Annotated in this window: 39 protein-coding genes (2 of these 39 running past the window's edge); 22 read left to right on the top strand and 17 right to left on the bottom strand. The window is 68.0% G+C overall.

Going from position 1 to position 57,671, the window contains the following annotated elements:
* The 7 genes from OG205_RS07845 to OG205_RS07815 all read left to right on the top strand — a co-directional run.
* Positions 1 to 237, top strand: the 3' portion of a protein-coding gene (locus tag OG205_RS07845; RefSeq protein ID WP_330275577.1) for a hypothetical protein. 195 nt of this gene lie to the left of the window's left edge; only the last 237 of its 432 coding nucleotides appear in the window; its start codon lies beyond the left edge, outside the window; the stop codon is at positions 235 to 237.
* A gap of 12 nt (positions 238 to 249) precedes the next feature.
* Complete coding sequence (locus OG205_RS07840; RefSeq protein ID WP_330275576.1) at positions 250 to 714, top strand: peptidoglycan-binding domain-containing protein; 465 nt, start codon at positions 250 to 252, stop codon at positions 712 to 714.
* A 65-nt stretch (positions 715 to 779) separates the two neighbouring features.
* Positions 780 to 1,451 carry an AIM24 family protein gene (locus OG205_RS07835; RefSeq protein WP_330275575.1) on the top strand — a complete coding sequence of 224 codons (672 nt, stop codon included), beginning with the start codon at positions 780 to 782 and terminating at the stop codon, positions 1,449 to 1,451.
* A 373-nt stretch (positions 1,452 to 1,824) separates the two neighbouring features.
* The gene (locus OG205_RS07830; RefSeq protein WP_330275574.1) at positions 1,825 to 2,823 is read left to right on the top strand and encodes a trypsin-like serine peptidase; all 999 of its coding nucleotides are present in this window, start codon (positions 1,825 to 1,827) and stop codon (positions 2,821 to 2,823) included.
* Entirely contained in the window at positions 2,816 to 3,307 is a 492-nt protein-coding gene (locus tag OG205_RS07825; RefSeq protein ID WP_330275573.1) for a hypothetical protein, read from the top strand. Before OG205_RS07830 ends, OG205_RS07825 begins: the two co-directional genes overlap by 8 nt.
* Before the next feature lie 270 nt (positions 3,308 to 3,577).
* A complete protein-coding gene (locus tag OG205_RS07820; RefSeq protein WP_330275572.1) occupies positions 3,578 to 4,504 on the top strand; it encodes an ROK family protein in 927 nt (308 codons plus the stop codon).
* Between the two features lie 36 nt (positions 4,505 to 4,540).
* Positions 4,541 to 5,311 carry a DeoR/GlpR family DNA-binding transcription regulator gene (locus OG205_RS07815; protein ID WP_330275571.1) on the top strand — a complete coding sequence of 257 codons (771 nt, stop codon included), beginning with the start codon at positions 4,541 to 4,543 and terminating at the stop codon, positions 5,309 to 5,311.
* 48 nt (positions 5,312 to 5,359) lie between these two features.
* On the opposite strand, the gene OG205_RS07810 is transcribed toward OG205_RS07815, so the two are convergent.
* The 5 genes from OG205_RS07810 to OG205_RS07790 all read right to left on the bottom strand — a co-directional run bounded on the left by OG205_RS07810 (position 5,360) and on the right by OG205_RS07790 (position 11,315).
* Complete coding sequence (locus tag OG205_RS07810) at positions 5,360 to 6,514, bottom strand: ROK family transcriptional regulator (protein ID WP_330275570.1); 1,155 nt, start codon at positions 6,512 to 6,514, stop codon at positions 5,360 to 5,362.
* An 82-nt stretch (positions 6,515 to 6,596) separates the two neighbouring features.
* Positions 6,597 to 8,096, bottom strand: coding sequence for a glycoside hydrolase family 36 protein (locus OG205_RS07805; RefSeq protein WP_330275569.1), 1,500 nt, complete (start codon positions 8,094 to 8,096; stop codon positions 6,597 to 6,599).
* 29 nt (positions 8,097 to 8,125) lie between these two features.
* Entirely contained in the window at positions 8,126 to 9,469 is a 1,344-nt protein-coding gene (locus OG205_RS07800) for an ABC transporter substrate-binding protein (RefSeq protein ID WP_330275568.1), read from the bottom strand.
* A 29-nt stretch (positions 9,470 to 9,498) separates the two neighbouring features.
* Entirely contained in the window at positions 9,499 to 10,404 is a 906-nt protein-coding gene (locus OG205_RS07795; protein ID WP_330275567.1) for a carbohydrate ABC transporter permease, read from the bottom strand.
* A gap of 11 nt (positions 10,405 to 10,415) precedes the next feature.
* Entirely contained in the window at positions 10,416 to 11,315 is a 900-nt protein-coding gene (locus tag OG205_RS07790) for a carbohydrate ABC transporter permease (protein WP_330275566.1), read from the bottom strand.
* Between the two features lie 151 nt (positions 11,316 to 11,466).
* Here OG205_RS07790 and OG205_RS07785 point away from each other — a divergent pair, with 151 nt between their 5' ends.
* From OG205_RS07785 to OG205_RS07765, 5 genes are all read left to right on the top strand, one after another.
* Positions 11,467 to 13,434: a DUF4832 domain-containing protein gene (locus tag OG205_RS07785; RefSeq protein ID WP_330275565.1), complete on the top strand. Its 1,968-nt coding sequence runs from the start codon at positions 11,467 to 11,469 to the stop codon at positions 13,432 to 13,434.
* 80 nt (positions 13,435 to 13,514) lie between these two features.
* Positions 13,515 to 14,723, top strand: a complete 1,209-nt coding sequence (locus tag OG205_RS07780) for a Gfo/Idh/MocA family protein (protein WP_330275564.1) — start codon at positions 13,515 to 13,517, stop codon at positions 14,721 to 14,723.
* Between the two features lie 238 nt (positions 14,724 to 14,961).
* Entirely contained in the window at positions 14,962 to 15,708 is a 747-nt protein-coding gene (gene dapB / locus OG205_RS07775; RefSeq protein WP_330275563.1) for a 4-hydroxy-tetrahydrodipicolinate reductase, read from the top strand.
* Positions 15,709 to 15,959: 251 nt separating this feature from the next.
* Positions 15,960 to 17,585, top strand: coding sequence for a (2,3-dihydroxybenzoyl)adenylate synthase (locus OG205_RS07770; protein WP_330275562.1), 1,626 nt, complete (start codon positions 15,960 to 15,962; stop codon positions 17,583 to 17,585).
* 4 nt (positions 17,586 to 17,589) lie between these two features.
* On the top strand, positions 17,590 to 18,810 hold the full coding sequence (locus OG205_RS07765) for an FAD-dependent oxidoreductase (protein WP_330275561.1): 1,221 nt from the start codon (positions 17,590 to 17,592) through the stop codon (positions 18,808 to 18,810).
* Between the two features lie 49 nt (positions 18,811 to 18,859).
* On the opposite strand, the gene OG205_RS07760 is transcribed toward OG205_RS07765, so the two are convergent.
* Complete coding sequence (locus tag OG205_RS07760) at positions 18,860 to 28,192, bottom strand: amino acid adenylation domain-containing protein (RefSeq protein WP_330275560.1); 9,333 nt, start codon at positions 28,190 to 28,192, stop codon at positions 18,860 to 18,862.
* 115 nt (positions 28,193 to 28,307) lie between these two features.
* Between OG205_RS07760 and OG205_RS07755 the strand changes: the two genes are divergently transcribed.
* The 4 genes from OG205_RS07755 to OG205_RS07740 are packed head-to-tail and all read left to right on the top strand — an operon-like array spanning position 28,308 to position 33,023.
* A complete protein-coding gene (locus OG205_RS07755; RefSeq protein WP_330275559.1) occupies positions 28,308 to 30,101 on the top strand; it encodes an ABC transporter ATP-binding protein in 1,794 nt (597 codons plus the stop codon).
* Positions 30,098 to 31,861 carry an ABC transporter ATP-binding protein gene (locus OG205_RS07750; RefSeq protein WP_330275558.1) on the top strand — a complete coding sequence of 588 codons (1,764 nt, stop codon included), beginning with the start codon at positions 30,098 to 30,100 and terminating at the stop codon, positions 31,859 to 31,861. The genes OG205_RS07755 and OG205_RS07750 overlap by 4 nt, the downstream gene beginning before the upstream one ends.
* Positions 31,858 to 32,715 carry a class I SAM-dependent methyltransferase gene (locus OG205_RS07745; RefSeq protein WP_330275557.1) on the top strand — a complete coding sequence of 286 codons (858 nt, stop codon included), beginning with the start codon at positions 31,858 to 31,860 and terminating at the stop codon, positions 32,713 to 32,715. Before OG205_RS07750 ends, OG205_RS07745 begins: the two co-directional genes overlap by 4 nt.
* A gap of 56 nt (positions 32,716 to 32,771) precedes the next feature.
* Positions 32,772 to 33,023, top strand: coding sequence for a phosphopantetheine-binding protein (locus OG205_RS07740; RefSeq protein WP_330275556.1), 252 nt, complete (start codon positions 32,772 to 32,774; stop codon positions 33,021 to 33,023).
* Positions 33,024 to 33,096: 73 nt separating this feature from the next.
* On the opposite strand, the gene OG205_RS07735 is transcribed toward OG205_RS07740, so the two are convergent.
* From OG205_RS07735 to OG205_RS07690, 10 genes are all read right to left on the bottom strand, one after another.
* Positions 33,097 to 34,941: a siderophore-interacting protein gene (locus tag OG205_RS07735; RefSeq protein ID WP_330275555.1), complete on the bottom strand. Its 1,845-nt coding sequence runs from the start codon at positions 34,939 to 34,941 to the stop codon at positions 33,097 to 33,099.
* 13 nt (positions 34,942 to 34,954) lie between these two features.
* Positions 34,955 to 42,181, bottom strand: coding sequence for an amino acid adenylation domain-containing protein (locus tag OG205_RS07730; protein WP_330275554.1), 7,227 nt, complete (start codon positions 42,179 to 42,181; stop codon positions 34,955 to 34,957).
* Positions 42,182 to 42,224: 43 nt separating this feature from the next.
* Positions 42,225 to 43,025 carry an ABC transporter ATP-binding protein gene (locus tag OG205_RS07725; protein ID WP_330278124.1) on the bottom strand — a complete coding sequence of 267 codons (801 nt, stop codon included), beginning with the start codon at positions 43,023 to 43,025 and terminating at the stop codon, positions 42,225 to 42,227.
* A gap of 86 nt (positions 43,026 to 43,111) precedes the next feature.
* Positions 43,112 to 44,209 carry a FecCD family ABC transporter permease gene (locus OG205_RS07720; protein ID WP_330275553.1) on the bottom strand — a complete coding sequence of 366 codons (1,098 nt, stop codon included), beginning with the start codon at positions 44,207 to 44,209 and terminating at the stop codon, positions 43,112 to 43,114.
* Positions 44,206 to 45,252 carry a FecCD family ABC transporter permease gene (locus tag OG205_RS07715; protein WP_330275552.1) on the bottom strand — a complete coding sequence of 349 codons (1,047 nt, stop codon included), beginning with the start codon at positions 45,250 to 45,252 and terminating at the stop codon, positions 44,206 to 44,208. The genes OG205_RS07720 and OG205_RS07715 overlap by 4 nt, the downstream gene beginning before the upstream one ends.
* The gene (locus tag OG205_RS07710; RefSeq protein WP_330275551.1) at positions 45,249 to 46,238 is read right to left on the bottom strand and encodes an ABC transporter substrate-binding protein; all 990 of its coding nucleotides are present in this window, start codon (positions 46,236 to 46,238) and stop codon (positions 45,249 to 45,251) included. The genes OG205_RS07715 and OG205_RS07710 overlap by 4 nt, the downstream gene beginning before the upstream one ends.
* A gap of 193 nt (positions 46,239 to 46,431) precedes the next feature.
* Positions 46,432 to 46,845: an aspartate 1-decarboxylase gene (gene panD, locus OG205_RS07705; RefSeq protein WP_330275550.1), complete on the bottom strand. Its 414-nt coding sequence runs from the start codon at positions 46,843 to 46,845 to the stop codon at positions 46,432 to 46,434.
* Positions 46,846 to 46,918: 73 nt separating this feature from the next.
* Positions 46,919 to 48,592 carry a SidA/IucD/PvdA family monooxygenase gene (locus OG205_RS07700; protein ID WP_330275549.1) on the bottom strand — a complete coding sequence of 558 codons (1,674 nt, stop codon included), beginning with the start codon at positions 48,590 to 48,592 and terminating at the stop codon, positions 46,919 to 46,921.
* 105 nt (positions 48,593 to 48,697) lie between these two features.
* Complete coding sequence (tcuA, locus tag OG205_RS07695) at positions 48,698 to 50,146, bottom strand: FAD-dependent tricarballylate dehydrogenase TcuA (RefSeq protein WP_330275548.1); 1,449 nt, start codon at positions 50,144 to 50,146, stop codon at positions 48,698 to 48,700.
* 277 nt (positions 50,147 to 50,423) lie between these two features.
* Positions 50,424 to 50,675 (bottom strand): hypothetical protein, encoded by a 252-nt coding sequence (locus OG205_RS07690; RefSeq protein WP_330275547.1) that lies wholly within the window; start codon positions 50,673 to 50,675, stop codon positions 50,424 to 50,426.
* A 56-nt stretch (positions 50,676 to 50,731) separates the two neighbouring features.
* Between OG205_RS07690 and OG205_RS07685 the strand changes: the two genes are divergently transcribed.
* On the top strand, positions 50,732 to 51,457 hold the full coding sequence (locus tag OG205_RS07685; protein WP_330275546.1) for a class I SAM-dependent methyltransferase: 726 nt from the start codon (positions 50,732 to 50,734) through the stop codon (positions 51,455 to 51,457).
* Here OG205_RS07685 and OG205_RS07680 read toward each other — a convergent pair.
* Positions 51,435 to 52,670 carry a CapA family protein gene (locus OG205_RS07680; protein ID WP_330275545.1) on the bottom strand — a complete coding sequence of 412 codons (1,236 nt, stop codon included), beginning with the start codon at positions 52,668 to 52,670 and terminating at the stop codon, positions 51,435 to 51,437. The two genes, OG205_RS07685 and OG205_RS07680, sit on opposite strands and share 23 nt — an antisense overlap.
* Before the next feature lie 268 nt (positions 52,671 to 52,938).
* On the opposite strand from OG205_RS07680, the gene OG205_RS07675 reads away from it, so the two are divergent.
* From OG205_RS07675 to OG205_RS07655, 5 genes are all read left to right on the top strand, one after another.
* Positions 52,939 to 53,094 carry a hypothetical protein gene (locus OG205_RS07675; protein ID WP_330275544.1) on the top strand — a complete coding sequence of 52 codons (156 nt, stop codon included), beginning with the start codon at positions 52,939 to 52,941 and terminating at the stop codon, positions 53,092 to 53,094.
* 65 nt (positions 53,095 to 53,159) lie between these two features.
* Entirely contained in the window at positions 53,160 to 55,325 is a 2,166-nt protein-coding gene (locus OG205_RS07670; protein WP_330275543.1) for a YcaO-like family protein, read from the top strand.
* A 17-nt stretch (positions 55,326 to 55,342) separates the two neighbouring features.
* Positions 55,343 to 55,924 carry an NADPH-dependent FMN reductase gene (locus tag OG205_RS07665; RefSeq protein ID WP_330275542.1) on the top strand — a complete coding sequence of 194 codons (582 nt, stop codon included), beginning with the start codon at positions 55,343 to 55,345 and terminating at the stop codon, positions 55,922 to 55,924.
* Positions 55,921 to 56,742, top strand: coding sequence for a class I SAM-dependent methyltransferase (locus OG205_RS07660; protein WP_330275541.1), 822 nt, complete (start codon positions 55,921 to 55,923; stop codon positions 56,740 to 56,742). The genes OG205_RS07665 and OG205_RS07660 overlap by 4 nt, the downstream gene beginning before the upstream one ends.
* A protein-coding gene (locus tag OG205_RS07655) for a S9 family peptidase (protein WP_330275540.1) crosses the window boundary here: on the top strand, positions 56,739 to 57,671 show its 5' end (the start). It continues 1,197 nt past the right edge of the window; the window shows 933 of its 2,130 coding nt (coding positions 1–933); its start codon is at positions 56,739 to 56,741; its stop codon lies off the right edge, out of view. Before OG205_RS07660 ends, OG205_RS07655 begins: the two co-directional genes overlap by 4 nt.

The following is a 57,671-nucleotide window of genomic DNA, read 5'->3' as shown; positions in this document are numbered from 1 at the left end:
GCGACGGCGAACATCCCGTGGACGGCGCCGTTCGAGCCGGGCACTCCGGACCCGGTCAACTCGTTCGTCCTCGTCCGGTACCTCGACGGGCCTGGCGATCCGGAGATCCTCCGCAACAGCAAGAGGCGCGGCGACGAACACAGCGTCTGGGCCGTCGGCTGGCCGGCCGGGAACTACCGGGCCGAGCTGCACTGCCCGTACTCGTGCCAGGGAGCCTCGCTCTACTTCTCCAACTGACCGGGGGAATCCATGAGATCGATTCGCGCGACACTCGCCGCCACAGCGGTTCTGGCCGCGATGATCCCGGTGGCATCGCCGGGCATCGCGCAGGCGGCGGCGTCCTGCAACAGCTTCACGACGTACTCCGTCACGGGCGGATTCATGCGGGTTCCCACGATCGGGTGGGACACCGGCGCCTACAACTGCGATCTGGGCAGGGGCAACTTCGGCGACGCCGTCCGGGTCATCCAGGTGTCGATGCGGCGGTGCATGGGCCAGAACATCGCGGACGACCGCGACTTCGGCCCGAAGACCGAGCAAGCGGTGAAGAACGTCCAGACCAGGCTCAACGAGTGGTACGACGTCGGCCTCGCCGTCGACGGCCGGTACGGCCCGAAGACACGACGGGGCAACTTCCCGTTCGCCGTGTTCCCCACCTTCGCCACCTGGACCCCGAGAGAGGACGGGTACTGCTACTACAACGTCAACCCGTGAGGTGCCGCGGCCAGGAGGACCACCCCACGGATGCGTGAGGTGATGATCACCTGCATCATCTGGGCATGCGCAGCTCACTGTTCAACCACGCGGAACGGCCCGTCGAGCCGGGAAGCTTCCAACTGCAGAACGAACGCATGCTCAAGGTGGACCTCACCGGCAGCGGCGGGTTCTTCTTCGCCAAGCAGGGATCGATGGTCGCCTACCAGGGCGACGTCGACTTCGCCTACGAAGGCAGCGGTGGTCTCGGCAAGCTGTTCAAGAAGGCCTTCACCGGTGAGGGCATGTCGCTGATGAAGGTGTCGGGCAGCGGCGACGTGTTCCTCTCCCAGGACGCCGACGAGATCTTCGTGCTGCACCTGGAGAACGAAGGCGTCACGGTCAACGGCAAGAACGTGCTCGCCTTCGACAGCAGCCTCAAGTGGGACATCAACCGCACCGAGGGCGCGTCGATGCTCAGCGGCGGCCTGTTCAACACCACGTTCACGGGAACGGGAGCTCTCGCCGTCACCGCCTATGGCACGCCGGTCGTGCTGAACGTGGACGTGCCGACGTTCGTCGACATGCAGTCCGCCGTCCTGTGGTCCACCTCGCTGCAGTCCTCGATCCGCAAGACGGCCAAGCTCGGCGCCGTCATCGGGCGAGGCTCGGGCGAGGCGTACCAGCTCGCACTGCAGGGTCAGGGCATCGTCGTCGTGCAGGCGTCGGAAGGTCACCCCGTCCCGACCGCGCAGTAACGCCCGTGCTCGGGTGATCGTCGAACGGAAGCGGCGCCGGTGTCACACCGGCGCCGCTGCCGTTCAGCCGGTGGTCGAGCTCGATGCGCCGACAGCCTTGTGCGTGCCGAAAATCCCATCCATACAGGTTCGACACCCCCTCGACGGGTTCGCGGCTGCCAGGCGCAGGAACCGCACCGAAGAGTCCTTTATGGACAGAAACGGAACCTTCCCACCCCCATCGGACTATTGCCCGCGCGGCCGGGCTTCCCTAATCTCGGGGACGAGTTCTGGGGGGAACGGAGAACAGACACACCGCCGCCGTGCGCAAGCACGTCGTTCTCTTCTCTCTCCCGCTGGTTGACCACATGGCCACCTGAGGGGGAACAACATCTTGACGCTCAAACGCTTTGCCGTGCTGTTCACGGCAGCCATGTCCGCCGCCGCACTGACCACCGGGGTCGCGAGCGCGGCCGGAAACGCGGGAATCTCTTCCACCGTCGCAAGATCGGCGGACGGGCGCCCCGCCGACACCGCCGCGGGGCAGCAGGCGACGAGGGAGTTCTGGACACCGGAGAAGATGATGGCGTCCGTGCCCGCCGACCTGCCGGGTGACGTGGCACCCACTCGCCGCAAGGCCGCTCCGACCGGGCCCGCCGGGCGCATCGATCCCGTGGCTCCGGCTGTCAGGCCTGCTGTGCCGTCCGAGGTCGGCGTGCTGGCGCAGTATCCGAGCCGCTCGGTGGGCAAGGTGTTCTTCCGCCTGCCCGGCGACGGCACGTTGTGGCACTGCTCGGCCACCACCGTCGGCAGCGCGTCGCGGCGGCTCGTGCTGACCGCGGGCCACTGCCTGCACAGCGGTGGTCCGGGTGGTGGCTGGGCCACCGAGTTCCTCTTCGTCCCGTACTACGACAGGGGTTCGCGGCCGCACGGCACCTTCGCCGCCACGTACCTGACCGCGAAGGACCCATGGATCCAGGACAGGAACTTCTACTACGACATGGGGATCGCCGTCGTCGCGACCAACGAGTCGGGTCGCCGAGTGGTCGACGAGGTGGGTGGCAACGGAGCTTTCTGGAACGAGCCGCGCGAAGTGCACGTCGTGGCCCAGGGCTACCCGCTCAACATCGACGGTGGTGAGCGGGCGAAGTTGTGCGAGGGCGACACCGAACGGGTGTCGCTCGTCGACTGGCGGCCCGCGTTCCCGTGCGGGTTCGGGCACGGTGCCAGTGGTGGACCGTGGTTCCAGGAGTACGAGGAAGACCCCGACGGCTGGGGGTTCGGCTACGTGAACGGGCTGACCAGCACCGATGCGGACGGTGGCCGGATCGCCACGCCGTACTTCGACGACGACTTCAAGTCTCTGTACGATTTCGCCGAGTCGCATGCCTGACGTTCGTGGTTTTCCCGTGCTGAGGCAGGCCGCCGTCGTGGCGGCCTGCCTCGCCGTGCTGCTCGGCTGCGGCGCGGGCGGCCCCGGCCAGGGCTGTTCGCTCGTGGGCCGGCCAAGCGGGGTCTCGCTCCAGGTCGACGCGGAGCTGGGCACGGCGACGACGGCTCGGCTCTCGGTGTGCGAGGGCACCACCTGCCAGGACGAGCAGGTGACGTTGACGCCGGCCACCACCGCCGTGCCGAGCTCCTGTTCCGGCGACAACTGCGGCGCGGCCCTGGAACCGACCGGCGGCCGGAGCGGGTTCGCCTCGCTCGCCGTGCCCGCCGCACCGGTGAAGGTGACCGTGAAGCTGTTCGACGCCACCGCGGCACCGCTGCTGGAAGGCACGGCGGAGGCAACGGCGACGACCCGGACGGCGCCGTGCGGCGGCGAAGGCAGGCAGATCGCGCTCGTGATCACCCCGGCCGGAGTCACCGCTTCCTGATCGGCGTTCGATCTGGACGGGTTCAAGAGGCTGGGGCCGCGTGAGGTGTCCGGTGTCTTCGATGTCCATGAGCACGTTGCGGATGGCCCGGGTGACCCAGGCATGGGTGGGGTGCGTGGCGGTGCCGAGCATGCGCACATGTCGGCTGGTGTGGTGGATCGCGAAGGCCGGCCGCAACCAGGCGGTGCCGCAGGACCCAGACGCCGCTTCGGCCACCGATGACATCTCCTTGATTGATAGATGTGCGCAGCTGCATACTTGACCCCTCAAATGAACATCTTCGATCAGATCGGGGACTTCGTGTCCGTGCTCGGTGTGGACGTTGGCGGCACTGCCATCAAAGCGGTGCTGGTCGACGACGCGGGCACCGTGCTCGAGACGAGGTCGCGTCCGACACCGCGGCGTGGCCCCTCGGTCGTGCTCGAAGTCCTCGACGTGGTGGGCCATCTCGCGGAGGAGCTGCCGGCCGATCAGGTGGGTGTCGCGGTGCCCGGCATCGTGGACGAGCGGCGTGGCGTTGGCGTGTTCTCGGAGAACCTGGGCTGGCGTGACGTGCCCTTCGCCGACCTGCTCACCGATCGCCTCCGCCGGCCTGTCGCGTTCACCCACGACGTGCGGGCCGGCGCGCTGGCCGAGAATCGGCTCGGCGGCGGTCGTGGCGCGCGCACGATGTTGTTTCTGCCGATCGGTACTGGTATTGCCTCCGCTCTGGTGACCGACGGTCACGTGCACGATGCCGACGGGTACGCCGGCGAACTGGGGCACGTCGACGTCGGTCACGGCGAGCCCTGCCTGTGCGGGGGCACCGGGTGTCTGGAGGCCATCGCCTCCGCGGCGGCCATCGCCCGTCGCTACACGGCCCTGACCGGCAGGGAGATCTCCGGCGCCGTCGACGTCGCGCGCCGGGTCGAGGCGGGCGAACCCGAGGCGGTCACCGTGTGGAAAGCGGCCGTCGAGGGCCTGGTCACGGCACTGGCCTGGACCGCGAGCATGCTCGCCCCCGAGGTCGTAGTGGTGGGAGGTGGCCTGTCCGGCGCGGACCGCTTGTTGCTCGAGCCACTCGCCAGAAGCCTGTCGGCTCGTTTGACGTTCCAACGCGAACCGCGGCTGGTGCGCGCGACGCTCGGCGGTCTGGCGGGCTGCCGAGGTGCGGCGCTGGCGGCGATCGCCCATCAGCGCGGAGAGCCGTGCCTCTGACTCGCCGTGCGCGATGATGTCTGCTTGGAGGTGACGATGAACAGGTATGAGCGGCTGAACGCGCTGTTGGACATCCTCGGCGAGCGGGGGCGCATCGAGGTAGATGAGATCTCGGAGCAGTTGCAGGTCTCGGCTGCGACGATCCGCCGGGACCTGGACCACCTCGCCGAACAGCAACTGCTGACCCGGACCCGTGGCGGCGCGGTGACTCACACAGTCGCTTACAACCTCCCGATGCGCTACAAGACGGTGCGGCACGCGGAGGAGAAGCAGCGGATCGCGCGGGCGGCCGCGGACATGGTGTGGCCCGGCGCGGTGGTCGGGCTGAACGGCGGAACGACGACGACCGAGGTCGCACGAACGCTGGTCATGCGGTCTGAGGGCGATGCCGTGATCACGGTGGTGACCAACGCGTTGAACATCGCCAACGAGCTTTCGGTGCGTCCTCAGGTGAAGCTCGTCGTCACGGGCGGCGTGGCGCGGGCACAGTCCTACGAGCTGATGTCCTCGCTGGCGGAGAAGATCCTCAACGACCTGAGCCTCGACATCACCTTTCTGGGCGTGGACGCGATCGACGCGGTCGCGGGCGCCTCGGCGCACCACGAAGGAGAGGCCGCGATCAACAGGCTGCTGGCCGAGCGGGCGGGCAAGGTCGTGGTCGTGGCGGACTCCTCCAAGATCGGGGCGCGGGCGTTCGCCTCGATCTGCGCAACAACAAAGGTCAACGTGCTGATCACCGACACCGGTGCCGGCGATGACGACGTCAAACGGTTCCGTGAGCGCGGGGTTCACGTAGAACAGGTCTGACTGGACCTCGACGAGACCTGATGTTCACTGTGGACGGTCCGGCGGGGGTCAGGAGAACTGGGGTGCGACAGGCGCGGCGAGCTGACTGCTGAGCAATATGTTGTCGACCTGGTCCAGGGCCAGTCGCAGCGCCCCCAGCGCGACGCCTTCGTCGCTGAGCGTGGAAGCGCGCAGTTCCGGCACGCGCAGGCAGTGCTTGGCGAGTTCGCGGCGCAGCGGGTCGAGGACCAGGTCTGCGGAACGCGAGAATCCGCCGCCGTACACGACAATCTGCGGGTCGAGGGTGAGCACGAGCGCGGCGACGCCGACGGCGAGGTCGCGGATGTAGCGCTGGACGGCGGTCTTCGCCGCGCTGTCACCCTCCCGCGCGGCCTGGAACACCCAGGCCGCCGCCTCGCCGGGTTTCGCACCCGAGGGCGCCCCGGAGTAGGCCGTGAGGTGGTCTGGTGCGTTGAGCCAGCGCACGGCCTTGAGTGCTCCTATCTCTCCAGCCACTCCCCCATGACCGCGGCGAAGGGTGCCGTCGATGATGAGGCCCGCGCCGGTACGCAGACCGGCGAGCAGGTAGACGATGTCGTCGGCGTCCTGGGCGACGCCTTTCCAGCGTTCGGCGACAGCGGCGAGCTTGCAGTCGTTCTCCACTCGGATCGGGCAGGTGAACCGGATGCGGAGATGGGCGACGGGATCGGCCTCCCGCCACCCCGGCAACGGGGTGGAGATGATGCTGCGCCCGTTCTCGTCGACCGGGCCCGTCACTCCCACGGTGATCGCCCAGATGTCCGGGGCAGCCATACCGGCCTCGCGCAGCACGTCGTCGATGGTCTGGTCCACCGCCGCGAGCCGCTCGGCGGGACCGGCCTGCGGGTCGGCCGGGCGGCGCAGGGACTGGACCGGATTTCCCTCCAGGTCGCAGAGCATGACGAGGATCTTGTGCACGCCGATGTCGATGCCGAGCACGTGTCCGGCGTTGGCGCGGAAGCGATAGCGCCGGGCGGGTCGCCCCACCGTGCTGCTGGCCCCTGGTTCCTCGACCTCTGCCCAGCCGTCGGCCACCAGCTGTTGCACGAGCACGTCCGCCGCGGGCCGGGACAGGCCAGTCCGGCCCGCGAGCTCGGTGACGGTCGAGGGCGCGGTGCCGCGCAGGGCCCACAGGACGGACAGCTGGTTCATCTCCCGCATCCGGGAGAGGTCTGTTCCGCTCATCGCCATGCTGTGCCCCTCTGGAAAGCGCGTACCACCACAGAATAATGCTACGCAGTTTACTAAGTCCGGTCGCGCGCCGGGCTCAAGCGATCGGATACGCCTGCCCCGCGCCCGGATCGACTGCCGGTGCGAAGTCGACCTCGCGCCCGTCGAGCGAGAATCGGTAGCGACCCAGCCTGCGAATGTCGGGCCGGTGGTCGAGGTACTGGGTCATCGCCTCCAGTTCGTCCGGGCGCAGCCAGCCGGGTGGATCCGAGATCGCGCGGAAGCCGCAGATGTCGGCCAGGTCGCGCAGCCAGCTCTGCTGCTGGTCGGTGAGCAGGTTGAGGCGGCTGCGGAAGTACACGACGTCCGGGTCGACTTCGAGCACGGGGGCGTGCCACAGACGGTGCAGGGTGTTGACGACGGCGTTGCGGGCGAGAGCGTCGGAGGGGTCCTGCGTGGCGTAGTGGTCCCACATCGGGGCGACGTCGGGGCCGCTGCGCAGTCCGTCGATCAGGCCGAGTGAGGGCAGCAGTGGCGCGCCACTGCCCAGCAGGTAGGCGTCGTCCCCTGCCGCTTCCCGGATGGCGCGCAGGCCGGTCTGGTAGGCCTCTTCGCGGTCCACGTCGGCGAAGCGGGCCCCTGGCGTGGTGCCGGCCTGGAGGAAGTCGAGCTTGAGGTAGGTGAACCCCCACTCGTGGGTGACGCGGTGGATGGTCTCCCGCAGATGTTCCTGTGCCGAGCGCAGGGTGAGGTCGAGGGTCCAGTACCCGATCCCCCAGTTGTGGCCCGCGACGACCGGCGCTCCGCCGGCGTCGCGCAGCAGGAGTTCCGGTCGCTTGCGCGCGGTCTGGGAGTCGGGGTGGACGATGAACGGGGCGAGCCACAGACCGGGGCGCAGCCCCGCGTCCGTGATCCGGTCGGCCAGCGCCCGCATCCCGGCGGGGAACTTGCGGTTGGCGTGCCAGTCCCCCACCTGCTCCTCCCAGCCGTCGTCGATCTGGGCGACGTCGAAGGGCAGGCCCCGCAGGGAGTTGATGTCCTTGGCGAGCTGGTCCTCGGTGATGTTCTCGTAGTAGGCGTACCAGCTGCACCACACGTCGCCGGCCCGTTTGGTGCTACGCCCCAGGCGTGCGCCGAGTTGCTCCGCGTAGGCGGCGAAGACCTCGTCCTCGTCGCCGTAGGCGAGGAACCACGGGGCCCCGCCGGACTCGTACCAGCCGACGAGGGTGTCCTGGTCGGCGGCGAGCCGGGGTACGCCCAAACCCAGTGCTCCCAGGAGAAGCACCCGCCCGTCGGGTCCCTCCAGGGCAGCGACCGCGGACGAGTGGTGGCGACCGGGGTCGTCCCAGGTGGTGTCGTCCGCCGTCAGGCGGCGCTCTGCGCTGGCGATGCGCAAGGGGACGTCGGAGAGACGGCGCCATCCGCAGGGACTCCAGGAATTGTGTCCGTGCCGGTAGAAGAGCGCGTCGCCGAGTCCGTGCAGGAGGGCTGCTCGGCCGGGTGGCAGGAGCAAACCTCCGTTGACGAGCCGCGGAACGGCGCTGCCCTCGAGCTCGGCGCCGAACGTGCGGCCGCCGACGGTCAGGAATTGGGCCATGGGTGTCCTCGCGTGAGATGGGCAGACGGCTACTTGAAGAGGGCGTTGACCTTGTTGTTCGCCTCCTTCAACGCCTCGTCTGCCTTGGCGTCGCCGAGGATGACGGACTGGATGGCGTCCTGGACGATCGGATTGAGCTCGGTGCCGTGCTCCGTGACGGGCAGCAGGAAGGTGTCCTTCTTCGCGGCGCCGGTGAAGGCGTGCACGTCCCGTCCCGCGGCCTGGTGCGCGGCGTCCACCTTCTGGCTGGCGCCGGTGATGGCGGGGAAGACCACGGCGCGCTCGGCGACGCGGTCCTGGCAGTCGGCCGAGCCCAGGAACCTGACCCACTTCCAGGCCTGTTCCGGATGCTCGCTGCCGGCCCAGATGGCGTCGGACAGGCCGTTGATGGAGCTCTTGCGCCCCTGCGGCCCGGCAGGCAGAGGTGTGAAGGCGAGCTTCTGCTTCACCTTCGGGTCGGTGAAGGTGAGGATCGTCCACGAGCCGGCGATCGTCATCGCGCCCTTGCCCGCGATGATCAGCTCGGAGTTGGCGACGCTGGACTGCTTGTCGAGACGGGGCGCATACCCCTTGTCGATGAGGCGCTTGAACCAGTTGATGGTCTCGGCGAGCTTGGGATCGTCGTAGTTGTAGTGGGTGCCCCAGGGGTTCTTGTCGAGGTAGGTGAACCCGTTGGCAGCGGCGAAGACGGCCCAGCCGTTCTGCCCGTTGGCACCGTCGGCCCACTCGGGCAGGAACCCGTAGACCTGGACGCTGTTCTTGTCGAAGGCGGGGTCGAGACCGTTGCGGCCGTTGGCGTCGACCGTGGCCTTGGCGATCACCTGCTCGAACGTGCCGCCGTCGGCCGGGTTCCAGGTGAGGTCCTCCAGCTGCGCGGGGTCGACACCCTGCTTCCCGAGCGCGTCGGTGTTGACCACCAGCGCCATCGTGTCCCAGTCCTTCGGTAACCCGTAGCGCTTGCCGTCCTTGACCCACACCTCGCTCAGGCCCGGCTGGTAGGCGGCGAGGTCGACCTTGTCGCGCTGGACGAAGGGTTCTACGTCCAGGAGCTGGTTCTGGCTGGCGAACTGCGGGTAGTAGGTGCTCTGGTTGGTCCACACGTCGGGCGCGTCGCCGGAGGCGAGCTGGGTGGTGAGGTTCTGCCAGTACTGGGCCCAGGCCGTCTGCGTGATCTTGACGGTGATGTCCGGGTTCGCGGCGTGGAAGGCGTCCGCGCAGTCCTGGTAGGCGGGCAGTTGCCGGTCGTCCCACAGCCAGTAGTCCAGCGTCGTCGCACCATCGGCACCGTCGCCGGTGCTCGAGCAGGCGGCGAGGGGGGCGGCGAGGGCCAGGCTCAGCAGGAGGGCGCCGGCGCGCCGTCGTGTGGATCGCATGGTTGGTCTGCCTCTCGGGTCGGGCCGGCTCACTTGATGCCGGTGAAGTTGAGGGACTCGACCAGGCGGCGGCCGAGGAAGATCAGCAGTACGAGCACGGGCAGCACGGTCAGCGTCGAACCGGCCATCAGCCCGGTCCAGTCGGGCTGGGTGTTGGGAGACTGCTGCTGGAAGATGCCGAGCGCGACGGTCAGCACCCTGGTCTTCTCGTCACGGCCGGTCAGCAACGGCCACAGGAAGTCCTTCCAGGACCACACCGCGGTGGTCAGCCCGATGGTGAGCAACGGGCCACGGCTCATCGGCAGCACCACGCGCCAGAACATGCCCCAGCCGCCCACACCGTCCAATGTGGCCGCTTCCTCGATCTCGCGGGGAATCGACAGGAAGAACTGGCGCAGGAAGAACACGGCGAACGGGGTCATGAGCACGCTCGGGGCGACCATGCCCGCGAAGGTGTTCAACCAGCCGAGGTTCTTCACGAGCACGAAGTTGGGCAGCAGGGTGAAGATCGGCGGGACCATGAGCGCGGCGATCAGCACACCGAAGACCAGGTCACGGCCGGGAAAGCGGAGCCGGGCGAAGGCGTATCCGGCCATCGCGCAGCACTGCGTCTGCACGACCGTGATCAGTCCGCAGTAGACGAACGAGTTGAGCAGATAGCGCAGGAAGTCGACCTTGGCACCGGAACCACCGGCCGCCCGCGCCTCCTGCTGACTCGTCAGTCCGAGCACCCGCAGGAAATTGATCATCGTGGGGTTCTCCGGCAGCAGGCCGACCCCGTCCGAGTACAGGTCGGCCGCGGGCGTGAGCGCGGTGCGCACCATCCAGTAGAACGGGAAGATCGTCGCCACCGCGGCCACGGCCAGCAACGCCCAGGCGGCGATCCGGCCCAACTGGATCTGACCCAGCGGCATCCGGGTGCGGGCGGGTGTCATGGGCACTCTCCTCATGCCAGGTCCGAGCGGGAGGCGCGCAGGAGCCGCATCTGCACGGCGGTCAGCACCCCGAGCAGCAGAGCGAGCACCACGGCGATCGCGGAGGCGTAACCCATGCGGAAGTTCGTGAACGCCTGTTCGTAGATGTAGAAGTAGATGACCCTGGTGGCACCGACCGGTCCGCCCTTGGTGGTCACCGCGATGGTGTCGAAGATCTGGAACGAGCCGATCAGGGAGACCACCAGCACCAGGGCCAGCACGGGGCGCAGCAGCGGCAGGGTGATGCGGGTGAACATCCGCCACTCGCCGGCACCGTCCAAAGAGGCGCTTTCGTACAGATATCGGGGGATCTGCAGCATTCCCGCGTAGAGCAGCAGAGCCGTGTAGCCGGCGTAGGCCCAGGTGTTGATGCCCGCGACGGTGGGCATCGCCCACGTCGGCGAGGTGAGGAAGCCCGTGGTGCTCAGCCCCACCGCGCGCAGGACGTGGTTGACGAAGCCGATGTTGGCGTCGAGCATCCACATCCACAGCAGGCCCACGGTGACGTTGGGAACCAGCCAGGGCACCAGCAGCATCGCGCGGATCGCCACCGACTGGGTCAGACGGTGCATCAACGTGGCCAGGGCGAGTGCCAGCACGGTCTGCGAGACGATGTTCAGCACGACGTAGTAGCCGGTGACCTTGAGCGCGTTCCAGAACTTGTCGTCGTCCACGAGGTCGCGGTAGTTCTCCGCGCCGACGAGGTTCGGTGCCGCCAACATGCCGTAGTCGGTGAGCGAGTAGTAGACGCCCAGCACGGTCGGGTACGCGTAGAACAGCACGAAGCCCACCAGCACCGGCGCCAGGAACAGCCACGCCACCTTGCGGTCGTCGCGTCGCCGCGGCGTTGCAGCAGTCTTGCCGGCGCCCATGGACACGCCTCCGCATCAGGGACCTTCGCGCCTCACTCTTGCCAGTGGGGCGCTGTTGCTACATATTGATGAGGAATAGTGAAACTTTGTCAATCCTCAAGCGGAACTATTTGGGACCCTGCAGCTCTCCTCATCCCCTGGAGGTCGCACCATGCCCACAGCCACGCCCAGACGCCGGAGGTTGGTGGCCGCACTGTGCGCCGCGGCTGTCACCCTGCTCCCCGCCGCGATGCCCGAACTCACTCTTGCCGCGGACGTGTCCGCACAGGGCGTTCCTGACCGTCCGGCTCCCGGCCCGGCCCCGGATCCGAGCCTGCCCGCCCACGCCCTCGCCACCGCCGACGCGCCGCTGGACAACCCGCTCAAGGGGTTCGCCCGCTTCCTCCAGCCGGGCACCGACCCGAACGCCGGCTACCCGCTCTCGTTGACGTGGGCCTACTTCGGCCTGTCCGAGGTCATGACGGATCCGAACAACTGCTCCAGCTACAACTGGAGCATCGTGGACAACGCCCTCAACACCATCGCGGCGGCCGGCAACCACGCGGCGATCCGCCTGTACATGGAGTATCCCGGCGGCGGCACGGGCACCCATCCCGGCAACGCGATCCCCGCGTGCTTCAACGGGCAGGTCGCCATGCGGCACAACGCCTACTGGGACGTCACGAGCCCGGACTACGACAACCCGTTCCTGATGACCGGGCTCAAGAACTTCATCACCGCGTTCGGCGCGCGCTACGACGGCGACCCCCGGCTCGGCTACATCCACTTAGGACTGATCGGCCTGTGGGGTGAGTGGCACACCTGGCCCTACGACACCGACACCTCGGGCGACACCTATCCCAACTACATGCCCACCGACGCGAACGCCGCCGACATCCTCAACACCTACAACCGCGCGTTCACCCGCACCAGGCTCGAACTGCGCTACGCGGACAACGCGGGCGGTGCCGCCAACACCCTGCCGCGCATCGGCTACCACGACGACTCCTTCTGCTACCGCGAAGGCGGACAGGGCGTGACACTCCCGATCTCCATGGGCGGCGCGCCCTGGGCCCAGTTGCAGAAGGCTCTGGAACGCGGTGTGGAGAACCGGTGGATCACGGCCTCGATGGGCGGTGAGGTCCGCCCCGAGATCCAGTCCGTCGCGTTCGCCAACTGGCCGGGTGGCTCCGGCCCCGTCGACAACATGAAGGCGTGCATCGAACTCGAGCACACCACGTGGAAGATCAACGAACGCAGCCTGGAGTACTCCCCCACCGACCCCAACGTGGCCGCGGCCGTCCGGTTGATGGGTTACAACTTCACCGTCCGCAACGCCTACTTCCACGACACCGCGCAGGGCGCCACCAAGGTGGGCGTGCAGATCGACAACACCGGCGTGGCCCCGTTCTACTACCCCTGGACCGTCAGCCTCGGCCTGAAGGACTCGGCCGGCACCGTGGTCAGGACGTGGGACACCTCCTGGGACCTGAGGCAGGTCCAGCCCACCCGCATCCGCGCCTTCCCGGACTGGGGCGTCGGCGCGGACCCCACGTACCGGGACTTCGGTCACGCCCGGTACTTCGACGCCCCCGTTGACCTGTCCGGCCTGAACACCGGCGGCTACCGGCTCGTCCTCAAGGCCAAGAACCCGCTCGAGGCGATCAACGCCAACGCCAAGAAGCTGCGCTTCGCGAACGCGGGCCAGAACGCCGACGGATGGCTCGACCTCGGCGGGATGACCGTCGGCGCCGGCCAGTCCGCGGGGAGCTACGAGGCCGAAACCCCGGGCAACACCCTTGCGGGGAGCGCCGTCACCAGTGCGTGCGGCGGATGTTCCGGCGGCAGCAAGGTCGGCTACCTCGGCAACGGCGGCACCCTCAGGTTCAACAACGTCGACGGCGGTACCGGTGGGACGCGCACCGTGACGCTGCACTACGCCACCCAGGTGGCCCGCAGCGCCAGGATCCAGGCCAACGCACTGGCGCCCCAGACCGTCAGCTTCCAGCCCACCCCTGACTGGGTCACCCCGAGAACCACCACCGTGACCCTGAACCTGGGCGCCGGGAAGGGGAACACCGTCACCATCTCGAATCCCTCCGGCTGGGCACCGGACATCGACAAGATCACCGTGAGCTGAACAGGGCGGCCCTGGGGCCCGTCTGGGCCTCGGGGCCGCCTTTCACACTCCACCATCAGCGCCGTGCGGAAGGCTTTCCCATGACCACCAACACCCACCGCGATCTCCGTCTCGGCGTCCTCGGCTACGGGCTTCGCGGCTCGATCGCCCACACCGCCCACCGCCCTGGCGCAGGCAGCCGAGTCGTCGCACTCGCCGAGCACGACGCGATCGCGCGAGCGCAAGCGGGCAAGGCCTTCCCCGATGCGCTGATCACGGCCGACCACCGAGCAGTCATCGAGTCCCCGGACGTCGACGCGGTGGTGGTCCTCACCCCCGACCACACCCACGCCGATCTCGCGTGCCAGGCCCTCAAAGCGGGCAAGCCGGTCTTCGTCGAGAAACCCCTGGACATCTCGATCGAGCGGTGCGACGAACTGCTGCGCACTGCTTATGAGACAGGCAGCCGCCTCTACGTCGGGCACAACATGCGGCACATGCCGGTGGTCCGCCTGATGCGCGACATCATCACGCGCGGCGAGATCGGCCAGGTCAAAACGGTGTGGGTACGGCACTTCGTCGGCTCCGGAGGCGACTACTACTTCAAGGACTGGCACGCCGAACGCCGTTACACCAACGGACTGCTGCTCCAGAAGGCCAGCCACGACCTCGACGTCCTGCACTGGCTCGCGAACGGCTACACCCGGCAGGTGCAGGCTTTCGGCGACCTGATGGTCTACGGCGACAACCCGCACCGGCGTCTCCCCGGTGAGCCCAAGCACGCCGACTGGCACGAGACCGCCAACTGGCCACCGCACACCCAGCGCGGACTGAACCCCGTCATCGACGTCGAGGACGTGTCGCTGGTCAACCTGCGCCTCGACAACGGAGTGCTCGCCGCCTACCAGCAGTGCCACTTCACCCCGGACTACTGGCGCAACTACACGGTCATCGGTGACGCCGGCCGCCTCGAGAACTTCGGCGACGGGCCCGGCGCGGTGGTGAAGGTGTGGAACTCCCGCAGCTCCTCCTACAGCGACCAGGCCGACGCCCAGTACCACGTGCCGAGCGACGAGGGAGACGACGGACACGGTGGCGCCGATCCGCTTCTCGTCGACGAATTCCTGCGTTTCGCGCGGGAAGGCGGCATCACGGACACCTCACCCGTTGCCGCGCGCATGGCCGTCGCTGCCGGCGTGCGGGCCACCGAGTCCCTTCGCGCTGGAGGTGTCCCGCACGAGGTGCAGGACCTCGCCCCCGAGTTGGTGTCGTACTTCGAGAACGGGCAGGACACGTCGGCGCGGTCGTAGCAGGCATGCGTCCATGGAGTCCACTTTGGACTCTGGGACAGGCGCGCAGGGCCTTGGAGGCTCAGCAAGAACGGCCATGACCCGGCGGCTCAAGTCACCCACTCAGCCCCTTGACTTGACCACGCTCGCGCAGCTGAAGCAGTAGCGTCCGACGTCCACATCCACCTCGCTCGCAGATCCCATCCCGTGAGACTCAGAGCACTGGAGCACGGCAGCCAACCTAGGTTAGGCTACCCATATGACTCGAGTTGCTGTGTTGGGCGCCCGCGGGCGGATGGGCGTGGCGTCGGTCCACGCAATTGAGGCCAGCTCCGACTTGACCGTGGTTGCCGAGATCGACATCAACGACGACATCCAGGGCATCGTCGACAACAATGCCGATGTCGTCCTCGTGTTCTCGCCGCCTGACGTTGCCCACGAGCAGGTCCAGTGGTGCATCAAGCACGGGATTCATGTGGTGGTGGGGACGTCCGGCTTCGACGAGTCGGCCGTGGAGCAGATCCGCGCCGCGCTGGTCGACCATGATGACGTCAACGTGTTCGTCGTTCCGAACTTCTCGATCAGCGCGGTGCTGATGGCCAGGTTCGCTGAGAAGGCCGCCCCGTACTTCGAGTCTGTCGAGATCATCGAGCTGCATCATCCCGACAAGGTGGACGCGCCGTCGGGAACGGCGCTGCACACGGCCGAGCTGATCGCTCGCGCTCGCGCCAAGGCGGATTGCGCCCCGTCACCCGACGCCACCTCCCTCGACCCGTACGGCGCGCGCGGCGGGCGAATCGAGGGAGTCTCCGTGCACTCGGTCCGGGTCCGCGGGTTCATGTCATCGCAAGAGGTGCTCTTCGGCGTCGGCGGCGAAATTCTGAGGCTGCGATACGACTCCGTGACGCGCGAGTCCCTCATGCCTGGAGTGCTCACCTCGCTGCGAGCCGTCTCCACCCTCACCGGTGTGGCGGTCGGACTCGACGCCGCGATGGACCTGGGCTGACACGGAGAAGCAAGGCAACGCACGGACCTTGCGCCAGGTCCCGACTCTGGTCGCCACCGGACAGCGGGTGGCGACCTTCGAGCCCGCAAGATCGGTCCGATGCCTCGGCAGGCAGATTCCGGCTGGTGAACCACCGCTAACACCAGTCGGCCCATGACTGACCACCGTCCAACCACGCATGCGTCGGCGGATACCACGTCGTGCGGTTCTTTCCTTGGTGCTGAACAACACCACCCCCTGAAGGGAAACCAATGAGCATCGAACCGCTGGCGCTTGACGGGGTCGTTCCGTTTCCGCCGGAGACGGCAGCCAAGTACGTCGCCGAGGGACACTGGCGTGATCAGACGCTGCCGGAGCTGCTGTTCGCCACCGCGGAGCGCTTTCCCGACAAACTCGCTGTCATCGACCGCAAGGCCGAGTTGACCTATGCGCAGCTCACGGACGAAGTCCTGCGCCTCGCGGCCGGCCTGCGGGAACTGGGGCTGACCCGTGGTGACCGGGTGGTGGTGCACCTGCCCAACATCTACGAGTACATCGCCGTCGTCTTCGCCTTGTGGGAGCTCGGGGTGGTTCCCGTCGTCGCTCCCATCGCGCACCGTCGTGCCGAGATCGAGTACTTCATCGAGATCGCCGAGGCGCGCGCCTACATCACGGTCGCCTCGGACAGCGGCACCGATCTCGCTGCGATGGCTGCCGATCTGTTGCAGCGATGGCCCCAGCTGGAGCACACCGTCGTACTCGAACGTGATGGCGGTGGCGCCGAGTATGAAGCGTTGCTGTCCAAGGGATCGCTCGAGCACGCGCGACGGTGCAGCCCGCAGGACGTGGCGCTGTTGCAGATGTCGGGCGGCACGACGGGCGTTCCGAAGCTGATGCCGCACACGCACCAGACGTACGGCTACGCGCTGCGGAGAAGCGTTGGGGAACGAGGCATCACCGAGCGCACCGTGCACCTGCTGGTGATCCCGATCTGCCACAGCATGTCGACGCGTTCGCCCGGATTCCTCGGTGCGTTCAGCGTGGGCGCCACCATCGTGATCGCACCGAACGGCAGCCCCGACACGGCGTTCCCGCTGATCGAGAAGCACGGGGTGACCCGCGTTTCGCTGGTACCCCCGATCCTGCTGGCCTGGCTGAACTCCTCGCTCCGCAAGCGCTATGACCTCTCCAGCCTGAAGACGCTCATGTGCGGCGGCGCGAAGCTGACCGAATCCGTGGCGTCGCGAGTCGAACCGGAGTTCGGCGTGCAGCTGTCGCAGAGCTTCGGGATGGGTGAGGGCCTCGTTGTCAGCAATCCCGCCGACGTCGACCGGGCCACCAGCGTGCGATACCAGGGCCGGCCGGCCTCGGCGGCCGACGAGTGCATCGTCATCGACGACGAGGGCAACGACGTGCCGCCCGGCGCACCCGGTCACCTGCTGACGCGAGGACCGTCGGTGATTCGCGGGTACTACCGCAACCCCGAGCAGAACGCGCTGGCGTTCACGAGCGATGGCTTCTACCGCACCGGCGACATCGTCGAGCGGGACGAGCGTGGGTTCATCAGGGTCGTGGGCCGGTCGAAGGACCAGATCAACCGGGGCGGCGAGAAGATCGCGCCAGAGGAGCTGGAGAACGCGCTGCTCACTCATTCCGGCGTCCACAACGTCTCCGTCGTCGGCATCGACGACGACGTTCTCGGCGAACGCATCAAGGCGTACCTGATTCCCCGGACGCCGGAGAGCGCGGCCGAGCTCACCTTGGGCAAGCTGCGCGGGTTCCTGCGCGACAAGGGCCTCGCCACGTTCAAGCTCCCCGATGTCGTGGAGGTCGTCGACGAGTTCCCCTACACCGCGGTCGGCAAGGTCAGCAAGCGCCTGCAGCGCGAGCTGAGCTAGACGCATGTCGACCAAGACCACACGTGTCCTCGTCGTGGGAGCGGGCCCCGTCGGAATGGTCTGCGCCCTGGCGCTGAATCGGCTCGGTATCCCGGTGACCGTGCTCGAGTCCGAGCCGGCGCCGGTGCAGGACCAGCGCGCGGCGACCATCCATCCAAGCACCCTGGAGATGCTCGACGAACTGGGCGTCACCGAGAAGATCCGGGCGCACAGCCTGCTCTCCAGCACCTATCGGTTCCACGACCGGCCGACCGGAGAGGTCGTGGCGGAGTTCGACCTGGGCCGGCTCAAGGACGAGATCCGGTTCCCGTACGTGCTGCAGTACGAGCAGTACAAGCTGACCGCTGCCATTGCCGAGGAATACGCGAACGAGTCAGACTTCGACGTGCGGTTCTCCCACACGCTGACCGGTCTGACCGAAACCGCGAGCGGCGTCGAGGTGGAGTACACCTCCCCCGCCGGCACGGAACGCATGGCGGTGGCCTACGTCGTCGGCTGTGACGGTGGCCGATCGACGGTGCGCAAGCTCGCCGGCATCGAGTTCGAGGGATTCACCTATCCGGAGCGGTTCATCAAGATCGCGACCAGCTTCGACCTCCAGACCGTCAAGCCGGATCTGGCGTACCGCAACTACTTCTCGGACCCCAACGAGTGGGCCAACGTGTTCAAGGTGCGGGGAGAATCGCCCGAGGGGCTCTGGCGGGTGATCCTGCCGATCGGCCACGACGAGGACGACGCCACCGCGTTGTCGCCGGCGCGCGTCGAGGAGCGGCTGCAGAAGTTCCTCCCGAAGACCGGCTCGTACGACGTCGAGTACCGCAACGTCTACCCGGTCAACCAGCGCGTGGCCGCGACCTTCCGTCAGGGGCGTCTCCTGCTCGCCGGCGACAGCGCGCACGTGAACAACCCGATCGGCGGCATGGGGATGAACGGCGGCATCCACGACGCCATCAACCTGACGGAGAAGCTCGCGAAGGTGATCGCCGGTGAGGCCGGCGACGACCTGCTCGACCTGTACAGCCGCCAGCGGCGCCATGCCGCGGTGAACTACGTGCAGGCCCAGACGATCGCGAACAAACGGCTGTTGGAAGAACGCGACCCCGAGGTGCGTCGGCGCAACTTCGACGAACTGCGCCGCACCGCCGAGAAGTTCGACACCGCGCGCGCCTACATGCGGCGCGCGGCCCTGTTCGACAGCCTGCAGGACGCAGGCTCCATCACCTGAGGCACGACGAGTCTGGGGCAGTACGGCACGCCGTACTGCCCCAGACTTCTCAGTTCGCTCGGCCGTCCAACAGGTTCTTCAGCAGTGGGCCCCACTTCAGCAGACCGGAATCGGGCTCGAGGATGGACTGGTGGTCTTCGTCCTCAGCGACGAAGAATGCGAAGTTGGTCAGGTGGCCACTCCATCCCAGCGCGTCCTCGCGGCCCAGCTCCGCCACTCGAGGCGTGTGCGTCGCGGAGGACGCGATCACGAGCGCCTCGATGTCGAGAACGCCCCGCGTCGGCGCGGACGTCAGGACATCACAACGACGGCCGGCCGTCTCGACGGCCTTGAGCTGCTTCGCATCGGCGAGCAACTCGGTGAACGCCTCCTCGCCGAAGGCTTTCCGCATCTCGTCCCGCATCGACTCGGCGCCTCCCGGTCGTTCGAGGAGCTCCGTCGAGTTCTCCGAACCGGCAGGCATGGCGTCCACGATCACCAGGGGGCGGACGCGTTCGCCTCGGGAGAGGAGCTGGCGCGCCACGGCGAACATGATGTGCGCGCCGTACGACCACCCCAGCAGTTCGTACGGTCCGGCCGGCTGCAGCCCCTGGATGACGTCGGCATAGGTCGAGGCGAGGTCGTCGAGGTCGTCGAACTCGATCTCCAGGCCGATGATCGCCGGATCGTCGATCCCGACCAGCCCGACCCCGTCCGGGAGGTATCCCGACAGTTCCGAGTACATGGACGAGGCCCCGAACTTCGGGTGCGCGCAGAACAGCGTGCGGCCGTTGAGGGACTGGGTGAACCGGGTCGCGATCGCGGTGATGTCGGCCTCGGGATCGGCGTCCGGGTGCATCTTCTGGTCGACCAACGCACTCAGTTCACCGATAGTCGAGGCGGTGATGACGTCCCGCATCGCTGTGTTCACGGGGAACTTGCGGTTCATCTGCGACGCGAGCCGCATGGCCGCGAGCGAATGCCCGCCCAACCGGAAGAAGTCGTTCGCCGCGCCCAGGACCAGACCCTCGTCGAGGTCGAGCACAGCGCGGAAGATCGCGGCCACCGCCAGCTCCGTCTCGGACTCGAGTGGCCGGCCCGTGCTGACCCCGGACGCGGCCACGTCCGCCGCGGGCAACGCCCGGCGATCCAGCTTCCCGGTCGGGGTGAGGGGGAAGGACTCCACCGGGACGAGGGCTGCCGGGACCATGTAGTCAGGCAGGTACCTGGACAGATGGTTGCGCAACGACTCACTGATGTCGTGGTCCGCGGTCGTGCTGTAGTAGGCGGCCAGTTGTAGTCCCGTGGCGTGCTCGAAGGCGACCACTTCGGCACGCGTCACGTCGGGGAACTTCTGCACCACGTCCCGGATCTCGTCCGGTTCGATGCGATAACCGCGAATCTTGATCTGCTCGTCGGCGCGACCGAGGTAGTCGATCATCCCGGCTTCGTTCCACCGGGCGAGATCTCCGGTGCGGTACATGCGTTCCGCGGGTTCCCACGGGCAGGCGACGAAACGTTCGGCGGTCATCGCGGACTGGCCCCAGTATCCGCGCGCGGTTCCTTCGCCTGCCAGGTAGAGCTCGCCGGCGACACCGGGAAGCGCGGGTTGCAGGTTCTCGTCGAGGATGTAGGCCCTGGTGTTGAAGATCGGCGTCCCGACGCTCGAGTCGGTGCTGTCGGCCAGGTCGGCGCCGAGGGCGTTGATCGTGTATTCCGTTGGCCCGTAGAGGTTGTACGACTCGACTCCGGGGGCGTCGCGCAGCTGTTGCCACAGCCGGTCGGGGACGGCCTCCCCACCGAGGGAGACGAAGACGACCCCGGGCGCGTCGGAGGACACGGACCGGCCGGCCGGGCGGTCTCGCTCGAGCAGCCCTTCCTCGACCAGCAGTTGCCCGTACGACGGGGTCACGTCGAACCCGTCCATGCGGACCTCGTCGTAGTGAGCCAGCAGCCGCTGGTGGTCGCGACGCATCTCCTCGTCGATGACGTGCACCTCGTGTCCGTTCAACAGCCAGAACAGCTGCTCCCACGAGGCGTCGAAGGAGAAGGACGTCGTGTGCGCGATCTTCATCCGGCGCCCGCGCTGGTGGTCCACCACCCGATCGAAGATCTTCTCGACGTGGTTGACGTACATGTTCGTCAGTCCGCGGTAGCCGACGGCGACTCCCTTGGGCCGTCCCGTGGTTCCCGAGGTGAAGATGATGTACGCGAGGTTGTCGAGCGAGACCGGCCCGCCGCGCTCAGCGTCCGTGATCGGATCCGCGGCCCTCTGCGCGAGGCGATCCAGCGTCGTCGCGAAATCCAGGTTGATCACCTTGCCGGCGGCGCCGGTGATCCGGTCCACGTCGCGGTCGGTCACCAGAGTGACGGTCGCCTCAGCGACCTCGAGCATGTAGCCGATCCGTTCGTCCGGCAGTTCAGCGTCCACCGGAACGTAGGCGGCTCCGATGGCGAACACCGCGAACATCGCGATGACCGTGCGCTCGTCGCGCGGCAGCAACAGCGCGACCCGGTGCTCCGGGCGCACTCCCTCTTCGAGGAGCAGGCGGGCGTAGCGATTCACCTCAGCGAAGAACTCGTCAAAGGTGAACAGGCGATCTCCGGCGACCAGCGCGGTTTCGAATCCGGACAGCCGCACCTGCCGCTGCAACAGCTCGGCGACCGTGACCGGCTCGATGTCGCGGACGAGATCAGCGGCGACACCGGTGTGCGGGTCGGTCTCGTCCGGCAACAGCGCGGACATCGTGCCGACGGACTCGTCGAGCCGCCGAGTGAGAGAAGTGAGCACCTGCACGTAGCGCTGGAGCAACAGTTCCGCGGCCGGGGCGTCGAAAGCGTCGCGGCGGTAGGACAGGCGCACGTGCACGGTCGCCGCCCCGTCGCGTTCTTCCGGGTCGATCGCGAACGTCACCGGGTAGTGGGTCGCGTCGTCGACCTTGGCGCCGACGACCTGCAACCCGCCCGTGTCTTTCCCTGCGCTCTTGCCCAAGGGCACGTTCTGCACCACGAACAGCGTGTCGAACAGAACAGGAACGCCCGCATTGGCCTGGATCTGCGTCAGAGCGGCCTGCGGGTGGTCGATGACGTTCAACTGCTCGGACTGGACCCTGGCGAGCAACTGCCGGTTCGTTTCGAACGGGGGCAGACTCACCCGCATCGGGACCGTGTTGAACAGCAGCCCGATGATCCGGTCAGCGTCGGGCAACGCCGGCGGCCGGCCGGAAACGGTGTTGCCGAAGACCACGTCGTTGCTTCCGACGAGCCGGCTGAGCGCGATCCCCCACGCGGTCTGCAGCAGGGTGCCCACCGTGACCCCGGCATCTCGCGCGGTGCGGAACACCATCGAGGCCTCTGCCGGGCTGAGGTCGAGGTGCAGTTCACCGGTCTCGCTCCGCGCGTCACCGAGGTCGGCGAAGTCCGGGCACAGCAACGTCGGGCCGGCCACCTCCGCGAGGTAGTGGTCCCAGGCGCGGTAGGCGGCTTCGGGATCCTGGTCGTCGACCCAGTCCAAATAGGACCGGAAGGACGCCGGTCGCACCCGGTCGGCGTAGCCGTCGTCGGTGTAGATGCTCAGGATCTCGCCGAACACCGCGTTGATGGACCAGCCGTCCAGCAGGATGTGCTCGAAACTCATGACCAACGTCCACGCCTGGTGGCCGTGTTCGAGCAACGTGAACCGGATCAGCGGCGGGACCTCGAAGTCGAACGGCTCACCTCGCTCGGCCGCCAGGAACTGCTCCACGTCGACCCCGAGGCCACCCCACTCGTCCAGCCGGATGACCCGCACGGGGACTTCGACGCCGGACGGGATCACCTGCACGTCGCCGGGCGGGACGAACGCCGCCTGGAGGTTGGGGTACCGCTCCATCGCACTGGCGATGGACGCCAGCATCCGCCCGGGATCGAGATCTCCCGCGAGCTGCCGGGTCACCTGCGAGACATAGGTGTTGTGGTCGTCGGATTCCTGCGACCGCAGCAGGTGGTAGAACAATCCGCGCTGCAACGGGGAAAGCGGAAGGATCTGGGCGTCGTGCCCGTAGCGGGCGCGGATGGATTCTTCCTCGCCGGGTGTCAGCGTGACCCGGTCCGCGCGGCGCAGGGTGAACGCGTCCCGGCGCTCGTGGTCGGCGGCAGGGACTCCGGCGCCGGCGATCTCTTCGGTGATCGCGGCGGCCAGCGCCTTGGTGTCGACGTCAACGGTGTCCGCCGACTCCACCCAGACGCGGACCTCACGACCCGTGACGTGCACATGGATGCCGAGTCCATCCGCTGGTACGCCGACACCCGCGGCCTGCTCGGTGATCAACTCCGCTTGGCTGCGGAACACACCCACGCGGATCCGTGGAATCGGAACATCGTCGAAGAAGCGGCTGAACCGGGGGTGTTCGGCCAGCGCGGCGTATTCGTCCGCTCGCTCCGGGCTCAGCGCGACGACACCACCGTCATCAAGCAGTACGGGGAACCTACGCGTCCTCAGTGGACCGTCGGACTCGTGGAGCTCCACGAGCGGATCATCTTCAGCGATCCCGGCCAAAGCCTTGGCCACGGCCGTCAGTACCACGGACCGCAGGGATGTCTCGTCGACGGCGGGAACCGCTCGCCCAGCCGAGGCAGCCGCGTCAGCGAGCTGATCTACCCAGTCCTCCCAGAACGGGTCGTCGAGGACGGCCGCCAGTTCGTCGTCCTTGTAGACGGTCGCGGCCGGAGTGGACGTGACGACGACCATCGGAATCTTCGCCTGATAGGCGGTGACCAGCTCGGTGAGCTTCTCCCTGACCGCGTCCAGCACCTCGGGATTGCCGGTCTCGGCGACCAGCTCACCGGCGCCGTCGTCGCGGATCGCCAATCGCACGGCGGAGCCTGCTCCCGACAGGACGTGACTGACGTGATCGACCGCCGCCCGCCAGAACGGAGCCACGCCGATGTCGAAATCCTCGAGCGGCAGCCGGAAGCCGCGGACGTCACCGGCGTTGTCGTCGGCTTTGGTCCGGCCCCCGTCACCGGCACGAACGATCTGGGCCAGTTGCCTGACCGTCAGCTCCGGGTGCCGAGAGCCGAGCACGAGGAAGCGCGCTGTGTTCCGCAACAACCGTGACGTGGTCTCCGCCGAGAACAACTCACGGGCCGCGTTCAGATTCACTCCGAACGCCCCGCTGCCCAGCCTTTCGATGCTCGACACGAGGTCGAACAGCGCAGGCTGGGATGCCAGCGGGCCATCCGCTGTGGTCGAGGCGTAGTTGGTGAGCGGCGACGCCGCACTTCCACCGCGATCCACGTAGGCGGCCATCACCTGGAAGAGCGGGCTGATCCCGACCTGCCGCGGCGGGTTCACCGCCTCGACCACGTGCTCGAACGGAACGAGCTTGTGGTCAGCGGCCTCGAGCATGCGATCGCGGCACCGCAGCAGTGTCTGCGCGAAGCCGGCATCGGCGTCGACATCGGCGCGCACGACGACGGTGTTCACGAAGTAACCGATCAGGTCCTGCAACTCGGGCTGGTCGCGCAGACTGGCCGGCGTGCCGATGGGCACCACATCGCCTGCCCCCTCGTCCCACAGCGCCAAGGAGAACGCCGCGATCAACGCCTGCAGAGGTGTTGCCTTGAGTTCGAACAGCAGCTCGTCGACCGTGGCTGTCTCGTCGCTCGTGAGGGACGTGGTCGCCGGCCGGATGGTTCGTTCTTCGGACGCGTCGCGTGGCTGGTCGAGAGGCAGGACGGTCTCGGTCGGGAGCTCCGACAGCAGGTCCTGCCAGTACCGCAGATCCAGTTGATAGCGAGAATCCGGATCTTTCCGACTTCCCAGCACATGCCGCTGCCAGACCGCGAAGTCGGCGTACTGGGTCGGCAGGGGCGCGACCTCGGCGGGGTCGCCGGTCGCCGCTTCGAGGTAGAACTTGTTCAGTTCGTGGACGAGGGTCCCGAAAGAATCCGCGTCGGTGACGATGTGGTGCCCGTAGGCGACGAGCACATCGCCAACGGAATGGCGCAGCAGGTGGAACTTCAGCCCGAACTCGGAGGTGAAGTCGAGGGGCAGTGCGGCAACCTGAGCGATCTTGTCGCTGAGCGGCTCGGTACCGACGTCCTCGACCTCCAGGACCGAGGTGTCAGCGTCGGGCTCCGGACAGATGACCTGGCGGAGCGATGAGGACTCCTCGTCCGGCACGAGGATCGTGCGCAGGATCTCGTGACGAGCGACGACCCGGCGTACCGCAGTTGTCAAAGCATCCAGATCGAGCCGCTCCCCTGCCTGCAGCACGATCTCGGTCCGATAGATCGAACGCCCCGCGATCTGCTCTGTGAACCAGAGTGACTGCTGTCCATAGGAGACTGGCAGGACGTCTGGGCGCGATAGGTCGCCGATCCGTGTGCTGGACGTCTCGGCGGTCGCGGTCGTGGTGTCGGCGATGCGGGCGAGGTCGCTGATGCGGGGGTGGTCGAAGACGTCGCGGAGTGTGAGTGCGGTGCCGAGCAATGCGTTGGCACGTGCGACGACACGTGCTGCCAGCAGCGAGTGCCCGCCGAGGCGGAAGAAGTCGTTGTCCACGCCGAGATCGGTGTCGAGGTGCAGGACGTCGCGGAAGATGCCGGCGAGGGTGATCTCGGTGTCGGTGTGCGGTGACCGGCCGTCGGCCGCCCCCTCGGCGAGGTCTGGTTGCGGCAGCGCGCGGCGATCCAGCTTCCCGTTGGCGGTGACGGGGAATCGGTCCAGGCGGGTGAACGTCGTGGGGACCATGTAGTCCGGCAGCGATCGTGCGAGGTGCTCGCGGAGTGCGTCGAACGGCACCGCGTCCGCGGCCGTGATGTAGGCGGCGAGGTACTTTCCGCCTGCGGGGTGGTCCAAGGCGGCGATGGCGGCACCCGATACTGCTGGGTGCTGTTCGAGGGCGGCGCGGATCTCGCCGGGTTCGATCCGGTAGCCGCGGATCTTCACCTGGTCGTCGCTGCGGCCGAGATAGTCCAACTGCCCCAAAGAGTTCCACCGCACCACATCCCCAGTGCGATACAACCGCGCGCCGTCGTCACTGAACGGATCAGCCACAAAACGGTCAGCCGTCAGGCCAGGGCGACCGACGTATCCGTCAGCGAGCTGCACTCCCCCGAGGTAGAGCTCTCCTGCCACACCGGCCGGAACTGGACGCAACCAGGCGTCAAGCACGTGGGCTGTTGTGTTCGCGACTGGTGCACCGATTGGGGTGTCGTCGGTGATGACGGCCGCTGTGCCATCGCCGGTGACCTCGGTCGAACCGTAGAAGTTGTGCAGTACTGCTTGTGGCGCAACGGTTCGCATGGTGTTCGCGGTACCCGAGGTGAGCGCTTCACCGGAGGAGATCCACGACCGGATCGAGGCCAGCGCCGTGGGTGCGTCGTCGTGGCGGACGAGGACGTCGGCCAGACTGGGCACGGTCAGCAGATGTGTGACGCGGTGCCGGGCGATCGTGCCGAGCAGACCGGCCGGATCCTGCGCGGTCTCCGCCGGCACGACCACGATCCGCGCACCGGCGATCATCGGACCGAACAACTCCGTCACCGCGTCGACGAAACCCACGCCGCTCTTCGAGAGCGCCACACTGTCCGATGTGTAGTCCAGCACTTGCTGACCCCACGCAAGACGGTTGGCGAGCGCGCGGTGTGTGAGAACCACGCCTTTCGGGTTGCCCGTCGTTCCTGATGTGAAGATCACGACAGCTGCGTCGAGTTCGTTCAGCGGCCGGGACGGAACAGGGGCGGTTTTCTGGCCGGTGGCCAGCTGTCGCCGTACCTCGGCGATGTACTGGTCGGTGATCACGACGCTGGGTGCCGCGGTGTCGAGGATGTGCTTGATGCGTTCCGCGGGATATCCCGGATCGATCGGCACGTAGGCCGCTCCCGCGCGCAGTACCGCGGTAAGTGCCACGACGCGGTCCACTGAGCGCGTCATCGTGATCGCGACGCGGTCCCCGACGCGCACGCCCTGCTCGATCAGGAGGTGGGCGAGAGCGTTGACCCGTGCGTCGAACTGACCGTAGGTGAGTTCGACGCCGTCGGCGACGACCGCGACCGCATCCGGATCGGCCGCGACCCGGTGGCGCACCAACGCATCCACCGTCATCGACGCGACATCGAGCGCCTCGCCTCGTGCCCACGTCGAGTCCGGACCGTCGAATCCGGTGCTCAGGTCGTGCAGCGTCTGGGCCGGGGACCCGTCGAGAACGGCGCTCAGGAAGCGGCCGAACTGCTCGGCGTGCAAGAAGGGATCACCTGTGGCGGACCCCGCGGACAGCTCCAGCCGGATTCCCGTGCCGGGGTTGCGATAGATCGCGAGGTCGAGCGATCCCACGGGACCGGTGCTGATCGTTTCAGGGACCGCGTCGATGTCGCCCAGACGCGGCATCGATTCGAAGAGCCTGATGTTGATCGTCGGGAGCGCGAGGTACGAGGCCTGACCGCCGGGCCACAGACGGGCGATCTGGTGATCTTCGACAGCGGTGTGACGCCGCGAGGTCCTCAGCTGGTTCGCGACGATCTCAAGGACGTCTTCGAAGGTGTCGTACGGGCTGATCTCGGTGACGACCGGGACTGCCCTCGAGATCGCGCCCGGCGTCTTCAACGATTCGCGATCATCGCGCAACATCAGCGGAACCCGGACCGCCACGCAGTCACGACCATCGACCAGCGCCGTGTAGACACCCCACACCGCGATCAGGGAATCAGTCCAGGAAACCCGTGCAGCACGGGCGAACTGCTGAACCTTCGAGTAGGTGTCATCGGGAACCGGAACGACAACCGGCTGACTCGAGGACACGAAGACCTCGGACAAGTCCTCCACGTCCTCGCGGCCGGCGTACTCGATCCCGAGGATGCCACCCCAGTACGCGACACCTTCCTCAATTCCAGAACCACCGGGGTCCTTGGCGTCCACGACGTTCTTCAGTGCGCCGAACCAGCGGTCCGGGACCGGGTCGCCGGCCTGGAGCGCGGAGTAGACCTCAGCGACGCGACGGATGAACAGGGAGATGCTGTAGCCGTCGACCAACAGGATGTTGGTGACCAGGATCCATGCCCACGTGCCGTTCTCGCGACGAATCAGGGTCGAGCAGGTCGTCGGTTCCCCGCCCTCGGTGGCTGGTGCCGCAGTGAGTTGTTCGCGGGCCAGCACCCGGATCTCGTCGTCGCCACGGCCGGTGTCGACGATCTCCGTCGTGAGTGTCGTGGCGAAGTCGACGTACTGAAAAGGAACACCATCGTCGTCGCCGAAACGCACCCGCAACGCATCGGTCTCGGTGAAAACGGCACTGACCGAGGACGCGAACACGGCCGGATCGACCTGGCCGTCCAGCCAGATCAGCTGCCCCGCACAGAACACCGAGGACTCCGGGGCAAGCCGCCGAGCCACCCAGTTGCCCCGCTGGCTCGCGGTCAACTCCACACGATCAAAAGCCGTCAACGGAAGCACACCCACTTCTCTTGAGGCCAGGTCGAGCTGACCGAGGCAACGATCACTACTACGCCAAAGAAGGCTAGGCTAACCTTGCGCCGTGCCACCACCCTTCCCGCCGCCCGACCGAGGCGAAGCCTCCACCGGACACGGCGACCGGACCGCCTCGCACTCCGACCCGTCGGGGCTGGGGCGAGGGCCTCTGACCCGTCGATTGCCTGTGCTGTGGCAGGCGCCCGCCGATCCGCCCGAGGTCCAGCCGTTCGAGGCCGGCGCGGGGACCACGGCCGATCGATTCCTGTTGCGCGTGATCCTCTCCGTGAGGCGGATCACCGTCCCCGCGACGCTGGCAGCGATCGCGTGGCAGGTGAGCGAGGCGGCGGTCCCCGTGGTGATGGGCCTCGCGATCGACCGGGCGCTGGCGACCGGGAACGCGGGGCAGTTGGTGCTCTGGCTCGGCGCATTGGTGGCGCTGTACGTCGTGTTGACGGTGGCGGCGAAGTTCGCTGTCCAACTGACCGCGTATGCGATTCAGCTGCTGCAGCACCGCCTCCGGAGCACCCTCTCGACCGGCGTGCTGCATCCGGTCGGTGGCGGCGCCCACGCGCCGGACGGTGGTGTCGTCTCGTTGATGACCAACGACGTCGCCCGCCTGGCGAACGGGGTTCAGCTCGTGATCATGCCGATCGCGAGGATCACGACCATCGGATTCATCGCCGTGTCGTTGTTGACGACGCACTGGCTGCTCGGGCTCGCGGTGCTGGTGGGGGCGCCGGCGGCGGTGTGGTTGATGGGCGTGCTCAGCGAGCGGCTGTCCCGGGACACCCGTGAGTACCAGGGACTGCTGGCCACCACGGTCGGACTGGCTACGGACGTCGTGGCCGGCTATCGGGTGGTCAAGGGGATGCGCGCCGAGACGGAGGCGACCAGGAGATACCGGCAGGCGAGCCAGGAGACGCTCGTCGGCGCCAAGCGCAACGCGGGACTGCTGGGCAGGTTCCTGATGGGCTCCGGTGTGGTCACCGGCGTGTTCGTCGCCGCGGTGATGGGGCTGGCGGGCTGGTTCGCCGTGGACGGGCAGCTGAGCGTCGGCGAGCTGATCGCCGCCGTCGGCCTCGCCCAGGCGCTGCTGCCGCAGATCCAGTCGATCGCGAACGACTCCATCCCCAACCTCGCCGGATCCCGCGCCTCGTCCGCGCGCATCCTCGACGCGCTGCGGACCGATACCCCGGCTGCGCAGGAGTCCGACGACGCGGCACGGCCGGTGGTCGGGCCGCTGCCGGTGCTGGAGGTGTCCACGCCCAGCACGACGATCCGGGTGGAGCCCGGCGAACTCGTGGGGGTGCGCACCGACGACCTGACCGCTGCCCGCGTCGCGGAGGCGCTGCTGGATCCGCGCGAGCCCGGCAGCGAGGTGGCGGTGCGGCTGGACGGGATCGCCGCGCGGGAGTTGACCGCGCAGGAGTACCGCTCCCGAGTCACGTTCACGCCGCACCGGGTCGTGCTGTTCAGCGGAACGATCCGCGACAACCTCACCGCCACCGCCTCCGCACCCGAGTCGGTGCCGGCCGCGGTGCGTGCCGCGGCCTGCGACGACTTCGCCGCCGATCTCGACCTCCCGGTAGGCGAGGACGGCAACCGCTTCTCCGGCGGCCAGCTCCAGCGACTCGCACTCGCCCGCGCCCTGGCGGGCGACGCGCCGGTGCTCGTGCTGCACGACCCGACGACGGCGGTCGACTCGGTCACCGAGCACACGATCGCGACGCGGCTGCGCGAGGTTCGCGCGGGCCGCTCGACCCTGCTGATCACTTCCTCCCCCGCGTTGCTGGGCAGCTGCGACCGCGTCGTCGACCTGCTCGAGGACGCACCGATGCACGTGAGGACAACGCCATGAGCGGGGCATCCCCGGCAACCGGGCACGCGCTGCCGGTCGCGGGCAGCAGGGAGACGGCCAGGGAGGTCTGGCGGCTCAGTCGCGGGCACCGGCTCCGGCTGGCCACTGTCGGAGCGCTGGGGATCGTCAGCACCGGCGTCAACCTGATCCCGCCCGTGATCATCGGGTTCCTCGTCGACCGGGTGCAGGCCGGTACCGCCGACCTCGGCATCGTGCTGACGGTCACGGCCGTCATGGCGCTCTCGGCGGGTCTCGGCGCGATCGGCACCGCGGTGACGGTCGTGCTCGCCACCCGCGTCTACCACACCATCCTCGCGGCGCTGCGCGAACAGCTCGTGAGCCGCGCCATGACACTCCCCCAGCACCTCGTCGAACGCGCCGGGACCGGGGACCTGATCTCACGGACCAGCGACGACGTCACCGCCGTGGCCGACGCCGCACCCGCCGTGATCCCCGCGCTCACCGTCAGCGGTTTCACCATCGTCGTGTCACTGGGCGGGCTCGCGGCGCTGGAATGGCCGTACGCCGCCGCGTTCGCCGTCGTACTGCCCGTCTACGTGCTCGTCATGCGCTGGTATCTCCGCATCGGCCCACGGGTGTACGGCGCCGAACGCGCGGCGATGAGCTTGCGGGCACAGCAGATCCTCGAGTCCCAGCGCGGCTACGCCACCGTGCTCGGACTCGGGCTCGCCGAGCAACGGCACCACACCGTGATGGCCGCGGCCTGGGGCGTCGCGGTGCATTCGCTCCGCGCGCGCACCGTGATGGCCATGCTCAGCCTCCGCCTGAACCTCGGCGAATGTCTGAGCCTGGCCACCGTCCTCGTCGTCGGCTTCGTCCTGATCGAGGCGGACGCGTCCACCGTCGGCGGCGCCACCGCCGCGACGCTGATCGTCCTGCGCGTGCTCGGACCGATCAACGAGCTGCTGTACGTCGTCGACGACGTCCAGTCGGCCCTCGCCTCGCTCAGCCGCATGATCGGGGTCGCCACCATCCCGGAGGAAGCGGGCGAGCCGGCGGCGACCGCGGACACGGGCATCGCCGTGCGGCTGCACGAGGTCGCGTTCGGCTACGGCGACGGCCCCCGGCTGTTCGACGACCTCACGCTCGACATCCCCACCGGTCAGCGCATCGCCGTGGTCGGCGCCTCGGGGGCCGGCAAGACGACGCTCGCCGCCGTCATCGCCGGCATCCACCTTCCCGACGCCGGGACGGTGGCCCAGCCCGGCCGGACCACGTTGATCACCCAGGAGACGCACGTGTTCGCCGGCACTGTGCGGGACAACCTCACGCTTGCCGCCCCTGGGGCGATCGACCACGACATCCACGCGGCGCTGGACGCCACCGGGGCAGCCGGTCTGCTCGACCTGCTGCCGGACGGTCTCGACACGATGATCGGCACCGGCGGACATCCGCTCACCGACGCACAGGCCCAACAGGTCGCCCTCGCCCGGCTGCTGCTCGCCGACCCGGAACTGGCGATCCTCGACGAGGCGACCGCCGAGGCAGGCTCCACCCACGCGGGACTGCTGGACCGTGCCGCCGAGGCGGCGTTGCGCGGGCGCACCGGGTTGGTGATCGCACATCGTCTCTCCCAGGCCGCGACCTGTGACCGGATCGTCGTCATGGAGCACGGCCGGATCATCGAGACCGGAACACACGACGAGCTGGTCGCCGCCGGTGGCGTGTACGGCGGGCTGTGGAGCGCGTGGGAAGCCGGACGGAGCACGAACAACAACTCAGGGAGGACTGGCTCATGACGGGAAACGCTGTCGGCACGCCGGACAACACGGCCGTGCGGACCGCATTGTGGCGCGCCCTGCACACGCAGGTGGACGAGCAGCCACACGTCCTCGAGGACGTGCTGGGCGCCCGGCTGGCACAGGACGACGACGGCTGGCGTGAGCGCGGAGACATGGTCCCCGACGCCTCACGAGGAAAGCGCGCCACCATCGTCGGGCGGGCGCGGTTGACCGAGGACCTGGTGGCGCAGGCCGCGAGCCGCGGCGTGGATCAGTACGTGATCCTCGGTGCGGGCCTGGACACCTACGCTCAGCGTCATCCCGACGCGGGCTCGACCATGACCGTCTTCGAGATCGACCAGCCGGAGACGCAGGCGTGGAAGCGGAGCCGGTTGATCGAACTCGGACATGGCGTCCCGGAGTGGTTGCGCCTGGTTCCGGTCGACTTCGAAGCGAATGACGACTGGTGGGATCGGCTGCAGGCGGCGGGATTCGACACTTCACGTCCCGCGGTGGTGTCCTGGCTGGGGGTCACCATGTACCTGACCGAACAGGCGACGTCGGCGACGCTCAAGCAGGTGGCGAGTCTGCCGTCCGGCTCCTCGCTGATCCTCACGTTCTTCCGTCATCACGAAGATCTCGCGCCCGAGGACGTGCAGATTCGGCGAGCCTCCAGGGAGGGTGCCCGGCGGGCCGGTACGCCGTTCATCGGCTTCTACACCCCCGGCCAGATCACCGAACTGGTGCGACAAGCAGGTTTCGCCGACGCCGACTACGTCTCGGCAAGCGACCTGGCCGATCGCTACTTCGCGGGCCGGACCGACGGCCTGCGCCCGTACAGCGGCGAAGAAGTGCTGATCGCCACCGTGTGACACAGCCGGCTGGAACTGTCAGAAGACGTTGGGCAAGCAATGAACGAGGAGTTTTGATGAGCCTGAGCAACGAGCAGTTGATCGCCGATGTCGCCGACGTGTTGTTCATCGAACCGACGGAGATCGACTACGAGTTGAGCCTCCGCGACCAGGGGATGGACTCGGTGCGTCTCATGGATCTGGTGGAGCGGTGGCGTTCCGCGGGAGTGGACCGGATCGACTTCATCACCCTGGCCGAGGACTCGAGGCTGGGTCACTGGATCGAGGTCATCGAGAAGCTCCAGGCTGGTGAAGAAGTGGCTTCGTGACCTTGCGGTGAGGCAGTCGCCGGGCTCGTCGTCGACGACCCGGCCGGACTGCTCCTCTGGCCCACGACTCAGGTCACGGTGCCAGCACTCGCAACGTGTTGCCCCACCCCACGAGCGACGTCTGGATCACTTTCAGTCCAGCGCCGGCAATGACCGCCTCGAGTTCGTCCTCGGTGCGGTATCCGGATCCGTGGAGCGTCAACCGCAGAATGTCGAGTTCCGCGTCGTGTTCGTCCAACTCGCCGGGATCGAAGGTGTCCTCCACCAACAGCACCCGGCCATCGGGGCTCAGGCTCGCGGCGGCCCGCTGGAGGATGAGCTTCGCCTCCGCGTCAGGATGTTGCCCGAGGGTGTCGATGATCAGCACGGCGTCCGCGGGTTCGGTCTTCTCGAACACCGACTGCTCGACGATCCGAATCCGGTCGCGTCGCGCCGCGTCCTCGATGCTGACCGGAATGTCCTTGCGGAACCACTCCGCCGCGGTGGGGAGCGCCACGACGGTCACCGTCGCCTCCGGATGCCCCGCGGTGAGGTAGTCGGCGTGGACCCCCGCGGCAGGCGCGTGGACGACCACCTTGCCCACTCCCCCGAGCACGGGTGACTTCGCGAGCGGCTCGGCGAGCACCTGCGCGAACCGGGACTTGTCCTCCAGACGCTTGTGCTCGAAGGCCGCATCGCCGCGGAGGGCGTTCCAATCCTTGCCGGTCACCGACTCCAGCACCGGACGATCGTCGCGGACCGCCGCTTCCAGGCCGTAGAAGGCCTGCGACATGCGGGAGACGACCCCGCCGGACACCAGGTGATCGAGCACGGCCTCGTTGGTCAGGAACTCACCTGTCTCGGTGAGCTTGTACTCATCGCCTTCTTGTTCCAGGAGCTCGATCGCCTGCAGGTACCGCAGGAACTTCGCCAGGGAGCGTTCGCTCGCGCCGGTGTGCTGTGCGAGCGCGGGTGCGGTGCGCACACCGCGGCTGATGCAGTCGGCGATGCCGAGGTTCGCGGCCACCCGGATCGCCAGCGGCGGAAGCAACTCGGACATCTCGTGGAACTTCTCGAAGGCCTCGTCGTTGCGCTCGGGGTCCGGCAGGGCGGGGTCCTCGTCCAACGCCACGACCTCGGCGCGCCGCCAGTAGCCGGTGAAGTCGATGTCGGCCTTGTCGACACCGCGTTCCTCGATGAGATACCGCCGAAGATCGCGTACGACGGACTGTTCCCCGGCGAGCCAGGCGAACATCGAGCCCTCTCGCCGGCCGGCCTCGCGCACCGCCTGCAGCAGCAACGGTCCCGCTGCCTGTCCGTTCCGCACGACCCAGGTCACCTCGACACCGGGACGTGCCGGGAAGTCGATCCGGTGCGACTCCTCTGCCACCTCGATGTAGACCTCGGCCTGTGCTTCGTCGGGCAGTTCCCGGAGCAACCGGTCGATCGCCGGGATGGCCGTGTCGTCACCGACGACGAGGAACCAGTCGTACCCCTCAGGCCGGCCGCTGGAAGCCGACGGTCCCCCGACGTGGAGGCGATCCCCCGGCTTCGCCCGGTACGCCCACGTCGTCGCGACGCCCACACCGTGCTTCACGAAGTCGATGTCGAGCTCGCGAGCCTGCGCGTCGTACCGCCGGACCGTGTAGACCCGCCACAGCGCAGGCGGGTCGGCCGGCCACCTGAACTTGCCGTCCTTGTAGACCGGGACCACCGGCTCGCTCTCGCCGGGGTACGGGAAGATCAACCGGACGTTGTCGTCGAAACCCTCGCTGGCGAACTCGGGGAAGGTCGTGCCGTCGCTTCCGGTGAACGATCCCAGCTGATCACCTGTCACGGTCACCCGGCGCAGCCCGGGAGTGACGTCGACGACCCGCGCCACCACCAACTCCCGCAGGGCGATGGTGTGTACGAAGGTGGGGCGGGCACGACGCGGCACAGCGACTCCTAACCTAACGACGTTCGTCTGCGAGAGCTTCTCGGAGATCAGTGACCGCTTTCTCCGCGAAGCCGAGGAAAGTGATCGTTGTCATGTCCGGGGCGAGGTGATACCGGATCACCGCGCGATACAGCTGCTCGGTGCCCTCCAGGGCCGGTGACCCGCTGTTCTGCCCGTAGACCCGCGTGAGGAGCACCGCCGGGGAGGGGGCACGCCGCAATGCCCGGCGTCCGGTCTTGTTGTGGTAGCGCAGCAGTGCCAGCTCGGCGGTCCTGGTCGGCTCGGCCTCGTCGAGCGCGATGGTGGCGGCCGCGGTGAACGGACCGATCGCGTTGCTTTCGGGAGACAGCGGGACGTCTTCGTCGACCAGTGATGCGATTCCCGTTGAGTGGAGCGCGTTGCGGATCGCTTTGCTGACAACGCCTTCGGTGAGGGAGCCATCCCAGCGGAAGGTGGAGACGGTGCCAGGAGCGAACATGGACACGTCGATGGACTGTGCTCCGCTGAGAAGGCCCTTCCAGCGGTCGAGTCCGTCCGTGGCGACCGCGTCGCCGGCTGCTTCGACCGCTTCCAGCGCCGGGACGAGAGCTGCCGAGCGGAACGCTTCCCCATGCTGAAGTGCCTGTGCCAGACGGTGCAGCGAGGCTCTGTCGACGATTGCCGCGTGGACGGCGAGCACCGCGACCGTCTGTGTGAACGCGAGAGCGGCCGGGCAGCCGGTCGAGATGTCGACGAGGTCGACGGCGGCTGACCTGATCGCGTCGACGTTCGTACCGGCAGCCAGCTCCACGGTCTGGGGCTGAACTGTTTCCGGAGGCAGGAGGTGGGTGAACCAGAGCCGCCGGCCGGTGGCGTCGACCGACAGGCGGAGCGCGTCCGTGCTGGCGACGAGTGAGCGGAAGAACGAGGCGACCGACTCGCTCGTCGACTGTGCGGGCAGGGTGATGAGCTCGGTGAAGACGTACTCCTCGGGCGCGGCGTCCGCCTCGCGCAATCGTTCGAGGGCAGCGGAAGTCGGCACCAGCACCGGCTCGGCCGAAATGGTCGACGGCGCGAGCAACGCGGCGAGGGCGCCGATGGTCCGTCCCACGAACACCTCGGACAGCTTGAACGTCAGATTGTGCTCACGAGCGCGGGCAACGATCTGTGCCGCGGAAATGCTGTCGCCACCGAGGCGGAAGAAGTCGTTGTCCACACCGAGATCGACGTCGTCGCTGAGGTGCAACACGTCGCGGAAGATGCCGGCGAGGGCGATCTCGGTGTCGGTTTCCGGTGACCGGCCATCGGCTGCACCCGCACCGAGGTCTGGTTGCGGCAACGCGCGACGATCCAGCTTCCCGTTCGCCGTGACCGGGAACTCGTTCAGGCGCAGGAATGTCGCAGGCACCATGTAGTCCGGCAGCGACTGCGCGAGGTGCTCGCGCAACGCATCGAACAGCGCCGCGTCGTCAGCGTCCGTGGTCGTGGTGACGTAGGCGGCGAGGTACCTACCACCGGCGGGGTTGTCCAGGGCTGCGATCGCCGCACCCGACACTGCTGGATGCTGTTCGAGAACCGCGGAGATCTCGCCGAGTTCGATCCGGTTTCCTCGAATCTTCACCTGGTCGTCGCTGCGGCCGAGGTATTCCAGCTGTCCCAGGGAGTTCCACTGCACCACGTCGCCGGTGCGGTACAGCCGTGCGCCCTGGTCGCTGAACGGATCCGCCACGAATCGGTCGGCGGTCAGGCTCGCGCGAGCGACGTATCCGTCCGCGAGCTGCACCCCGCCCAGGTAGAGCTCCCCTGCCACACCGACCGGCACCGGACGCAGCCACGCGTCGAGAACACGCGTCGTCGTGTTCGCCACCGGAACACCGATCGGCACTCCCACCGCATCGACGAGCCCGGCCTGAACCACCGGGTGAGCGGTCACGTCCACGGCCGCCTCCGTCGGCCCGTAGAGGTTGTGCAGTTCCGCGTTCTCGAACAGCGCGACGGCACCGGCCGCGGGCGACACGGGCAATGCCTCGCCGGAGCAGAACACTCGTCGTACCGAAGCCACCGACTTCCGGTCCGGGGCCGAAGTGAGGAAGGCCTGCAGCATCGACGGCACGAAGTGAGTGACCGTGACCGCGCGACGGTCGATCACTTCGAGCAGGTACTGCGGATCCTTGTGCCCGCCGTCCTGCGCCACGACCACCGCCGCACCGGTCATCAGCGGCAGGAAGAACTCCCACACCGACACGTCGAACGTGAACGGGGTCTTCAACAGCACCCGATCCGACGCATCGATCCGGTAGGCATCACGCATCCACCACAGCCGGTTGACTATTGCTTCGTGGGTGATCTGAACGCCTTTGGGGCGGCCGGTGGTGCCGGAAGTGAAGATCACGTACGCGGCATCCGTCGGAAGCAGCGGGCGCGAGAGCTGCGGTGGGTCGATCACGCTGGCGTCGAGGCGCTGCCGTACGAGTTCGTCGTCGATGAACAGGATGCGCGCAGGATGCCCGGTGAACCCGCGGTCTGCGATCACCACACGTGGTTCGGCGTCCGCGAGGATGTGCTTGACGCGTTCGGCGGGGTAGTCGGGGTCGATCGGCACGTACGCCGCCCCGGCACGGATCACCGCAGTCAGAGCGACCACCAGCTCGGCCGAGCGCGGCAGTGCGACCGCGACCCGATCCCCGACCCGCACGCCCTCCTCGACGAGGAGGCAGGCGAGAGCGTTGACCCGCGCATCGAACTCGCCGTAGGTGCGTTCGATGCCGTCATCGGCGATGACCGCGAGCGCGTCCGGGCTCGCCGCGACCTGCCGACGCACCAACTCGTCAAGAGTCGCGCCTGGAACGTCGAGCGTCTCACCACGCGACCACGCGTCGAGTTGCTGAGACTCCGGTGCGGGCAACAGGTCCAGCTCGCCGACCCGTGCCTCCGGAACGCCGGCGATCGTCTCCAGCACCGCCTTGAAGACGACGACGAACCGCTCAGCGGTAGCGCTGTCGAACAGATCTGTCGCGTAAGCGAGCCTCCCCGACAGATCGTCGAGCGAATCGAAGAGGTCGAGGTCGAGGTCGGTCTTGACCGCGCCCACCGCCACGGGACTCGGCTTCGTCGTGGTGTTCCCGATGCGCAGGCCGTTCGCGCGGCGGCTGTCGGCGACGCGGTGGGTGAGCATGATCTGGAAGAGGGGGTTGCGGCCCACGGATCGCTCGGTGCCCAGCGCACGGGTGATCTCTTCGAAGGGTGCGGCCTGGTGCTCGAACCCGTCGAGCACCGTTCGCCTGGTGTTCCGCAGAACGTCGACGATCGAGTCACCGGCGTGGAACCGATGGCGGATCGGCAGTGTGTTCACGAAGTAGCCGACCAGGTCTTCCAGGCCGTCCTCGGTGCGTCCGCCGACCGGTGAACCGATCACCACGTCCGCACCGGCGCCCAGCGCCGACACGGTCAGCGCGGCCGCGGACTGGAGCGTCATGAACATGCTCACGCCCTGCTCGTCCGCGACCTGACGCAGGCCGGCCACGACCTGGGGATCGACGGTGAACCGCAGATCCGCACCGAGGTGGGTCGGTGCCGCCGGCCGGGTCCGGTCCGGCGTGATCGTGGACTCTTCGGGTGCATCCGCGAGGACGTCACGCCAGTAGGCAAGATGCTGGGCGAGCGGTGAACGCGAATCCGACGCCTCACCCAGGACGTCGCGTTGCCAGATCGCGTAATCCGCGTACTGGGCCCGCAGCGGCGTCCATCCTGGCTCCTCCCCCGCGGCCCGCGCCTGATAGGCGGTCGACAGGTCGTTCAGCAGCGACGGGAACGACCATTCGTCCACCGCGTGGTGATGTACCGCGATGACGAACACCCAGTCGTCAGCGCCGGCGCGGAGCAGCGCGACACGGATCGGGAGGTCGGCCGCGAGGTCGAACCTGGCCTGCACCACCGCTTCCACCCGCGCATCGACGTCGGCGGCGTCCACGTCATCAACGAGCGGAGAGAGCCTGTCGACCGCTTCGTTCGCTGGAACGACGACCTGACGTGGCGTGCCGTCCTTCTCCACCAGGAGCGTGCGCAGCGCCTCGTGACGAGACACCACATCCCGTACCGCCGTGATCAGGACATCGGGATCCAGGCCACCGCCCAGACGCAGCACCACCGGCACCACGTACCGCCCGCCCGGCCCACCCAACTGGTCGAGCAGCCAGAGTGCTTGCTGTCCATACGAAACTGGGAGGACAGCTGGGCGTGGCAGGTCGCCGATCCGCGCGCCGGAAGTCTCAGCGGCGGCGGTGTCGGCGATGCGGGCGAGGTCGCTGATGCGGGGGTGGTCGAAGACGTCGCGCAACGTGAGTGCGGTGCCGAGCAGAGCGTTGGCGCGTGCGACGACTCGGGTGGCGAGCAGTGAGTGCCCGCCGAGGCGGAAGAAGTCGTTGTCCACGCCCAGATCGGCGTCCAGGTGCAGCACGTCGCGGAAGATGCCCGCGAGGGCGATCTCCGTAGCGGTCTCAGGCACCCGGCCGTCGGCCGCACCCGTGGTCAGGTCGGGTTGCGGCAACGCGCGACGATCGAGCTTCCCGTTGGCGGTGACGGGGAATCGGTCCAGGCGGGTGAACGACGTGGGGACCATGTAGTCCGGCAGCGATCGTGCGAGGTGCTCGCGCAGCGCGTCGAACGGCACCTCGTCCGTGGTCGTCGTGATGTAAGCGGCCAGATACTTTCCGCCTGCGGGGTGGTCCAACGCGGCGATGGCGGCACCCGACACTGCCGGGTGCTGTTCGAGGGCGGCGCGGATCTCGCCGGGTTCGATCCGGTAGCCGCGGATCTTCACCTGATCATCGCTGCGACCGAGATACTCCAACTCCCCCAAGGAGTTCCACCGCACCACATCGCCCGTGCGATACAACCGCGCGCCGTCGTCGCTGAACGGATCAGCCACGAATCGGCCGGCGGTCAAGCCCGCGCGAGCCACGTATCCGTCGGCGAGTTGCACTCCCCCCAGGTAGAGCTCTCCTGCAACACCGGCCGGTACTGGACGCAGCCACGCGTCAAGAACATGCGCTGTCGTGTTCGCGACCGGTACACCGATCGGGGTGTTGTCGATGATGATGGCGGCAGTGCCGTCGCCGGTCACTTCGGACGAACCGTAGAAATTGTGCAGGATCGCTTGTGGCGCAGCGGTTCGCATGGTGTCCGCGGTGCCCGGAGTCAGGGCTTCGCCGGAGGAGACCCAGGACCGGATCGTGGTCAGCGCTGTGGGTGCGTCTTCGTGGCGGACGAGGACATCGGCCAGACTCGGCACGGTCAGCAGGTGCGTGACGCGGTGCCGGGCGATCGTGTCGAGCAGGCCAGCTGGATCCTGCGCGGTCTCCGCGGGCACGACCACGATTCGAGCACCGGCGATCATCGGCCCGAACAACTCGGTCACCGCGTCGACGAAACCCACGCCGCTCTTCGACAGCGCCACATCGCCTGGTTGGTAGTCCAGTACTTCCTGACCCCATGCCAGGCGGTTGACGAGCGCGCGGTGCGGGAGAGCCACGCCTTTCGGATTGCCCGTCGTTCCCGATGTGAAGATCACCACGGCGGCGTCGAGGTCGTTCAACGGCCGGGACAACACAGGGGCGGTCTTCTGACCAGCGGCCAGATGCTGCTGAACTTCGGAGATGACCAGCACAGGTGCGGCGTTGTCGAGGATGTACTTGATGCGTTCCGCGGGGTATGCCGGATCGATCGGCACGTAAGCCGCCCCCGCGCGCAATACCGCGGCAAGTGCCACGACCAGGTCCACCGAGCGTGTCATCGTGATCGCGACGCGGTCCCCGACCCGCACGCCCTGCTCGATCAGGAGGTGGGCAAGGGCGTTGACCCGTGCGTCGAACTGGCCGTAGGTGAGTTCGACGCCGTCGGCGACGACCGCGACCGTGTCCGGATCGGCCGCAACCCGCTGGCGCACCAACGCATCCACCGTCACCGGCGCGACATCGAGCGTCTCGCCTCGCGCCCACGACGGATCAGAGGTGAATCCGGTGCTCAGGTCGTGCAGGGTCTGTGCCGGGGAACCGCCGAGGACAGCGTTGAGAAAGCGGCTGAACTGCTCGGCGTGCACGAGCGGATCGCTCGAGGCGGACCCTGCGGACAGCTCCAGCCGGATTCCCTTGTCAGGGTTGCGATAGATCGCGAGGTCGAGCGAACCGACCGGACCGGTGCTGATCGTCTCAGGGACGGCGTCGATGTCACCCAGGCGCGGCGTTGACTCGAAGAGCCTGATGTTGATCGTCGGAAGCGTGAGGTACGAGGCCTGACCGCCCGGCCACAACCGAGCGATCTGATGATCCTCGACAGTCGCGTGACGCCGGGAAGTCCTCAGCTGGTCTGCGACGATCTTGAGGACGTTGTCGAACGTGTGGTACGGGCTGATCTCGGTGACGACCGGAATCGCCCTCGAGATCGCGCTGGGCGTTTTCAGCGATTCGCGATCGTCGCGCAACATCAGCGGAACCCGGACCGCTACCCAGTCACGACCGTCGACCAGAGCGGTGTAGACGCCCCACAACGCGATCAGGGAATCAGTCCAGGAAACCCGCGCGGCACGGGCGAACTGCTGAACCTTCGAGTAGGTGTCATCGGGAATCGGGACGACAACCGGTCGGCTCGACGACACGAAGACCCCGGACAAGTCCTCCACGTCCTCGTGGCCGACGTACTCGATTCCGAGGACGGTGCTCCAGTACGTGACGTCTTCTTCGGCGCTGGAATCGTTGCGCCCGTTCGAGTTTCCGAGGGTGCCGAACCAGCGGTCCGGGACCGGGTCGCCGGCCTGGAGTGCGGAGTAGACCTCAGCGACACGGCGGACGAAGAGAGAGATGCTGTAGCCGTCGACGAGCAGGATGTTCGTGACGAGGATCCACGCCCAGGTGCCGTTCTCGCGACGGACGAGAGTCGACGTCGTCGTCGGTTCCCCGGCGGCGGTGGCCGGTGCCGCGGTGAGTCGTCCGCGGGCCAGCACCCGGATCTGGTCGTCGCTATGACCGGCGTCGACGATCTCCGTCGTGAGTGTCGTGGCGGCGTCGACGTACTGGAAAGGGACACCGTCGTCGTCGCCGAACCGCACCCGCAGTGCGTCGGTCTCCGCGAAAACAGCACTGACCGAGGACACGAACGCCGCCGGATCGACCGAGCCGTCCAGCCAGATCAGCTGCCCCGCGCAGAACACCGAGGACTCCGGGGCAAGCCGGCGGGCCACCCAGTTGCCCCGCTGGCTCGCGGTCAACTCCACACGATCAACAGCCGTCAACGGAAGCACACCCACTTCTCTACGTGTTCGTCTTGGTGCTGGGTGCCGCCGGCGGGCGTTCACGGCCCAAGGGCACGACCGACGGGGTACCGGCGACCGGATCGGGCACGACGAGGCAGCGGAGTCCGAAGACGTCGTGCACGAGGTCGGCGGTCACGATCTCGGCCGGCGGGCCCTCGGCGACGACACGGCCGTCCTTCATGGCGATCAGGTGGGTGGCGTAGCGGGCGGCGTGGTTCAGGTCGTGCAGCACGGCGACCAGGGTGTGGCCGACGTGGTGCAGGTCGGTGAACAGTTCCATCAGCTCGATCTGATGGGTGATGTCGAGGAAGGTGGTCGGCTCGTCGAGCAGCATGATGCTGGTGTGCTGCGCGAGCGCCATGGCCACCCACACCCGCTGGCGCTGACCACCCGACAACTCGTCCACCAGACGACTGGACAGGTCGGTGACTCCGGTCTGGTCCATCGCCCGCAGCACGGCGTGCTCGTCGGCCTCGGTCCACTGCCGGGCGAACCCCTGGTGCGGATACCGGCCCCTGGCCACCAGATCGCCCACGGTGATGCCCTCGGGGGCGATGGAGGACTGCGGCAGCAGTCCGACCCGCCGCGCCACCTCCTTCGTCTTGAAGGAGTGGATGTCGGCGCCGTCGAGAACGACCCGCCCTGCCGACGGTTTCAACAGCCGGGACAGGCCGCGCAGCAGGGTCGACTTGCCGCACGCGTTCGGACCCACGATCACCGTGAACGACTCGTCCGGGATCGCCACGGACAGCTCTCGGGAGATGACGCGCTTGTCGTAGCCGATCGTCACCGACTCCACGTGGAGTCGTGAGCCGCTCGGGTGCGGAGTGGACGCGGGTGCGTCTTCCGCTGCCGCGAGACCGTCGACGGCGCTGGTGTTGGTGCTCAAAGGCGTCTCCTGGCCTCGATGATCAGCAGCCAGCCGAGGTACCCACCGCCGAGGATGACGGTGATGATGCCGACCGGCAACGGGGTGGGGGCGACGTGCTGGGCGAGGTAGTCCGCCGCCAGGCAGAGCAGCGCGCCGACCAGGGCGGCGGGAGCGAGGGTGATCCCCGCTGTGCGGGTCAACCGGCGTCCGATCTGCGGCGCGAGCAGCGAGATGAACGCGATCGGGCCCGACGCGGCGGTGACCGTCGCCGTCAGCGCCACCCCCAGCACGATCAGCCCGAGACGGGTTGCCGAGACCCGCACTCCCTGGGCCGCGGCGGCGTCGTCACCCACCTCCAGTTGCCGCATCGACCGGCTCGACATCGCCGCCAGCAGCAGGAGCACGGCGATGCACACAGCGCCGAAGAGGACCTGGGCCGAGTTGACGCCGTTGAGCGACCCGGCTCCCCAGGTCGCGGCGGCCATCGCCTCGTCCAGGTCGGCTTTGAGGATCAGCCAGGTGTTGAGCGAGGCGAGCATCGCCGAGATGCCGATGCCCACGACGATCAGGCGGAACCCCTGCACGCCTTGCCGGTAGGCGAGCAGGTACACGGCGACGGCCGTCACGGTTCCGCCGATCAGGGCTCCGCCGGCCAGCTGCCAGTAGGTTCCGTTGACGAGGAGGATCACGATCAGCGCCCCGGTGTAGGAGCCCTGGGAGAACCCGATGATGTAGGGGTCGGCGAGCGGATTGCGCATCGTCGACTGGAAGAGCGCGCCACTCACCCCCAGCGCGGCGCCGAACACCAGCGCCGCGAGGACGCGGGGCAGCCGCCACTCGACCACGATGTCGTGGACGAGCCCGGTCGTCCCCCCGGTCAGCGAGGAGATCACCTGTCCTGGGCTGAGCTGGTACGAGCCGGTCATCAGCGCGAGCACGGCCATGCAGGCGACCACCAGCACGAGGACCGAGCAGACGACGACCGAGCGCAGGTCGAGCCGGAGCGCGACCCTCCCGCGCCGCAGCACCAGCACCCGCCGCCCGAAGTCCACGCGGCGCGTCCCCGTCCGGGAGGAACCGGTGTGCGGATCGAGTCCGCTGCGCGCGCTCACAGCCCGCTCGCTTTCTTCTGCCGCACCAACGCGATGAGCACGGGGGCGCCGACGAAGGCGGTGACGATGCCCACGGGGATCTCGCCGGGCCGCATCACGACCCGCCCGAGAATGTCGGAGGCCAGGAGCAGGATCGGGGCCAGCAGCGCGCTGTAGGCGAAGATCCAGCGCTGGTCAGGGCCGACGATCCAGCGCGCGACGTGCGGGACCATCAGTCCGACGAAGCCGATCGGCCCGGCGATCGCGGTGGCGCCGCCGGCGAGCAGGGTCAGCGCGATGATCGCGAGGATCCGGGTGCGCACCAGCCGGACGCCGTGGGCAACGGCCAGTTCGTCACCGAGGGCCATGGCGTTGAGCGGGCCTGCCACCACGAAGACCAGCACGAGCGCGATCGCGAAGAACGGCAGGGTCGGCCACAGCAGTTCAAGCGGGCGGCTCACGATCGTCCCGGCGTTCCAGGACCGCATCACGTCGAAGGCGTCCGGGTTGGTCAGCTCGAGTGCCGAACCGGCACCGCTGAGCACCGAGCCGACGCAGAGCCCGGCCAGAACCATCATCACCGGCGACTGGCCGCGCCGGGTCGATCCGAGGACGAGCACCACGAGTGTGACGAGCAGCGTTCCGGCGAAGGCGAACCACATGTAGCCCTGGATGTCGCGGATGCCGAGCAGCCCCACGGCGATCGTCACCGCGAAGGAGGCGCCCGCGTTCAGGCCGAGGATGCCCGGATCGGCCAGCGGATTGCGGGTCAGCGCCTGGATCAACGCCCCCGAGAGCCCCAGCGCCACACCCACGACCAGTCCGACGACGGTGCGCGGCAGCCGGAAGTCCCGGATCGCGAACTGGTCGATGTCGTTCGACGGGTGGAACAAGGCGTCCCACACCACGGTGGGCGCGATGGCCGTCGATCCGATCATCATGCTCGCCACCAGTAGCCCGAGGAGCACGGCGAGCGCGACGACCAGGCCGATCAGACGACGACGCGGTCCGGACACCTTCCTGGTGCCCGGACCGACGGGTCGCCTCAGGGCGAGATCAGTCACTTCTTGGCGGGGAGGGTCGCCAGTGCCTTGTCGAGCGACTCCAGGTAGCGCAGCACGGCGCCGTAGGAGTTGTTGCCGGGGCAGAAGACGCCGAGCGCCTTGCCGGCCTGCACGGACGGCAGCGCCTTCCAGGTGTTGGTCTCGACCACCGGCGCGAAGACCTCGGTCGCCTTGCCCTGGGCGTCGGCGGGGTAGGTGATCACGTCGTACTTGGACAGCTCGGCGAGCTGCTCGAAGGGCAGGTTCGCGTAGGCCAGGGGGTCGGCGCCGGCAGCGGCCTTGGGGAAGTTGAAGCCGATGTCGTCCTGGGCGATCTCGACACACCCGATGTCGCCGATGACGTACGTCCCGGGGTCGGAGCTCGCGTAGCGGTCGAGGTTGACGAACTTGGTGTTCGCGATGGCGTCCGCGTACGTCTGCTTCATCTTGGCGACGCGTCCATCGAAGTCCGACTTCTGCTTGCCGAGGGCGTCCTTCACGTTTCCGGCGTCCGCGAGCGCCTCGGCGAGCGCCTTCCACTCGGTGTCGAGACCCCAGAAGGCCGTCGGGGCGATCGCCCCGAGCTGCGTCTCGATCTTCTTGAACTCCTCGTCGGGGATCTGGACCAGGATGAGGTCCGGCTTGAGGCTGGCGACCTTTTCGAGGTCCACCTCCTGACCGAGCTTCGTGGCCTTCTGGAACGTCGCGCGCTGGTCCTCGGGAAGCAGGCTGAGTTCGGACTCGGCCACCTCGGTGACGCCCACCGGCTTGCCACCCATGTCGATGAACGGCAGGTCCGTGTTGCCGATCGTGACGACACGCTGCGGGGCGGCGGGGACCTTGATGTCGCCGTTGCCGGCCTTGACGGTGCGGGTCTCGCCGGTCGTGCCACCGGCGTTGTTGTCGCCACCGTTGTCGGCGCTGCCGCAGGCCGTGAGGACGAGCGCGACGCTCAGGATCGCGGCGGTCAGGGCCGCGCCGCGCCCTCTCGGGGATGTCGTGGTCATGGGTGTGCTTTTCCTCTTCTTCATTCAGGCACGGGAGGCCAGTGGGTGCCGGCAGGTACGAGTTCGTGGACGGGGGCGCGCCGCGCTCCATCGGCGCGAGCCGTCGATCATATTAGGTAACCCTTACCTTAAAAGCTAGGTCGCCCCCGCCGCCCGTTGCTGATCTGTGTCCACACCGGCCGGCGCCAAAGGCTCACCTCACGCGACCAGAAAGCTGGTTGTCCGCCCCCGGGACCGGCTCGGCGAGGTCGTTGCCCAAGGCGATGATGCGGTTGGCTGCGTCGACGTGGACGACCTTGGGCTCGTGGTCGGCCAGTTCGGACTTCTCGGCCAGCACGAAGGACATGATGATCACCAGGTCGCCGGGGTGAACGAGATGTGCCGCCGCGCCGTTGATGCAGATCTCGCCGCTTCCGGCGGCCCCGATGATGATGTAGGTCTCGAGACGGGCACCGTTGGTGATGTCGACGACATGCACTTTCTCGCCTTCGGACAAGCCCGCGGCACGCGCGAGGTCCTCATCGAGCGTCAGCGAACCCACGTAGTGCAAGTCGGCCTGGGTGACGGTGGCGCGGTGGATTTTTCCGCCCAGGACTGTGTGAAGCATGTTTTCCGGCTCCTCTGCGAGTGGTGCGGGGTGGGTTCTGCGGGATCAAGCGATGGCGTTCGGGCAGCCTTGGCTACGCGAGGGCGGCATCGGAGGCGCCGGCGGCCTTGTCGGTGTTGCTCGTCTCGTACTGGGAAATGTGATCGCGCAACGACTTCGGGCGGATGTCGGTCCAGTGCCCGTCGATCCAGTCGAGTACTTCCTGGCGCGGTTTTCCGCCGGGTTCGCCGTACGCGATGCTCCACCCGGCCGGCACCGGCTTGAACGTCGGCCACAACGAGTGCTGCTCCTCGCGGTTGATCAGCGCGTAGAAGGAACCGTTGTCGTCGTCGAACGGGTTCTGGGCCATGGGTGCTGCTCCTCGTTGTCCCTGTCGGGGGTCGGTCCGGAACGCGGCAGGCAGTCGTTCCTGGTTGGCGGGGTGATTCGGCTGCTCGTCGGTGATCGCACGCAGAATGTCGGCGGCGCGGACCGCGACGTTGGACAGCAGGGACGAGGTCAGCCCGTGACTGTGCTGGACCCCGCCGTTGAGGAAGATCCGTTCGGGGACGCTCCGCAGCCGCAGCCGGTAGTCGCGCTCGACGATCGGGAGATCCCCCTCGAACGAGGACGACCCGTCAATGCTCGGCCCGAGCATGCTGCGGGTGTCCGCGGGACGGAACCCGGTGGCGAAGACGGCGGCGTCGACCTCGAGCGTGGTGCTCCCCCGGTTTCCCAGGTCACGGATCGTCACGGTGACCCCGTCGGAGCCCTCGCTCAGCCGCTCGACCCCGGTGACCCGGTGCACGATCAGCCGACGCACACCACGCGTGGTTTCGTCGTACTCACGCCGGTAGAGATCCTTGATGAGGTCGGCATCGACGGCGGAGTAGTTGGTCTGCGAGTGATAGTCCAGCAGCTGCCGCTTGAGCTCCGGCGGCGCCGTGTAGAACTCGTCGACCGCGTCCGGATCGAAGATGCGGTTGGCGAAGGGCGTGTCATCCGACGGGCTGTAGCCGTACCGGCGGAAGGTCGCGTGCACTTCCGCGTCGGGATACGAATCGTGCAGGTACGCAGCGACCTCCGCCGCACTTTGCCCGGACCCCACGACGAGGAAACGGCCATGCGGCCGCGAGGGCAACTCGGCGAGCCTGTGCAGCAACTGATGGTTGTGGAACACCCGGGCTCCCGGCACGATCCCCTCCGGCAACACCGACCGGATACCGGCGCCGATCACGACATGACGTGCCGCGACCCTCGTCACCTCCGAGCCGTCGACCACGGACTCGAGCGTGACCTCGAACCTTCCGCCACTCCAGTCGATACGGGTCGCCCTCGTACCGTAAGAGACCGGAAGGTCGATCCGGCTCGCGGCCCAGCTCAGGTACCCGTGGAACTCACGTCTCGTCGGGAAGAACGTCTTGAGATTGATGAAGTCGGACAGCCGCCCCTGCTCGTGCAGATAGTTCAGAAACGTGAACGGACTGCTCGGGGTCCGCATCGAGACCAGATCTTTCAGGAAACTGATCTGCATGGTCGTGCCCGGCAACAACATTCCGTCGTGCCACCCGAACCGCTGCCGGACATCGACGAACCTCGCCGTCAGCCGCTGACCCGCAGGACGACGATCATTGAGTTCCTCGATCGCGATCGCCAGACTCAGATTGGACGGCCCGAAACCGATACCAAGAATGTCGACCTCGCCGTCGGCACGATCTCCCGATCCGATACGACGGTCACCGAACTCGATCAACTCATCCATCGTCATCCGGCAGCTGGCCCCTTTTGTCACAGGTCGCGAACGAACGGCGCAATGATCGAACATCCCTCATCGAGGGCCCACCTTAGCACAGTGACTTAGGTAAGCCTAAGCTCAGGCGAGCGAGCCGGCACGTCGCCCGATCACCATTCCCGCGGTCAGGCCGGCACCAGTCGGGTAGTTCGCGCTGAAGAGCCCTCCGAGCGTTTCGCCGCACGCGAAGAGCCCGGGAATGGGCTCACCCGACCGATCAAGCACCCGGCCATCACCGTCACCACGAAGGCCACCGAAGGTGAAACTGATCCCACAAGTCACCGGATACGCGTAGTACGGAGGCTCTTCGACCGCCGACGCCCAATTGCTCTTGAGAGGCTCCACCGCTGCGCTGCGACCATCCTTGGTCGTCGGATCGAGCGGACGACCGGTGTCGATCGACGAGTTGAACTCCTTGACCGTCCGCGTGAATCCATCGACATCGACATCCATGGCCACGGCGAGTTCTTCGACGCTGCCGGCGACGATCGGGATGATCCCGGGCATGTCGTACTCGTACGCCGCGAGCATCGATCGCGACTTCGCATCAAATACCTGAAAAGCTACCGAACCCGGCTGCTCGAGGATCACCTTGCCGTACTTCGCGTAGGTGTAGTTGCGAAAGTCCGCGCCTTCGTCGAAGAACCGTTCACCCCGGCGGTTGACAACGATTCCGAGCGGATAGCCGTACCGGCTGAGCCGGTTCGTCAAGGCGCGATTGCTCTCGTTCTCGGGAAACGACGCGTCCCACGGAACACTGTGGCAGGTCGACCAGTCGCCGCCACGATCCGCACCTATCTCCAACGCCGCGCCGATCAGGTCACCGGTGTTGTACGGCGTGCCACGCACCTTCGCGTGCTGCCAGCCTTCTCCCAGGTAGCGCTGACGCCATTGCGCATTCGCCTGGAAACCGCCGCTGGCGATCACCACCGACTCCGCTCGAAGCTCCTGATCGCCCATCCGAACGCCGACGACCGAACCACCCTCAGTCATCAGCCCCGTGACCGAGCAGCCGTAACGCACCTCGACCCCGAGTCGTGACGCGATGCTCTGGTGGACCGACATCAGCCCAGGGCCGCCGTCGACGTTGCGCACGTGCGATCCACCCCAGAACACGAAGGTCCCGTCAGGCCCCTCGTGAGCTTGCCGCTCGTACATCAGCTCGAACCGCATTCCCAACGCATGCAGCCAGCGCACAGCGTCACGCGAACCTTCGGCGACGACCTCGGCGAGCTCCTTGTCGCCCCGCCCTCCGGTGACCCGCTCCAGATCGGCCAGGAACTCCGCCGCCGAGTACGGCGGGACCTCAGTACGCGCGTGACGCTCATCAGGCTCGAGGACCTTGAGCAGGTCGCCGAGCCCGTCGTGCACCATCCGGGTCGAACCCAGGGTGTAGTAGCTGTTCCCACCGGCATGCGCCCGCGGCGCCTTCTCCAGCAGCACCACGCGTCGCCCACGCTCGGCCGCCGCGTGAGCCGCGCAGAAACCGGCGTTTCCTCCGCCCACCACAACAACATCCGGATCGCGCACGTCCACCTCCCCACCGACAACTCGTCCGGCCGGCATCGACCGCGGTCAAGGCTGAGCGGCGGCACCATCCGTGTGCGCCGCCGCCAGTTCTTGGTCCGCCCTCAGCTCGCCGCTGTGCAGCTTAGCCTTACCTAAATTGAATGTTCGTGTGTTCTGGACCACTGCCGCTGATGCGACGAGTCGGGCGAGGGAGGGTGCGCATACCGTGCTGCTCCACGCGCAGCGTGCGCCGGTGTGGCGTGGCGCTCGGCGCGCAGTTCGTTGCGCGCCAACGAAATCAGAGGCTCCATGTCCACATGGTGCCGTCCCAGTGACCGGAGACGACGACAGCCCGGCCGTCGAGGTTGCTGACCGCGATGGACTCTGCCGCCGTTTTCGGTCCGGTGAGCCCCTTCCCATAGACGCTGCCGGTGGTCAGGTCCCAGACCCGGACTGTGCGATCGTCGCCCGCGGACACGGCCACTCTCCGGTCGCCGACAGAACCCAACGCCACGCTGTTGTTTCCGCCACCCGCTGCGGCACAGCTCATGCGGCCACCAGCTGGTCACGTTGACCGCCCGGCCGGGCTGGCTCCAGTCTGGACTCATGGCGGCATCCAGAGGACCACAGCTCGTGTTCGGCGCGAACGCCGGCCAGTACGCGGTGCACCGGCCCGGATACCCGGACGACGCCGTGTCGTGGGCGCTTGGCCTCGACCGTCCCGCGCGGGTCCTCGACCTCGGCGCGGGGACCGGAAAGCTCACCGCCTCCGTGCTGACGGCCGGACACGACGCCGTCGCGGTGGAACCCGACACCGAGATGCTCGCGGAGCTCACCACCGCGATTCCCGGGGTGACCGCCCTGACCGGGTCGGCGGAGGACATCCCCCTGCCCGACGCCGACGTCGACGCGGTGTTGGCCGGGCAGGTCCTGCACTGGGTGGACGGGGCACGGGCCTATCCGGAGATCGCCAGGGTGTTGCGGCCGGGCGGAGTGGTGGCAGGCCTGTGGAACTCGGACGAGCTGCGGTGGATTGAGAAGGTCTCCCGGGGTGACACCTCGCAGGAGGAACCGTTCGAGTGGCGCGGGTACTTCCCGGTCGACCTCTTCACCGACGAAGCGCAGCGTTCTTTCGCCAATCCGCAGCAGCACACGATCGACTCGCTGATGAGCACCATCGCGACCCACTCGGCCTACCTGCGGCTGGATGAGGTGCAGCGGGCAGCAAGGCTCTCGTCGACCCGCGCCGCGCTGCTTCACGTGTTCGGCGATTCCACGAGGACTTTCGAGATCCCTGCCAGGACGTACGTCATCCGCGCGGTGAAGCGCTGACTCCCGCGACGACGAGACCGCGCGGTACGTCGAGCCGCGCGACGCCGGACCGTTCCAGCACCAGGTCCGACTCGGCAGCCGAGAGCCGCCTCGGCAGACCGGCGGACGGCGATCCGGGATCGGTGTCGAGCAACACCGGGTGCACGTCGACGCGCCGCAACGCCCCTCCCTCGACGGTCGCGTCCACCACCAGCGCGGAGCAGTCCTCCCCGCCCGCGGCCAGCCCGCGAAGCCGTCGTGCGGTGAGCCCTGGCCCGTCGCCGGGCCGCAGGCCGTGCGCCGCGTACACCTCGGCCGGTTGCGCGGCGTCGTCGGGGCGCAGCAGAAGGCTGCCCAGGCCGTAGCAGATGAGACGACCCCGGTAGATCTCCACCGGGCGCGCCACATGCGGACCGTGGGCCACGACCACGTCCGCACCCGCGTCGACCAGGGCGCGGCAAGCGCCGACCAGGAAGGCGGGCGGCGTGTGCGGGTCCCGTTCCCTCGCGTGGCAATGCACGCTCACGAGCACGACCCGCGACTCGGACCTGACTTTCCGCACAGCGTCGAGCAGGACGTTCAACGAGTTCTCGTCCACGCTCTCCTCGCGGTGGAACGAATCGCCACGCTCGAACGCGACCCCGCCGAACACGACCCGGTCCTCACCTCCCGAGCCGAAGAACTCGGCTGACACGTCCGAGAGCGCCGCGAGATGCCTACCGGGAACCTGATAGGAGCCCTTGCGCCGCAACGTGTTCACGCCGTAGCGCGCGGGAACCGCGCCACAGGATCTCGTGGCAACGGCGTGCGCGGGGCAGGTCGCCGTTGCCGCGACGAGCCCGATCGACCCCGCTGAAGTGCGCAGGACCGCAGGCGCTGCCGCCGTCACGCCGTCCTGCCCGCCGCCCGCGTAGACGAGACCTGCCGCCGACAGCGTCGCGAGCGACGATGCGAAGGCCGCCGGCCCGTAGTCGCCCGCGTGATTGTTGGCCACCGACACGAGCGACACCCCGAGTTCGCGCAACTCGGCACACACCTCCGGTGGCGTGCGTGCCCAGGAACCGCCGCTCGGCGTCATCGGGGGCCATTGGAAGTCGTGCGCCACCGACTCGAAGTTCGCGAACCCCGCGTCCGCGCGCGCCAGCAGTCCCCTCACCGCGGAGAGGGCCGACGCCGCCGGTTCGTCCCGCAACGAGTGCGACACCATCAGGTCGCCCACAAGCACGATGCGCATTCGCCCTCCGCCGCCTCCGGTGAACCACGAACATTCCTTTCACACGCCTTGCACGCAAGAAATCCAGACGTTCCGACATTGACGTCCAACCGGATCCGAGAACCAGTTGGACGGCCTGAATCAGATTCAGTGAAACTGTCCGGCAGTTCTTTTGACTTCGCCGCCGCCGTTCTGCGACGCTCCCGAAGTCGCGCCGTTCGTGGCCACGACGACCTGATTGGTCGAGTTGCGACATTCCGTGCTGCAACAGAGAGAGGAGGTGTGATCGATGGCCGACTTCTACACACGTGAGATCGGTGAGCACCTGGACACCCTGCTTGAGAGCTGGGGTCCCGACCTGGAACAGGACGACCTGGGTCGCGTGACGATCCCGGGCAACAACAACATGGTGGCCCCCGTCCAGTTCGAGTGGGCGCAGGACTGACCGGTTGACCGGCGGTTCCGCGTGCCGGCGCGCGGAACCGCTTCCCATCTCCACGAGGAGCACCGATGCCCCCGTCCGCGGCGAAACCAGATCTCCGAATTTCGGTCTACGCGAAGCCGGGCGGCAGTTCCCTGCTCGTCCTCAACCACCGCACCCTGGAAGTCCCGATGGCCGTGCACGAGGTCGTCGAGATCCTCAGAAGCGGCGTTCAGAAAGAATCCGCGCCGAACGGGGCGCAAGAAACAGTGAAGCTTCTCTCCGGTCTCAACCGGCTGATGCAGCGGGAATCCCCTGACCGTCAACGCGATCTGGTCGTGCTGGCGGATGAGGAGCTGCTGCGTTGTGCGGGAGAGGACGTCATCCACGCGCTGGCAGGTGCGGTGGGCACGGTCAGGGTCGTCCCGGCCGCAGCCGCCTCCCACCCGGCGGACGACGTGCTGGTGACGCTCACCGGCGGCTTCGACCTGGCCCGCTTCGGCGCATGGGAGGACACCACGTTCGACCGCGATCTGGTGTGGGCGCCCTTCTTCCTGACGTCGACCGGCGCCGCGTACGGCCCCTTCGTCGCACCCGGCACGACCCCTACGATCCGGGACCTCGCGGCGCGTTGGATCGCCACGGCCCGCCGGGACGAACGAATCAGGGCTCGGCTCGCGCCTGCTGTGTTCACTCACGAGAGCCGCGATTCCGGTGCTGCGGTGCATTGGGCGCTGGCCTGCTTCTTCGCCGATCTCGCGATCTGGCTGAACGGCGGCGACGCACTCGGCTCGTGGCGCCACGTCCATCTCCGCACCGACGACCTCTCCACCTCGGCCGACCCGGTCCTGCCCGTGCCCGTACCGCTGTTCCATCCGCTGCCCGACACGACGGCCTCCCCGCTCGGCCCGGACGACGTCGTCAACGGACGCACCGGCATCGTCACGGAGACGAGGCCCATCGACTTCCGCACCGAGATGCCTCGCGGGCTGGTGTACCGCGAGAGCCGGACGGCCGACATGTCCCGGCTGTGGCCTTGGGCATCCAACCTGCACAACGCCGGAAGCGCGTGGGACGACGCGGCCGCCGCCGAGGCCGGTGCGATCGGTGAGGCAGTCGAACGCTACTGCGGCAACGTGATCGACCGGTCCGCTCTCGTCCACGCCGGCTACGACGAGCTGGCCGGGCGGGGTGCCGCCGCGGTCGATCCGCGCACTCTCGCCCTGTTCTCCCCCGCCCAGCACCGGAATCCGGGCTTCCCGTTCATCGAGTTCACCACGTCCCTGCCGGTCGACTGGGTGCGCGGCGTCTCTCTGGTCAACGGAGACGAGGTGCTGGTTCCCGCTTCGCTCGTGTTCGTGAACTGGAACAGCGGGAGCCAGGTGATGGCACCGCCGCTGCACCCCGCCCACTACCCGGGGATCGCCGCCGCACCCGACTGGGACGCCGCCGTGTGCAACGCGCTCGAGGAGGTCGTCGAGCGGGACTCGGTCGCGGTCTGGTGGCTCAGCGGCCACCGGCTCCCGACCTCCACCGGGCCGGTCGACGAGTTCGTGCGGCAGCGGATGCCGGCCGGGACGGCGATGTCGGTCCGATTCGTCCCGGTGCCCAACCGGTTCGGCATCCCGACCGTGGCCGCCGTGGTCGACGACCCCCGTTCCGGTGTCCTTGCGCTCGGCCACGCGACGAGGGCCACACCGGAGGACGCGGCGCGCAAGGCGCTGCTGGAGGCGTTCGGCCTGCTGGAGTCGGCCGTCGACATGCAGCACGAGGACGGGGGCTTCTGGGACGCGTACGTACCCGGTGTCCGGCAGGCGGTGAAGCCCGTGCGTGCCGATCGCCACTACCTCGACGAGTACCGCTCCGACTTCCGGGACGTCACGGACCTGTTCTGCCAGTTGCAGATCCAGCTGGACCCTCGCGCACGCGCCCAGGTCGTCGAACGGTGGGACGACACCGCGCAGGTGGCCTGGAACTCGTTGCCCCGCCTCGAGGAGCGGCGTCCCGAGCCGTACCTGCGGCGGCTGGCGGCAGCCGGGTACGACCCGATCGTGGTCGACCTCACCACGCCCGACGTCGCCGCCACGGGCTGGCACGCGGTCCGGGTGCTCGTACCCGGCCTGGTGCCCAACTTTCCGACGGCCTTCCCGCCTCTGGGCGGCGGCAGGGTGCTGACCGAACCGGTCGCCCTGGGCTGGCGCGAGCGGCCCGTCGACGAGGGCGAGGTGTGGCAGTTCCCCATCCCGTACGCCTGACAGAACGGAGTTCGCGCATGACTGTGGAGATGCTGGCGCTCGGGGGCAGCACACGCCGCCGGTCGCTGACGAACGAACTGCTCGCCCTGAGCGTGCACACCGCGAAGGAGCTTGGTGTCTCCGCCGGTGTGCTCACCGTGGCCGAACTCGCGCTGCCGATGTTCGACCCGGATGTGGCGACGCTCGACGACCCGCCGGTGCGCCGCCTGGTGGACGCTGTCGGCTCCGCGCGGTGCGTGGTGCTCGCGACTCCGATCTACGGCGGAACCCTCTCGGGGGCGGTGAAGAACCTCCTCGACACGCTGCATCTGGCCAAGGACGACCAGATCGGTCCGCTCACCGGCAAGAAGGTTCTGGTCGCCGCGGTCGGCGGTGGTGCGCTGCGCGGCACCTACACGTTCCAGCGAGGTGCGACGGCGGCACTGGAGATCACCTGCAAGGCCTTGGGCGCGTGGGTCGATCCGCACCACCTGGAGCTCAGCGAGCTCGCGTTCGACGGCACCCCGGCGCTGGCCGACGCGTTCGGTCGCGACCAGGTCCGCGCCGCGGTCCGCCGGATCACCACGACCACTACGACGTCCCAGGAGGTGTCCCTGTGACCGCGGCGGAGAAGCACGCGCAGAACAGGACGGCGTGGAATCAGACCGCGTCCTGGTACGCGGAGCAGGCGCGCGCCGCGACCGGCCTGCTGCGCGGTGGAGGGGTGACGCTGCAGCCCGTGGAACGGGAACTGCTCGCCGCGATCGGCCCGCTCTCCCAGTGGTGCGACCGAGCCGTGCACCTGCAGTGCGCAGGCGGAATGGACACCATCTCGCTCACCAACCTGGGGGCGAGGGAGGCGATCGGCGTGGACATCGCCGAGGACCTCGTCGAGCAGGCAAGGACCCTCGCAACGACGCTGGGCCGTCCGGTGTCCTTCCGCACCTCCGACGTCCTCGACCTCCCCCGCGACCTGGACGCGACCGCGTCGCTGGTCTACACGGGCAAGGGCGCGATCCACTGGATCCACGACCTCAGGACCTGGGGACGGTCCGTGGCCCGGCTGCTCCGTCCCGGCGGATGGTTCCTCCTGTACGACTTCCACCCCATGATGTGGCTGTTCGACAGCCGGTCGGACACGCTGCGCAGCACCGGGATCAGCTACTTCGCACCGCAGATCAGCTATCGGGGCTGGGCAGACGGTCACATCGGCGAGCTGAACGTCCCCGACGACGGTCTCGAAGCGAAGCACCTGCGCCCCTGGCCGCCCAGCGCCGTCGTGCAGAGCCTGCTCGACGCCCGGCTCGAACTCGCCGCCTTCGCCGAGTACCCGGACACGGTCCCCGCGGGCCGGTGCGCGTTCCCGCAGATGGCGGAGCGCGACCGCCGCAAGGTCGCGACGACCTACGCGGTGCTCGCGAGGAAGGCGGACCGATGACCGGGATCGTCCCACCGTCGGCCGAACAGCACCCCGTACACCGCGAACACCACGGCGACCGCACGGTCGACGAGTACTCCTGGCTCGCCGACGCCGAGAGCCCTGCCGTGTCGGCACACCTGGTCGCCGAGAACGACTACTTCGACGCGATGACCGCCGGCCAGGCGGGGCTGCGCGAGCAGATCGCGGACGAGATCGCGGCCAGGACCGTGGAGACAGATCTGTCGGTGCCCACCCGCAAGGGCGAATGGTGGTACTACACGCGGACCGAGGAGGGCCTGCAGTACCCGCTGTACTGCAGGTGCCCGGCCAGCGGCACCGGGAACCTGCCGGCGAAGTCCGGCGAACGGGCGTTCGTGGGCGAGCAGGTGCTCCTCGACGGCAACGAGATCGCCGCCGCTGAAGGGTCCTTCGCACTCGGCGCGTTCAAGGTCAGCCCTTCCGGCACGCATCTGGCCTATTCGGTGGACTCTCAGGGAGACGAGCGGTTCACGCTGCACGTCAGGAACCTGCTCACCGGGGAGACGCTGCCGGACGCGATCCGGGGAGCCTTCTACACGTGCGCCTGGTCGGCGGACGACTCCGTCCTGTTCTACGCCGAGGTCGACTCTTCCTGGCGGCCGCACCGCGTGCGGCGCCACGTGCTCGGCACCGACGTGGCGGACGACGAGGTGGCCTACGAGGAACCGGACGAGCACTTCTGGGTCACCCTCGGCGTCACCCGCAGCGAGAAGTTCGTGTACCTGCGCACCGCCAGCACGACTTCGACCGAGATCCACCTGCTGGACTCCGCCACGCCACGGGCGGCGTTCCGGCGGGTCCGTGAGCGCCGGGCAGGGCTGTACTACGACGTCGACCACCGGGTCGATCCGGACGGCACCGACCGGCTCGTCGTACTGCACAACGACAACGCGCCCAACTTCGCCCTG

Source organism: Lentzea sp. NBC_00516 (assembly GCF_036346835.1).
Taxonomy (GTDB): Bacteria; Actinomycetota; Actinomycetes; order Mycobacteriales; family Pseudonocardiaceae; genus Lentzea; species Lentzea sokolovensis.
Note: the sequence above shows the minus strand (reverse complement) of the source record. Positions and strands in the feature narration are given on the sequence as shown.

Coding starts and splice junctions, on each gene's coding strand:
- OG205_RS07745 (WP_330275557.1), top strand. CDS start 31,858: ATGACGGGAAACGCTGTCGGCACGCCGGACAACACGGCCGTGCGGACC.
- OG205_RS07670 (WP_330275543.1), top strand. CDS start 53,160: ATGCCCCCGTCCGCGGCGAAACCAGATCTCCGAATTTCGGTCTACGCG.
- OG205_RS07835 (WP_330275575.1), top strand. CDS start 780: ATGCGCAGCTCACTGTTCAACCACGCGGAACGGCCCGTCGAGCCGGGA.
- OG205_RS07675 (WP_330275544.1), top strand. CDS start 52,939: ATGGCCGACTTCTACACACGTGAGATCGGTGAGCACCTGGACACCCTG.
- OG205_RS07710 (WP_330275551.1), bottom strand. CDS start 46,238: ATGACCACGACATCCCCGAGAGGGCGCGGCGCGGCCCTGACCGCCGCG.
- OG205_RS07770 (WP_330275562.1), top strand. CDS start 15,960: ATGAGCATCGAACCGCTGGCGCTTGACGGGGTCGTTCCGTTTCCGCCG.
- OG205_RS07785 (WP_330275565.1), top strand. CDS start 11,467: ATGCCCACAGCCACGCCCAGACGCCGGAGGTTGGTGGCCGCACTGTGC.
- OG205_RS07805 (WP_330275569.1), bottom strand. CDS start 8,096: ATGGCCCAATTCCTGACCGTCGGCGGCCGCACGTTCGGCGCCGAGCTC.
- OG205_RS07780 (WP_330275564.1), top strand. CDS start 13,515: ATGACCACCAACACCCACCGCGATCTCCGTCTCGGCGTCCTCGGCTAC.
- OG205_RS07820 (WP_330275572.1), top strand. CDS start 3,578: ATGAACATCTTCGATCAGATCGGGGACTTCGTGTCCGTGCTCGGTGTG.
- OG205_RS07790 (WP_330275566.1), bottom strand. CDS start 11,315: ATGGGCGCCGGCAAGACTGCTGCAACGCCGCGGCGACGCGACGACCGC.
- panD (WP_330275550.1), bottom strand. CDS start 46,845: ATGCTTCACACAGTCCTGGGCGGAAAAATCCACCGCGCCACCGTCACC.
- OG205_RS07700 (WP_330275549.1), bottom strand. CDS start 48,592: ATGACGATGGATGAGTTGATCGAGTTCGGTGACCGTCGTATCGGATCG.
- OG205_RS07825 (WP_330275573.1), top strand. CDS start 2,816: ATGCCTGACGTTCGTGGTTTTCCCGTGCTGAGGCAGGCCGCCGTCGTG.
- OG205_RS07800 (WP_330275568.1), bottom strand. CDS start 9,469: ATGCGATCCACACGACGGCGCGCCGGCGCCCTCCTGCTGAGCCTGGCC.
- OG205_RS07815 (WP_330275571.1), top strand. CDS start 4,541: ATGAACAGGTATGAGCGGCTGAACGCGCTGTTGGACATCCTCGGCGAG.
- OG205_RS07685 (WP_330275546.1), top strand. CDS start 50,732: ATGGCGGCATCCAGAGGACCACAGCTCGTGTTCGGCGCGAACGCCGGC.
- OG205_RS07690 (WP_330275547.1), bottom strand. CDS start 50,675: ATGAGCTGTGCCGCAGCGGGTGGCGGAAACAACAGCGTGGCGTTGGGT.
- OG205_RS07840 (WP_330275576.1), top strand. CDS start 250: ATGAGATCGATTCGCGCGACACTCGCCGCCACAGCGGTTCTGGCCGCG.
- OG205_RS07795 (WP_330275567.1), bottom strand. CDS start 10,404: ATGACACCCGCCCGCACCCGGATGCCGCTGGGTCAGATCCAGTTGGGC.
- OG205_RS07680 (WP_330275545.1), bottom strand. CDS start 52,670: ATGCGCATCGTGCTTGTGGGCGACCTGATGGTGTCGCACTCGTTGCGG.
- OG205_RS07750 (WP_330275558.1), top strand. CDS start 30,098: ATGAGCGGGGCATCCCCGGCAACCGGGCACGCGCTGCCGGTCGCGGGC.
- OG205_RS07810 (WP_330275570.1), bottom strand. CDS start 6,514: ATGAGCGGAACAGACCTCTCCCGGATGCGGGAGATGAACCAGCTGTCC.
- OG205_RS07765 (WP_330275561.1), top strand. CDS start 17,590: ATGTCGACCAAGACCACACGTGTCCTCGTCGTGGGAGCGGGCCCCGTC.
- OG205_RS07740 (WP_330275556.1), top strand. CDS start 32,772: ATGAGCCTGAGCAACGAGCAGTTGATCGCCGATGTCGCCGACGTGTTG.
- OG205_RS07665 (WP_330275542.1), top strand. CDS start 55,343: ATGACTGTGGAGATGCTGGCGCTCGGGGGCAGCACACGCCGCCGGTCG.
- dapB (WP_330275563.1), top strand. CDS start 14,962: ATGACTCGAGTTGCTGTGTTGGGCGCCCGCGGGCGGATGGGCGTGGCG.